Source organism: Nocardia sp. NPDC059764, assembly GCF_042732555.1.
GTDB lineage: Bacteria > Actinomycetota > Actinomycetes > Mycobacteriales > Mycobacteriaceae > Nocardia.
The window spans coordinates 1-42,509 of record NZ_JBHWHH010000051.1 but is presented as its reverse complement, the minus strand read 5'-3'; the positions used below and the strand labels follow the sequence as shown (position 1 = coordinate 42,509).

26 protein-coding genes are annotated in these 42,509 nt (G+C 68.4%); 19 read left to right on the top strand and 7 right to left on the bottom strand.

The window, feature by feature from the left end; translation table 11 throughout:
- Positions 1-156: 156 nt before the first annotated feature.
- Positions 157-807: a cholesterol catabolism transcriptional regulator KstR gene (gene kstR, locus ACFV4K_RS14260; protein WP_357087396.1), complete on the bottom strand. Its 651-nt coding sequence runs from the start codon at positions 805-807 to the stop codon at positions 157-159.
- Positions 808-973: 166 nt separating this feature from the next.
- Between kstR and ACFV4K_RS14255 the strand changes: the two genes are divergently transcribed.
- The 7 genes from ACFV4K_RS14255 (at position 974) to ACFV4K_RS14225 (ending at position 8,472) form a co-directional block, all read left to right on the top strand.
- Positions 974-3,124, top strand: coding sequence for an acyl-CoA dehydrogenase (locus tag ACFV4K_RS14255; protein ID WP_379274970.1), 2,151 nt, complete (start codon positions 974-976; stop codon positions 3,122-3,124).
- A gap of 24 nt (positions 3,125-3,148) precedes the next feature.
- Positions 3,149-4,216 (top strand): acyl-CoA dehydrogenase family protein, encoded by a 1,068-nt coding sequence (locus ACFV4K_RS14250; protein ID WP_379274968.1) that lies wholly within the window; start codon positions 3,149-3,151, stop codon positions 4,214-4,216.
- Positions 4,201-5,370, top strand: a complete 1,170-nt coding sequence (locus ACFV4K_RS14245; protein WP_379274967.1) for an acyl-CoA dehydrogenase family protein — start codon at positions 4,201-4,203, stop codon at positions 5,368-5,370. Before ACFV4K_RS14250 ends, ACFV4K_RS14245 begins: the two co-directional genes overlap by 16 nt.
- Positions 5,371-5,388: 18 nt before the next feature.
- Complete coding sequence (locus tag ACFV4K_RS14240) at positions 5,389-6,354, top strand: bifunctional MaoC family dehydratase N-terminal/OB-fold nucleic acid binding domain-containing protein (protein ID WP_379274966.1); 966 nt, start codon at positions 5,389-5,391, stop codon at positions 6,352-6,354.
- Positions 6,351-6,818: a MaoC family dehydratase gene (locus ACFV4K_RS14235; RefSeq protein WP_379274964.1), complete on the top strand. Its 468-nt coding sequence runs from the start codon at positions 6,351-6,353 to the stop codon at positions 6,816-6,818. Before ACFV4K_RS14240 ends, ACFV4K_RS14235 begins: the two co-directional genes overlap by 4 nt.
- Entirely contained in the window at positions 6,815-8,041 is a 1,227-nt protein-coding gene (locus ACFV4K_RS14230; RefSeq protein ID WP_379274962.1) for a lipid-transfer protein, read from the top strand. Before ACFV4K_RS14235 ends, ACFV4K_RS14230 begins: the two co-directional genes overlap by 4 nt.
- Before the next feature lie 122 nt (positions 8,042-8,163).
- Positions 8,164-8,472 (top strand): hypothetical protein, encoded by a 309-nt coding sequence (locus tag ACFV4K_RS14225; RefSeq protein ID WP_379274961.1) that lies wholly within the window; start codon positions 8,164-8,166, stop codon positions 8,470-8,472.
- On the opposite strand, the gene ACFV4K_RS14220 is transcribed toward ACFV4K_RS14225, so the two are convergent.
- Positions 8,450-9,073 carry a TetR/AcrR family transcriptional regulator gene (locus tag ACFV4K_RS14220; protein WP_379274959.1) on the bottom strand — a complete coding sequence of 208 codons (624 nt, stop codon included), beginning with the start codon at positions 9,071-9,073 and terminating at the stop codon, positions 8,450-8,452. The genes ACFV4K_RS14225 and ACFV4K_RS14220 overlap by 23 nt on opposite strands.
- Positions 9,074-9,152: 79 nt before the next feature.
- Here ACFV4K_RS14220 and zapE point away from each other — a divergent pair, with 79 nt between their 5' ends.
- The 9 genes from zapE (at position 9,153) to ACFV4K_RS14175 (ending at position 18,042) form a co-directional block, all read left to right on the top strand.
- On the top strand, positions 9,153-10,103 hold the full coding sequence (gene zapE / locus ACFV4K_RS14215; RefSeq protein ID WP_379274958.1) for a cell division protein ZapE: 951 nt from the start codon (positions 9,153-9,155) through the stop codon (positions 10,101-10,103).
- A 272-nt stretch (positions 10,104-10,375) separates the two neighbouring features.
- Positions 10,376-11,494 (top strand): glycosyltransferase family 4 protein, encoded by a 1,119-nt coding sequence (locus tag ACFV4K_RS14210; RefSeq protein WP_379274956.1) that lies wholly within the window; start codon positions 10,376-10,378, stop codon positions 11,492-11,494.
- 2 nt (positions 11,495-11,496) lie between these two features.
- Positions 11,497-12,963: a UDP-glucose dehydrogenase family protein gene (locus ACFV4K_RS14205; RefSeq protein ID WP_379274974.1), complete on the top strand. Its 1,467-nt coding sequence runs from the start codon at positions 11,497-11,499 to the stop codon at positions 12,961-12,963.
- 306 nt (positions 12,964-13,269) lie between these two features.
- On the top strand, positions 13,270-14,187 hold the full coding sequence (locus tag ACFV4K_RS14200; RefSeq protein ID WP_379274954.1) for a DUF4129 domain-containing protein: 918 nt from the start codon (positions 13,270-13,272) through the stop codon (positions 14,185-14,187).
- Between the two features lie 49 nt (positions 14,188-14,236).
- A complete protein-coding gene (locus ACFV4K_RS14195) occupies positions 14,237-14,737 on the top strand; it encodes a hypothetical protein (protein WP_357275810.1) in 501 nt (166 codons plus the stop codon).
- 20 nt (positions 14,738-14,757) lie between these two features.
- Entirely contained in the window at positions 14,758-15,720 is a 963-nt protein-coding gene (locus ACFV4K_RS14190) for an AAA family ATPase (protein WP_379274952.1), read from the top strand.
- Positions 15,721-15,727: 7 nt separating this feature from the next.
- Positions 15,728-17,002, top strand: a complete 1,275-nt coding sequence (locus ACFV4K_RS14185) for a DUF58 domain-containing protein (protein WP_379274950.1) — start codon at positions 15,728-15,730, stop codon at positions 17,000-17,002.
- A complete protein-coding gene (locus ACFV4K_RS14180; protein ID WP_379274948.1) occupies positions 16,999-17,427 on the top strand; it encodes a hypothetical protein in 429 nt (142 codons plus the stop codon). The genes ACFV4K_RS14185 and ACFV4K_RS14180 overlap by 4 nt, the downstream gene beginning before the upstream one ends.
- Positions 17,428-17,481: 54 nt before the next feature.
- The gene (locus tag ACFV4K_RS14175; RefSeq protein ID WP_379274947.1) at positions 17,482-18,042 is read left to right on the top strand and encodes an RNA 2'-phosphotransferase; all 561 of its coding nucleotides are present in this window, start codon (positions 17,482-17,484) and stop codon (positions 18,040-18,042) included.
- Between the two features lie 46 nt (positions 18,043-18,088).
- Here ACFV4K_RS14175 and ACFV4K_RS14170 read toward each other — a convergent pair whose 3' ends face one another.
- The 3 genes from ACFV4K_RS14170 to ACFV4K_RS14160 all read right to left on the bottom strand — a co-directional run bounded on the left by ACFV4K_RS14170 (position 18,089) and on the right by ACFV4K_RS14160 (position 21,906).
- A complete protein-coding gene (locus tag ACFV4K_RS14170) occupies positions 18,089-18,436 on the bottom strand; it encodes a hypothetical protein (RefSeq protein WP_379274945.1) in 348 nt (115 codons plus the stop codon).
- A gap of 394 nt (positions 18,437-18,830) precedes the next feature.
- On the bottom strand, positions 18,831-20,441 hold the full coding sequence (locus tag ACFV4K_RS14165) for a GMC family oxidoreductase (RefSeq protein ID WP_379274943.1): 1,611 nt from the start codon (positions 20,439-20,441) through the stop codon (positions 18,831-18,833).
- The gene (locus ACFV4K_RS14160) at positions 20,434-21,906 is read right to left on the bottom strand and encodes a thioesterase domain-containing protein (protein WP_379274972.1); all 1,473 of its coding nucleotides are present in this window, start codon (positions 21,904-21,906) and stop codon (positions 20,434-20,436) included. Before ACFV4K_RS14160 ends, ACFV4K_RS14165 begins: the two co-directional genes overlap by 8 nt.
- Positions 21,907-22,108: 202 nt before the next feature.
- Here ACFV4K_RS14160 and ACFV4K_RS14155 point away from each other — a divergent pair, with 202 nt between their 5' ends.
- Entirely contained in the window at positions 22,109-28,117 is a 6,009-nt protein-coding gene (locus ACFV4K_RS14155; RefSeq protein ID WP_379274941.1) for an SDR family NAD(P)-dependent oxidoreductase, read from the top strand.
- Positions 28,118-28,130: 13 nt separating this feature from the next.
- Positions 28,131-29,654: a flavin-containing monooxygenase gene (locus ACFV4K_RS14150; RefSeq protein ID WP_379274939.1), complete on the top strand. Its 1,524-nt coding sequence runs from the start codon at positions 28,131-28,133 to the stop codon at positions 29,652-29,654.
- A 16-nt stretch (positions 29,655-29,670) separates the two neighbouring features.
- On the opposite strand, the gene ACFV4K_RS14145 is transcribed toward ACFV4K_RS14150, so the two are convergent.
- Positions 29,671-31,203 carry a flavin-containing monooxygenase gene (locus tag ACFV4K_RS14145; RefSeq protein WP_379274938.1) on the bottom strand — a complete coding sequence of 511 codons (1,533 nt, stop codon included), beginning with the start codon at positions 31,201-31,203 and terminating at the stop codon, positions 29,671-29,673.
- Entirely contained in the window at positions 31,200-32,147 is a 948-nt protein-coding gene (locus ACFV4K_RS14140) for an SAM-dependent methyltransferase (protein WP_379274936.1), read from the bottom strand. The genes ACFV4K_RS14145 and ACFV4K_RS14140 overlap by 4 nt, the downstream gene beginning before the upstream one ends.
- 661 nt (positions 32,148-32,808) lie before the next feature.
- Between ACFV4K_RS14140 and ACFV4K_RS14135 the strand changes: the two genes are divergently transcribed.
- The coding region (locus ACFV4K_RS14135) for a type I polyketide synthase (protein ID WP_379274934.1) at positions 32,809-42,509 on the top strand (9,701 nt) is incomplete at its 3' end.

Below are 42,509 nucleotides of genomic sequence, written 5' to 3'. Positions count from 1 at the left end.
TAACACGCGGTTTGTCAGACACCCCGGGGTGGCTCGCTGTACACACCGCCCCACCCGCGGTGTACAACAAACCCCGCACCCCGAAAACCCCACGGGGCGGCCGGGCCCGCCGCACCGGCCACCCCGTCTCGCTTCGCGAACGCAGTAGTGCGTTCGCTACTCCTTGTCGCCGCCGATGAGCAGATCGACGGTCAGCTCCAGGCGCTCGGTGACGTCCGTGGCGGACGCGCGACGGGTCAGCCAGGCGACCAGATTCGACAGCCACACATCGGAGATGACGCGGGCGATGGCGAGCTGGCGGTCGCTGGGGATCTCGTCGGACAGGGCGCGGGCGAAGAACCGGTCCATCACCTTGCCGACCCGATCGACCTCGGCGGCCGCGGACGCGTCGGCGAACATGAAGGCGCGGGTCATGGCCTCGGTGAGCAGCGGGTCGCGCTGCATGGCCCGGGTGACCTGGGTGAGCAGCAGGTGCATGCGCTCCTGCGGGGTGGCCCCGGCCAGCGGCTTGCGGCGGCCTTCGAAGGACTCGAACTCCCGGGCCAGGGCGGACACCAGCAGGTGCACCTTGGACGGGAAGTACCGGTAGAGCGTGCCGACGGCGACGTCCGCGCGTTCGGCGACGGCCCGCATCTGGACCGCGTCGTAGCCGCCCTTGGAGGCGAGTGCGAGGGTCGCGTCGAGGATGCGTTTGCGCCGGTCGCGCTGGGCCGCCGAGCTCAGATCCTCCTCGCTGAGGGTGGTGACGGGCGCGGTGCGTCCACCGGGCGCCCCGTCGGCGGCCTGCGATCGGGAGGGACTGGCCATCGGTTGAAAGTCCTTTCGCACGAATCGTTCGGTTCATCTCACCCGGCAGACACGCGCCGGGCACGAGTTCGTACCGCGTCGTCGGGACGGCGCTTGACTTCCGCCCGGCTCGAACATTAGAACATGTTCTAGGAGTGGAAGTCACGCCGGGAAGAAGGTAGGGGTTGTGACCATAGCCACCACTGACGAGCATAAAGCCGTCCAGGAGTCGATGCGCGGATGGGCGTCGGCAGTGCGACCAATTGCAACGATGCGTTCCGGCGCACCAGATTTCTGGCACGAATACTGGCCGCGCCTGGCCGATCTCGGGGTTTTCCGGGTCGCGGTTCCGGAAGAGGCCGGGGGCGCGGGCGGTACCGTCGGGGACCTGGCCGTCCTGATCGAACAGGCGGCGCACGACCTCGTCGGCGGACCGGTTCTCGCGACGGCGCTGGCAGGTCTCGTCGTCGGCGAGGCGCTCGACGAGACTACGCCATGCGGCGTCGCGCTCGAGGGCGAAATCGGGATCTCGGCGAGCGCCTCGGGCGCCGTGGTGTCCGGTGAGTGGGACTCGGTTCCGGGCGCCGCGCCGGGAACCGCCGTGCTGGTTCCGGTCCGCGACGGCGACCGCCACCTGTGGGCGCTGATCGACGCCGACGCCGCCGGACTGACCGTCGAGCCGCTGGACGCGATCGACCAGAGCGTGCCGCTGTCCCGCGTGGTCTGCGCCGAGGTCACCGTGGCCGCGGACCGGCTGTTCGAGCCCGGCTTCTCGGTGCTGGACCTGGCCGCCACCCTGGTCGCCGCCGAGCTGGCGGGCATCGCCGGCTGGGCCCTGGAGACCGCCACCGAATACGCGAAGGTGCGCGAGCAGTTCGGCCGCCGGATCGGCGAGTTCCAGGCCGTCAAGCACATCTGCGCCTGGATGCTGTGCCGGGTTGAGCAGATTCGCGCGGTGGCCGCCGATGCCGCCGCCGCCGCGGACGCCGGGAGCGCCGAGCTCCCGCTGGCCGCCGCCGTCGCGCTGTCGATGTCCCTTGACGCCGCGGTCGAGAACGCCAAGGACTGCATCCAGGTCCTGGGCGGCATCGGCTTCACCTGGGAGCACGACGCCCACCTGTACCTGCGCCGCGCCACCGCGCTGCGGCAGCTGCTGGGCGGCACCGCGCGCTGGCGGGCCCGGGTCACCGAGCTCACCCTGGCGGGCGTGCGCCGCACCGTCGGCATCGACCTGGGCGGCGAGGCCGAATCGGAGTGGGAGACGGGCGGTTTGGACGCCGCCGAGGCGGCCGTGCTGGAAGCCGACCTGGCCAAGATCGCGGCCCTGCCCGAGGCCGAGCAGCGCCTGGCGCTGGCCGAGGCCGGACTGATCGCCGCGCACTGGCCCGCGCCCTACGGTCGCGGCGCCGGCCCGCTGCTGCGCACCCGCCTCGACGATCAGGTCCGCAAGGCCGGGATCACGCTGCCGGACATCGCGATCGCCAACTGGGCGATCCCGACCCTGCTGCAGTGGGGCACCGCCGAGCAGATCGAGCGCTACGCCTTGCCGACGCTGACCGGCGAAGTCATCTGGTGCCAGCTCTTCTCCGAGCCGGGCGCCGGTTCGGACCTGGCGGCGCTGCGCACGGTGGCCGAGCGGGTCGAGGGCGGCTGGAAGCTGCGCGGTCAGAAGGTGTGGACCTCGCTGGCCGATCGCGCCACCTGGGGCATCTGCCTGGCCCGCACCGACGCGTCCGCGCCGAAGCACAAGGGCATCAGCTACTTCCTGGTCGACATGAAGAGCGCGGGGCTGGACATCCGGCCGCTGGTGGAGATCACCGGTGAGGCGCGCTTCAACGAGGTGTTCCTCGACGACGTCTTCGTGCCGGACGACTGCCTGGTCGGCGAGCTCGGCAATGGCTGGAAGATCGCGCGGTCGACGCTGTCGGCGGAGCGGGTGGCCATGGGCGGCAAGGGAATCGGCGACGAGCTGGAGGCGTTGATCGCCGCCGCGCCCGTCTCGGGCCCGGGCGCCGAACTGGTCGCGGATCGGCTCGGCGGACTCGTCGCGGAGTCGGTTGCGGGAACATTGTTGGAGGCCCGTGCGGCCCGGAAACTGCTGACCGGCGGGGACCCCGCCGCGGAGAGCAGTGTGCGCAAACTGGTCGGTGTCAGGCACCGGCAGGCGGTGGCCGAGTTCGCCGTCGAATTGTCCGGTGTCGCGGGCGCTCTGGAAACCCCTGTGGTGAAGGAATTCCTGCTCACACGCTGTTTGTCGATTGCTGGCGGTACCGAACAGATTCTGTTGACCGTCGCCGGTGAACGGATTCTCGGGCTGCCTCGCGAGTCGAGCAGCTAGCCCACACTCAACCGGGAGCTTGAATTGGACTTCACCAGGGACGAGAGCCAGGACGCTGTCGCCGAGGTTGTCGTAAGTTTGCTGGAGCGTGAAAGCGCACGTGATGCCGCGCTCTGGCCCATCATCGCGGAGAGCGGTCTGCTGGCCGTGCCGCTGCCCGAGCGCTTCGGCGGCGACGATATGGGCCTGCTCGAGGTGTCGGCCATGCTCACCGAGCTGGCCACCGACGCCGCGCAGGTGCCCGCCCTGGCCACCCTCGCGTTCGGGGTGCTGCCGCTGAAGGCGATCGGCCTGCCGGATGCCTTGGCGGAGAAGGTGTTCCCGGCCGTGGCCGAGGGCGCGGTGCTGACCGCGGCCCTGCACGAGACCGGCGCGCCGTTCACGGAGAAGCCCGAGACCACCGCGGTGAGCGACGGCGCGACCGTGCGCGTCACCGGTCAGAAGGTGGCGGTGCCCTACGCCGACACCGCGCGCTGGATCCTGGTGCCGACCGACAACGGCATCGCCGTGGTCGAGGGTGACGCCCCCGGTGTCACCCGCATCGCGAGCCCGACTTCCGATGGCGTGCCCGAGTTCTCGGTCCGCTTCGACGGCGTCGCGATCCCGGCCGAGCAGCTGCTCCCGGGCGGGCTGCCCGAGCTGCACCGCTACGCGCTGGCGGGCCTGGGTTCGGTGGCCGACGGCCTGCTCGAGGGTGTCGTCGCGCTGACCGCCGAGCACGTTCGGACCCGTCAGCAGTTCGGCCGCGCGCTGGCCGAGTTCCAGGCCGTCGCCCAGCAGATCGCGGACGTCTACGTGGTCTCGCGGACGCTGCACGCGGCCGCGCTCTCCGCGGCGTGGGCGCTGGCCCAGGAGGATCCGAGCGCCGAACATGTGGAGCGCATCGACGACGATCTCGACGTGCTGGCGTACACGGTGGCCTCGGAACTGCCCGCGGCCATGCAGCAGTGTCACCACCTGCACGGCGGCCTGGGCGTCGACATCACCCACCCGCTGCACCGCTACTACTCACAGGCCAAGGACATCGCCCGCTGGCTCGGCGGCGAATCGTTCCGGCTGGACCGTTTGGGAGCCAGATGTTCATCGAACTGACCGCGGAACAGCGGCGACTGCGCGACGAATTGCGCTCGTACTTCACCGGTCTCGTGACTCCCGAAGAGGAGGCCGAGATGCTGGTGAACCGGCACGGTGACGCCTACCGCGCGGTGGTCAAGCGCATGGGCCGCGACGGCAAGCTCGGCGTCGGCTGGCCCAAGGAGTACGGCGGCCAGGGCTTCGGTCCGCTGGAACAGCAGATCTTCTACAACGAGGCGGTCCGGGCCGACGTGCCCGTGCCCCTGGTGACCCTGCTGACCGTGGGCCCGGCGCTGCAGTCGTTCGGCACCGAGGAGCAGAAGCAGAAGTTCCTGCCCGGAATCCTCACCGGTGACGTGCATTTCGCCATCGGCTACTCGGAGCCGGACGCCGGCACCGACCTGGCGGCGCTGCGCACCTCCGCGGTGCGCGATGCCGACGGCGACTGGATCGTCAACGGCCAGAAGATCTTCACCACCGGCGCGCACGAGGCCGACTATGTCTGGCTGGCCGTCCGCACCGGCACCGTGGAGTCCCGGCACAAGGGCATCACGATCCTGATCGTGGACACCAAGGACCCGGGCTACTCCTGGACGCCGATCATCACCGCCGACGGCGCGCACCACACCAACGCCACCTACTTCGACAATGTCCGCGTCCCCGCGAACATGGTCGTCGGCGAGGTCGACGGCGGCTGGAAGCTGATCACCACCCAGCTCAACCACGAGCGGGTCAGCCTCGGCCCGTCCGGCAAGATCGAGCAGCTCTACGAGCGGGTGCGCGAGTGGGCGCAGAAGCAGGGTGTGCTCGGTCAGGCCGAGGTGCGCCGCTCGCTGGGCCGCCTGCACGCCATGACCCGGCTCAACGAACTGCTGAACTGGCAGGTGGCTTCCAATATGGAACGCCCCGACGCCGATCCGCGCGATGTGATCGCCGACGCCTCGGCGACCAAGGTGTTCTCCACCGAGGCGCTGCAGGAAGCCGGCCGCCTGGCCGAGGAGATCGTGGGCCGCTTCGGTGATCCCGCCGACCCGGCCACCGCGGAACTGCTGGTCTGGCTGGACCGTCGCACCAAGCAGAACCTGGTGGTGACCTTCGGTGGCGGTGTCAACGAGGTCATGCGTGAGCTGATCGCCCAGATGGGCCTGCGGCTGCCGCGGGTGCCGCGCTAGATCGCAGAGGAGCAGAGCGTGACGAAGAGTTTCACGGCCGACGAGATCCGCGACGGCCTGGAGAAGATCAAGGCCGACGGCGAGTCCGCGCCCCGCGCGGGCCGCGACCCGATCAACCAGCCGATGATCAACAACTGGGTCGAGGCCCTGGGCGACGCCAACCCGATCTACGTGGACGAGGCCGCCGCGCAGGCGGCCGGGCACCCCGGCATCGTGGCCCCGCCGGCCATGGCGCAGGTGTGGACCATGCTGGGCCTGGGCGGCGTCCGCGCCGACGACGACCCGATGACCCGCACCAACGAGCTGTTCGACGCGGCCGGCTTCACCTCGGTGGTCGCCACCAACTGCGAGCAGGTCTACCACCGCTACCTCCAGCTCGGCGAGCAGGTGACGGTGCGCTCCAGCATCGGTGACATCGTGGGCCCCAAGAAGACCGGGCTCGGCGACGGCTGGTTCACCACCTACCTCACCAACTGGTACGTGGGCGACGAACTGGTCACCGAGATGAAGTTCCGGATGCTGAAGTTCGCGCCCGGAACCGGAAAGACCGAGGCCCCCGCGGCTTCCGGTGACGTCTCGGCCGAGGATCTCGCCAAGCGGGTGCGGCCGACCGTCTCCAAGGACACCGAGTTCTACTGGGAGGGCGTCAAGGCCGGGGAGCTGCGCATCCAGCAGCGGCCCGACGGCACCCTGCAGCACCCGCCCGTGCCCGCGCTGTGGAAGCACCACTCGGAGCCCACCGACTACGTGGTGGCCTCGGGCCGCGGCACCGTCTTCAGCTTCGTGGTGCACCACGCGCCCCGGGTGCCCGGACGGCAGCTGCCGTACGTGGTCGCCCTGGTCGAGCTGGAGGAGGGCGTGCGCATGCTCGGCGAGCTGACCGGGGTCGACCCGGCCGACGTCGAGGTCGGCATGCCGGTCGAGGCCGCGTTCCTGAAGCTCGACGACGACAACACCGTGCCCTACTGGAAGGCCGTGCAATGACGACAGCATCGCGGAGCGATTCCATCAGGGGTGGCGGTGGGGCGACGGGCGGGCCCGTCGAACTGTCGGCCGTCCAGGTCGGAACCACGTTGCCGGAGTTGGTGATCCACGCCGACACCACGTTCATCGTGTCGACGGCGCTGGCCACCCGCGACTTCCAGGACGTGCACCACGACCGCGACAAGGCGCTGGCGCGCGGCTCCAAGGACATCTTCGTCAATATCCTCACCGACACCGGTCTGGTGCAGCGGTTCGTCACCGACTGGGCGGGGCCGACGGCCCGCGTCAAGTCGCTGTCGCTGCGCCTGGGCGTGCCGCTGTACGCGGGTGACACCCTCACCCTGTCCGGCACCGTCTCGGCCGTCGAGGGCTCGACCGTCACCATCGACGTGGTCGGCAAGGATTCGCTCGGCGACCACATCACGGCGAAAGCCGTTATCTCCCTGCAGGAGGCCAACCAATGACCGCATCGCGCAGCGATTCTGTTGGGGGTGGCGGTGGGGCGACGGGTGGGCGCGGGCTGAGCCGCGAAGCCGCGATCGTCGGCATCGGCGCGACCGACTTCTCCAAGGACTCCGGCCGCAGTGAACTGCGTCTGGCCGCCGAGGCGGTCACCGCCGCTCTCGCCGACGCGGGTCTCACCCCCGCCGACGTGGACGGCCTGACGACCTTCACCATGGACACCAATACCCAGGCCGCCGTCGCGCGCGCCACCGGTATCCCGTCCCTGAAGTTCTTCTCCAACATCCCGTTCGGCGGTGGCGCGGCCGCCGCGACCGTGCAGCACGCCGCCATGGCGGTGGCGACCGGGATCGCGGATGTCGTCGTGGCGTACCGAGCGTTCAACGAGCGCTCCGGAAACCGCTTCGGCCAGTTCGCCACGCACCTGGCGACCGGCAACCCGAGCTCCTCGGGCGTGGACAACGGCTTCTCCTACACCCACGGCCTGGGCACCCCGGCCGCGCAGGTGGCCATGGTGGCCCGCCGCTACATGCACGTGTACGGCGCGCGCAGTGAGGATTTCGGCCGCATCGCGGTGGCCGACCGCAAGCACGCGGCGGTGAACCCGGCGGCCCACTTCTACGGCAAGCCGATCACCCTCGAGGAGCACCAGGCCTCGCGCTACATCGCCGAGCCGCTGCACCTGCTGGACTGCTGCCAGGAGACCGACGGCGGCGTGGCCATCGTCATCACCTCGGCGGAGCGGGCCAAGGATCTGCCCAACAAGCCCGCCCTGATCGCGGGCGCCGCGCAGGGTTCGGGTGCGGACCAGTACGTCATGACCAGCTACTACCGCGACGGCATGACGGGTCTGCCGGAGATGGGCCTGGTCGGCGACCAGCTGTGGGCGCAGTCCGGTCTGCGTCCGGAGGACATGCAGGCGGGCATCCTCTACGACCACTTCACCCCGTTCGTGCTGATGCAGCTCGAGGAGCTGGGCTTCTGTGGTCGCGGTGAGGCCAAGGACTTCATCGCCGACGGTGCCATCGAGATCGGCGGCCGGCTGCCGCTGAACACCCACGGCGGCCAGCTCGGCGAGGCCTACATCCACGGCATGAACGGCATCGCCGAGGGCGTGCGCCAGATCCGCGGCACCTCGGTCAACCAGGTCCAGGGCCTGGAGAACATCGTGGTGACCGCCGGCACCGGCGTCCCGACCTCGGGCCTGGTGCTCACCGCGAACTGACCTCGATCGAACCCGACCTCGATTCGAGGGGACAAGACGTCCACCGGCGTGAATCACGCCGGTGGACTTCTGCTTTCGGGGCGTACATTGGGACGGGATTCTGCTGTGGGGAAGGGGTCGTCATGACCGTGCGAGACCGTCTGCACGAGCTGTCGCCGCTGCGCGGCGCGCCGGTGTTCGGGGAACCGTACGAGACCTCGGACGGGACAACGGTCATCACCGTGACCGAGCCCGGGCTGTTCGGTCCGCGGGCGCGCGGCATGTTCGTGGTCAGCGGCGGAAACGTCGAGTGGGTGTGCACCGCCAATGGTGAGCGGGTCGCGCTGCTCGGCGTGCTCACCGGGTTGATCGCGGCGACATTCGCGACCGCGGCCTTGATCAAGCGGCCGCCGTGGCCGGACACCCGGATCACGGTGACGAAGCACCTCTGAGCTGAACGGCGAGTACGCCTTTCAGCTGTGCGACGCTCGCCGGGGTGCCCGGCGTGAGGTCGGTGCGGGCGCCGGCGAAGCGGTCGAAGACCAGGCCCTCGATGACCGCGATGAAATCTGCTGCGGCGGTGGCGGGTTCGGCCGCGCCCAGGGTTTCGAACAGGCCGGTGGCGTGTTGGTGGGAGAAGAGGCTGCGCACCAGTCGCGGCCGCAGTTCGGCGTCGCCGAGCAGTTCGAGAATGAGCGCCTGCCGCGCGATGAGATGGTTGCGGCGATGTGCCAGTAGATGATCCAGCCAGCCCGCGATGCCGGTCGCGAGCGCGTCCAGGTCGATGTCCTCGCGCGTGCCGGGCAGGGCCGCGGGCGTGATCAGACCGCCCTGTCCGGCCGTGAAATCGGTGCGGGAGCGGGTGGTGATGCGGTCCACGACGGCCTCGATGAGCGCGCGTTTGGTGCGGAAGTAATACGACGTCGAGCCTGCGGGGAGTTCCAGCGCGGTGTCGAGGGCCCGATGGGTGAGGGCCCGGAGTCCTTGCGCGGCAATGAGATCTATGGCGCTGTCCACGATGAGACTGCGCCGATCGGTTGTGGGAGTGGTCACCTTGGCTCCTCTGCGGCTTCGCGATCCTCTACAACTATAGAGGAGGCTCTACAGCGGTAGAGGAAGCAGGGAGGTCGCAATGGAAACCACGGAGATCGTGCTCGACGCCGACCAGCGGTCGGCCGCCGACCGACTCGACGCCATCGCCGCCCGGGTGGGCAAGCGGTGGCGGCGGCCGCGCGGGCTCTACCTGTACGGCGGGCCCGGCCGCGGCAAGACCATGCTGATGAACCGCTTCTTCGAATCGGTCCCCACGGCGCGCAAGCGGCGCTACCACTTCCACGCCTTCTTCGCGCGGCTGAACGCGGGCATTCACGAGTACGGCGGCATCGACGCCTCGGCGGCCGCGCTGCTGGGCGATGCCGAGCTGATCTGCTTCGACGAATTCCACGTCCACGACTCGGGCGACGCCCGCCTGGTGGCCCGGCTGCTGGACACCCTGTTCGCCCGGCGCATCACGCTGGTGGTGACCTCGAACTACCCGCCGCAGGACCTGCTGCCCAATCCCTACCTGCACGCCATGTTCGCGCCGACCATCGACCACATCCTCGAGCACCTCGACGTGGTGTCGGTGAACGGGCCGACGGACTACCGCACGCTCGGCGGGCGGCACACCGGATTCGCGGCCGGGCACTACGTGGTCGGCGCCTGCCCCGAGACCGGGGCCGTCGACCTTCCGGTCGCCCACCGGCAGCTGCACGCCCGCACGATCCGAAACGGCGTGATCACCGTCGAATTCGCGGAACTGTGCGGCATCCCGGTGTCGGCGGCCGATTTCCTCGAACTCACCGCCGACCTCCGCACCTGGGTGGTGTGCGACGTCCCGCCGCTGGGAACGGTCCCACCGGACTGGGTGATGCGCTTCGTGAACCTGGTCGACGTGCTCTACGACGCGGACCTCGAACTGTCGGTCTACGCCGAGGTCCCGCTGGCCGAACTCGGCGGTGAGGTGCGCCGCGTCCCCGATCTCTATCGCACCCTCAGCCGCCTCGGCGAGCTGCGGGAACCGGCCAATCTCGAGGCTCGATAGCCGTTCGGCGAAGCCCCGGTGAACTGGCCGGGGAGATCGACGCGCACGGTTCACGTCCCGGCCATGCGGAGGGGGGCTCGGGTTTCGGGCCGCTTCCTACCGTGGCGTCAGGAGCTGCACCGAACCGGAGGGGACCGATGCGAATCCGCGAGCAGGCAAGGGATTCCGCGCCGCGGAACCCGAGCAGACCGAGTAATAGCCCCCATCTCCGGAACAGTGCCCGCCTGCGGGTGTTGGTCGTCGCCGAGTCCTTCCTTCCCCAGGTCAACGGCGTGACCAACTCCGTGCGGCGGGTGCTGGATCACCTGGCCGCCAAGGGGCACGAAGCCACACTGGTGGCCCCGACCGGGCCGGCGAAATACGCCGGGTTCCGCGTACACCTGGTGCGCGGAGCCCGGCTGCCGTTCTATCGGGACTTCCGGATCGGGCTCGAGACCCGCCGGCGGCTGCGCAAGATCATGCGCGAATTCCGGCCCGACGTCGTGCACATCGCCTCCCCGGCCACGCTGGGTTATCAGGCGGCCAAGGTCGCGGGCGAACTCGGGATTCCGACGGTCGCCATCTATCAGACCGATCTGGTGGGTTTCGCGCTGCGCTACGACCTGCCCGGCGGCGTACGCGCCATGACCGCCCTGACCCGCCGCATCCACCTGCGGGTGGACCGCACCCTCGCGCCCTCCACCGCCAGCCTGCGCCAGCTGGAGCTGATGGGCATCCCGGGGCTGGGTCGCTGGCCGCGCGGCGTGGACCTGCAGCAGTTCGGGCCCTTCTGTCGCTCGGAAGAGCTGCGAAAGCGCCTGGCCCCCAATGGTGAAGCCCTGGTCGGTTATATCGGGCGGCTCGCGCCGGAGAAGGAACTCGAGCTGCTGGCCGCACTGCGCCCGCTGCCTGGGGTGCGGCTCGTCATCGTCGGCGGCGGCCCGGAGGAGAAGCGGCTGCGCAAGCTGCTGCCGGACGCGGAGTTCCTCGGCGTCCTGCACGGTGAGGAACTCGCGGCCGCGTACGCCTCGCTGGACGTCTTCGTGCACACCGGTCGCCACGAAACCTATTGCCAGGCAGCGCAGGAGGCCCTGGCCTCCGGGGTGCCGGTGGTCGCGCCCAAGTCCGGCGGCCCGATCGACGTGATCACGCCCGGCGCCGGATTCCTCTACCCGCCCGGCGACGCCGACGCCATGACCGCGCTGGTGCGCCGCCTGGTCGAGGACGACCTGCTGCGCGAGCAGACCGCGGCCACCGCGGTGCGCAGCGTGCGCGACCGCTCCTGGGCCGCGGTCAACGACCTGCTCATCCGCCATTACCGCGAGGTGATCGCGGAACGCGCGCAGCCCGATTCGGCGCTGCGGTCCGACCCGGTGCCGGGCGAGGTCCCGGCTGCCAAGGAGGCATCCTGATGCTGCGCATCTCCGTCATCGGCACCGGCTACCTGGGCGCCACCCACGCCGCGGGCATGGCCGAACTCGGATTCGACGTGCTCGGGGTGGACAACGACCCGGCCAAGGCCGCGGCGCTGTCGGCCGGGCGGGTGCCCTTCCACGAACCCGGCCTGCCGGACCTGCTGGCCGGGCACGTGGCCGACGGCCGCCTGCGCTTCGGCACCTCGCTGGTCGCGGCCGCCGAGTTCGCCGACGTCCACTTCCTCTGTGTCGGAACGCCGCCCGGCGTGAACGGGGCCGCGGACCTGTCGCAGCTCTACAGCGCGCTGGACGGCCTGGTGCCGCACCTGACCCGCAACTGCCTGATCGTCGGCAAGTCCACGGTGCCGGTGGGCACCGCCGAGGCGCTCACCGCGCGCATCGCCGAGCTGGCCCCCGAGGGCATCTCGGTGGATCTGGCCTGGAACCCGGAGTTCCTGCGCGAGGGGCACGCCGTCCACGACACCCTGCACCCGAACCGGCTGGTGTTCGGCGTGACCACCCCGGACGCCGAATGGGCGCTGCGGCAGGTCTACGCCACCCCCATCGCCGGGGGATCGCCGGTGGTGATCACCAACCTGCCCACCGCGGAACTGATCAAGGTGTCCGCGAACGCCTTTCTGGCGACCAAGATCTCGTTCATCAACGCCATGGCCGAGCTGTGTGACCTGACCGGCGCGGACGTGACCCTGCTGGCCGACGCCCTGGGCCACGACGACCGGATCGGCCGCAAGTTTCTGGGCGCCGGTCTCGGCTACGGCGGCGGCTGCCTGCCGAAGGATGTGCGCGCCCTGATCGCCCGCGCGACCGAACTCGGCGCGGGCGAGTCGGTGGCGTTCCTGCGCGACGTCGACGCGGTGAACCTGCGCCGCCGCGAGCGGGTGGTGCGCGAGACCCTCGAACTGCTCGGCGGCGAGCACCGGCCGGTCGGCCGGGTGGGCATCCTGGGCGCGGCCTTCAAGCCGCTCTCCGACGATGTGCGCGACTCGCCTGCCCTGGATGTGGCGCGGCGGCTGCACGCGGCGGGCGTCGAGGTGACCGTCTTCGATCCGGCCGCGACGGGTCCGGCGCGCGCGGTGGCGCCGCAGCTGGTGTTCGCGGCCACCCCGGCCGCGGCCCTGCACGAGGCGGACGTGGTGCTGCACCTGACCGAGTGGCGGGAATTCCGGGAGCTGGACCCCGGTTTCCTGCGTACCGTCGCGCGCGGGCGCGTGATCATCGACGCCCGCAACACCCTGGACCCGGAGCCGTGGCTGGCCGCGGGCTGGGACTTCCGCGCCCTGGGCCGCCTGGTGGAGCCGCGGACGGCCGCCGGTGCGGTCGGCGCCCCGGCCGGGAGCTCCTACCCGGGTCCGACGGCGATCCGGGACGTGGCCGAACCGGCCCGCGCCCTGCCGCAGCCGTCGCCGCTGACGCGCCTGCGCGCCCGGGTGCGCCGCACGGCCTGACCGCGGTCGATTCCGGCACTCCCGGTCCCGCTCCGGCACCGCCCGTTCGACTCGACGGGCGGTCCGTCGCGCCCGCGATCCACCACCGATGGTGATAAGTGGGGTTGCGCGTCGACTGCCCGGCGCGGGCGGGATGACCTGGGTTTTCGGGGCTGGTGACGATCGCCGCGCAGGTGGGGGATTTATGTGCGGCGGGTATGTGATTCCAGCTTCCCGATTTTGGTCCTGACGAACCGCTTGGCATGTAACTATGTGCCTGTTTCTGCTGGACTCTGGTTAGGAGTGGTCGTGACTGGGGTGGGGACGGTGGCAACGCGGACGATCGCACTGATCGGTCTCGTCGTGCTGGCTGTCGTCGCACTGCGCGGGTACGTTCCGGGAACCGGAGGACCTGCGGCGCCGCATCCGTCGTCGGCGGTGTCCCTGGCATTGATGCCGGTGCTGCTGCTGGTCTCGATGGTGATCCTGGTGGCGGGTGTGATCAACAGCCGGCACCGGCTGCCGCTCGCCATGCCCGAACCCGATCGCGAGAACCTGGTGCGCGTCCCGGGACTGCGGCGGCTCGGGCTGCTGGTGGTGGTCGGCGCCGCGGCGCTGGCGCTGATCGTGACCGCGGTGCTGTCGATCTACCTGGTGACCCCCGCACGGCACGGCGAGAGCGGCACCCAGCCCACCGCGACGCCCGGCGCCACGGAACCGCTGGAAACCACCGCGCCCCCGATGGACTCGGTGCCGGAGCCGACGCTGAGCGGCACCGCACTGCTGCTGGTCGGCATCACCGCCACCGTGCTGGTGCTGATCGCCATGACCGGCCTGGTCGTGGTGGCGGTCAACTCGAACCGCCGACCCGCCCTGACCCGTACCCCGCTGCCACAGCCCAGCCCCACCGAGGCGGTCTCGCTGGCCAAGGTGGCCGAGATGGGCCTGGCCGCCATGATCGCGCCCGGACAGGATCCGCGTACCGCCATCATCGCCTGCTACGTGGCCATGGAAAGCGGTCTGGCGCAGGCGCGGGAGGTCGCGCCGCTGGCCTCCGACACCCCCTCCGAGGTGCTGGCGCGGGCCTTCGACCGCGGCTTCCTGCACGACGCGTCGGCGCGGGAACTGGTGTCGCTGTTCGAGGAGGCGCGGTTCAGTCCGCACTCCATGCTGGAGTGGCAGCGAATGCGGGCCGAGCAGCTGCTGCGTATCGTATTGGCAGATCTTCAGGGGCTGGCCGCATGAAAGCTGTTGTGGCGGGCGAGATCTGGGTGGGCCGAACGGGGGATCGGCCATGAATCGGGGCGCGATCGTGACCGGCGCGGTGGTGCTGGTGGTGTTGTTCGAGTTCGTCGCGCTCGGCAATCAGCGCGAACTGCTGCCGCTGCTGACCGGCATTCCGGTGGCGGGCGCACTCGGACTGCTGGTGTGGACGCTGGTCGAGCGGTCGCGGCGGCTGGCCCCCGTCGAGGAGGACAACGACATCGACAACGGCCCCGTCGAGATGCTGCGCCGCTGGCAGGCGCGCGCCACGATGCTGGCCGACCGGTCCGAGGGCACCCGCGCCGATTGGGACCGGCACCTGCGGCCGCTGCTGGCCAAGGAATTCGAGCTGACCAGCGGGCATCGGATGAACAAGAACCGCCGGGCCCTCGAGGTGGCGGGGCAGCTGCAGTTCGGCCCCGAACTGTGGCGGTGGGTGGACCCCGCCAACTCGGCGCTGCGCGACGAGGTCAATCGCGCACCCGGCCGTGAAGCCCTCGACGAGATCCTGCGTCGGCTACAAGACATGTGAGATGAGATGCGAGAGTTGCCATGACATCACCGATGGACGTGACCATCAAGCGCACCGACGCCGTACTGCGCGAAGTATCCCGGGTCGTGGTCGGCAAGCGGGACGAGCTGCAGCTGATCATGATCGCGGTGCTGTCCGGCGGCCATATCCTGATCGAGGATCTGCCCGGCCTGGGCAAGACCCTGATCGCGCGCTCCTTCGCGGCCGCGCTCGGGCTGAACTTCACCCGCGTGCAGTTCACCCCGGACCTGCTGCCCGCCGACCTGATCGGCTCCACCATCTACGACATGCATTCGGGCCGTTTCAGTTTCCGGCGCGGTCCGGTGTTCACCAATATGCTGCTGGCCGACGAGGTCAACCGCACCCCGCCCAAGACCCAGGCCGCCCTGCTGGAGGCCATGGCGGAGGGCCAGGTCTCGATCGACGGTGAGACCTTCCCGCTGCCACAGCCTTTCATCGTCTTCGCCACCGACAACCCGATCGAGTACGAGGGCACCTACCCGCTGCCCGAGGCCCAGCTCGACCGCTTCGCCATGCAGCTGCGGCTCGGGTACCTGTCGGAGAACGACGAGATGAACATGATCCGCCGCCGCCTGGAACGTGGCGCGCAGCCCGCCCAGATCGGGCAGGTGGTGGACGCCGAGGGCCTGCTCGAGATGCGGCAGTCCGTCGAGTTCGTGACCGTGCACCCCGATGTGGTCGGCTACGTGGTCTCGCTCGCCTCCGCCACCCGCGGCCACCCGCAGGTGGAGGTCGGCGCCAGCCCGCGCGCCGAACTCGACCTGGTGCAGATGGCGCGCGCCCGCGCCCTGCTGAACGGCCGCGACTACGTGGTCCCCGAGGACGTGAAGGCGCTGGCCATTCCCGCCATGGCGCACCGCATCACGCTGCGCCCCGAGATGTGGGTGCGCCGCATCCGCGGCGAGGACGTCATCTCCGAACTGCTGCGCCGCCTGCCCGTCCCGCGCGCCACCACCGCTTGAGGCACGCATGAAGCATCGCGACACCACCGCCTCCGTCGAGGCCGAACTGCGCTGGCGGCCCGCGCCGTTGGTGTTCATGCTCGCCGCGGTGTCGGCGCTCGCGCTGGTGCTGGCGGTGATCCTGGGCAGATGGCAGCTGGTGGTGTTCGCCGCGCCCATGCTCGGGGTGCTGGCCTCCGCGCCCTTGCAGCAGTCGCGCACCCGGATTCAGATCGACGGGTCCGGGGTGTTGCGCTGCTTCGAGACCGAGGAGGTGGTGCTGACCGCCGCCGCCTTCGTGGAGAGCGGCCACGCGCTGCTGCGGCTGCATCCGGAACCCCTGCCGGACATGGAGATCCACGTCGAGGAGACGGTCGACTCCGGCGTCTCCCCGGCCGGGCTGCGGCTGGCGCTGTCGGCGGCGCGCTGGGGCCGGTACCCGGTGCCCATGCGGATCACCGCGCTCAGCCCCGCCGGACTGGCGGTGGCCTCGGTGCGGCTGCCCGCGGGGGAGCTGTACATCTACCCGATCACCGACCCGCAGCGGATGCGGTTGCCGCGCACCGAACTTCCCGAACGCATGGGCTCGCACCTGACCCGGCGGCACGGCCCCGGCGTGGAGTACGCCGACATCCGGGCCTACACCCCGGGCGACCAGCTGCGCACCGTCAACTGGCCGGTGAGCGCGCGCCGCGGGCAGCTGTTCGTGACCGAACGCTTCACCAACCGGGCCGCGGACGTGGTGGTTCTGGTGGACACCTCGATGCAGGCCCCCGGCCCCGCCTCGGAGTCGCTGGAGCTGTCGGTGCGCGGCGCCGCCCAGGTGGCGCAGTCCGCGCTGCAGGCCGGTGACCGCACCGCGGTGGTGTGCCTGGGCCGCAGCCCGCGCTGGCTGCGACCCGATATCGGCCGCCGTCAGTTCTATCGCATCGTGGACGCGGTCCTCGATGTCGGCGACGAGCACATCGAAATGCAGGGTTCGCTGGCCCCGCACTCCGCGGTCCCGATCGGCGCGGTCATCGTCGCCTTCTCGACCCTGCTCGACACCCAATTCGCCCTGGCCCTCATCGATCTGCGCAAACGTGGCCACGTCGTGGTGGTGATCGACGTGCTGCGCGGGCCGCCGTTCGGCGAGGGCCTGGACAATACGCTCGCCCGCATGTGGCAGCTGGAACGCACCTCCATGTACCGCGATATGGGCACCGTCGGCGTCGACATCGTGCCCTGGCCCGAGGACACCCGGCTCGACCAGGTGATGCGGCTGCTGCCCGAACACCGCCGCACCGTGAGGGTCCGCCGATGACGAAGTTCCTGGCCGTACTGTCCGGCGTCCTGCTCGCGGGCGCGGTGGCCGTCATCCTGCCCTGGGCCGCATTGCCGGTGGCCGTGCTGGCCGCGGCGGGCTGGCGCTGGCGGGTCTGCGCGGTGCTGGCCGTGCTGGCCGCCATGGCGGCGCTGGCCTGGGTCGGCACCGGGGCGCTGGTCGCGGGCGGCATCGGGCTGGTCGCCACCACCTATCTGCTGAACATCGCCACCGTGTCGGCCCCGGCGGGCGTGGTGCCCACCACGATTCCGTCGGTCGCGGGCGCGCTCCTGTTCACCGTGGCGGCCGGGGCGGCGACCGTGCTGCCCGCCGGGCTGACCTGGGTGCCGATCCTCGCGCCGTTCGCCGTGATCGCCTTGTACGCCATGCTGGTGCGCGGGCTGTCGAGCGACCCGGCGGCATAGCGTCTCGGCGAAAATCGCTTCGAATTCGCGTGCGGGACTGCTTCACTCGCGAACATGAACGACTATCGCATGAACGAGCAACAGCTCGTCCGGACCTCCAAGCGGCTGTCCCGGCATCTGCGGCACGCCCCCGAGGCGATCGGGCTCACCCTGGACTCGGCCGGCTGGGTGGACGTCACCGCGCTGCTGGCGGGACTGGCCCGGCACGGCCGCCGCGTGACGCGGCCCGAACTGGACGAGGTGGTGGCACGGAACAACAAGCGCCGCTTCGAATTCGACGCGACGGGGACCCGGATCCGCGCGAGTCAGGGGCACAGTGTCGACGTCGACCTGGAGTACCGGGCGACCACGCCGCCCGAACTGCTCTACCACGGCACCGTTGCCGCGGCCCTGCCCGGAATTCGCGCCGAGGGCCTGCGGCCCATGCGCCGCCACGACGTCCATCTGTCGGCGGATACCGAGACCGCCGTCAAGGTCGGTTCACGTCGAGGCCGACCCATCGTGCTGACCGTGGACGCCGCCGCGATGCACCGCGACGGTCACGAGTTCCGGGTCAGCGCCAATGGGGTCTGGCTGGTGGCCGCCGTCCCGCCCGGTTACCTCGCCGGTCTCTGAGCTCCCGGCAGGACTCGAGCAGGACGGAATCCACTGTGGGCGAGAGTTATTGGAGCGCGGGCGGCATCCGGGTCGGCTTGATCCGGCCGGCGTCGATGAGCGCCCGGAATGCCGCGGCTTTGCGCTGACATTCGGCGACCGGGCAGCGGCGGTGCTGCTGCATGGTGCGGTGGGCTTCCTGGACGCCCAGGGGGTGATCGGGGGCGAGGTGCGACCAGGAGGATGGTGCGGTGGTAGCCAACGCCAAGGCGTTGTGCTCCTTGGTGATTCGATCGCGGATCCGATCCACTGAGAGCCGATCAGGATCCTGGTGGGGGTGGTGCAGGCTCATGATGGCGATTGCCGTGACCGCGAGCGCTGCGAGGGTGGCCGTGAACACTTGCCAGGCGGCCATTCGTTCACCTTCTCCATGTCTATCGGATGTAGTCAGCGAGATATTCAGTTGGTTAGCTAGATATTCACCGTATGCCCTGAAACGTTACGCCTCCAGCGTGTCATGGGTCAGGAACAATCGAATTTCGGCCGCTTTCAGCAACTTCCCCGCTCGTGGCGCCGCGTCACGGCGGCCTCGGTATCTGCAACTACCGCAACCGAATGCGCAATAGCCGTCAACCCGCGCCTAGCGGTCTAATCGGGCATAGGCGTCAAAACTAAATCGAAACGGTCGGTTTGCTGACGGCGGACTCGCCATCCAGGCATGGAGCAGCCACCCACTCCGCCGAGTCGAAGAGCCACTCGGACAGTGGTTTTCGGACGAGCCCCGAACCGGTCCGCGCACTGTGGTTCGTCTAGAGGAACCCCGCGCACATCTCCCCGATGAGCAACGCGGGCGCGTTGGTATTGCCGCCGGTGATGTCCGGCATGATCGAGGTGTCGGCGACGCGCAGGCCTTCGATCCCGTGCACGCGCAGCCGCGGATCCACCACGGCGCGTTCGTCGGTTCCCATTCGGCAGGTCCCGACCGGGTGATACACCGAGTGGATCCGGTTGCCGAGTTCGCGGCGCATCGTGACGGGGTCGGTGAAGTCCGGGCCGGGGTGCAGCTCCCCGAGGCTCGCGCGCGCGATCTCCGGATGGGCCATGATCTCGCGCATCATGGCGATCCCTTCCATCAGCACCTCGGCATCGGCGGGATCGGACAGGTAGGCGGGGTCGATCAGCGGGGCCCGCCGCGGATCCCGGGAGGCCAGGCGCACGGTGCCTCGGCTGCGGGGGTAGATCATGGTCGGCAGGACGGTGAACGCGGGCCGGGGATCCACCCGGTGCAGGATGTCGCGATCCTGGTTGGGTGCGACGTAACCCCAGGGCAGTGCGTGGATTTGGAGGTCCGGGACGGCCTCGGCCCGCGAGGTGCGCACGAAACCGACGCCTTCGAGGAAGGTGCGCCCGAACCAGCTCGATCCCGGCCGCCGTGTCTCGGTGAGCATGCCGCCCAGGAAATGCCCGACCGTTCCGCGATGCGGCGAGTTCTTCACGACGTAGGTGAGCGGCACGAACAGGTGGTCGTGCAGGTTGTCGCCGACGGGCAGGTCGGCCTGCACGGCGATGCCGTGCTCGCGCAGGTGCGCGGCGGGGCCGATGCCGGACAGCATCAGGAGCTGCGCCGACCCGATCACCCCCGCGGACAGCACGACTTCCTGTGCCGCCCGGATGATCCGGGGCCCGGACCGATCGAGCACCTCCACTCCGGTCGCGCGACCGTGCTCCACGACCACGCGGGACACCTGGACGCCGGTTTCGATGCGCAGGCGCGACCGATCGGTCAGGTAGGCATGGGACGAGCTGTAGCGCACGCCGTTCCGGGTGGTCTGCTGGAACAGCGACAGCCCTTCCTGGGATGCGCCGTTGTAGTCCTCGATCATCGGCACGCCGAGCGTTTCCGAAGCGGCGCTGAGGAATCCGGTGGTGGCGTCACTGATGTCGATGGCCCCGGTGACCGCGACCGGCCCGTCGCCGCCGCGCAGCGCGCTCGGGCCGCGCTCCCAGGTCTCCATGCGCTTGAACGCCGGCAACACCTGCTCGTAGCCCCAGCCGTCGCAGCCCTGCGCGGCCCAGCCGTCGTAGTTCGCCCGGTTGCCGCGCACGAACACCATGCCGTTGACCGAACTGGAACCACCGAGCACCTTGCCCCGGGTCATCGGAATGCGCCGTCCCGCAGCGTGTTTCTGCGGCACCGAATACTGCTTCCAGCACAGGCGGGCGCGCAGCTGCGGGACGGTGTGGACCACGAACGTCATCCCGGGCACCCGCACCAGCCGGGTGTCGTCGCCGCGCCCGGCCTCGAGCAGGACGACACTGGCTCCCCGTTCGGCGAGGCGGCCCGCGACCACGGCGCCGGCGCTGCCCGCACCGACGACGATGTAGTCGTATTCGGCCGCGCGCGGGTTCGGGTCACGCATGGGGAATGCTCAACTGCCCCAGCCAGTGGTCGACCAGCTGCGCGGTCATCGGCGCCTCGGTGCTGCACAGTTCGACGTGCTGAGCGTCCACGGTCCGGACAGTCTGTGCGGTGGACCAGGTTTCGACGGGCCACTCGTTGAGGTTGTGCGTCGGCGAGGGTTTCGTGCATTTGAGCACGAGCGTCTCGCAGTCGAGGGGCTGATGCTCATGCTGCATCAGCAGGTCGAGCCAGCACGCCAGCGCGGTCAGTCGTTCGGTGGTGAAGCCGGCCAGATCGGGGATCATCGCGTCGGTGTCGGCCACAGCGTCTTTCGCGGTGCCCATTTGGCGCTGGTGCGCCTCCGGAGCGATGAAGGAATCGAAGATGATCAATCCCCGCAGCCGGGTATCGCCCTGTTCCAGCAGGCGAGCCGCGGTGGCGTGGGCGAGATTGCCGCCGCCCGACATACCGCCCACGACGTAATCATCGTCCCCGACGGTCTCACGGACGGACTCGGCGATGCTGTCTATGGCGACGTCGAGCGAAGCGGGCAGCGGCTCACCCGGCTCGTATCCGGACAGCGGAATGACGGAGAGGCGGCGATGGCCGCCCAAGTGGGCGGCGAGCAGAATGTACTGAATGTAACCGCCGAGGAATGCCGGGGTGCAGATCAATACAACGTGGGGCAGGACGTGTCCGCCACTGTTGTGGGGCGTGCCACCGCTGAGTGCGATGCCCTTCGGTAGTTCTGCCGAATAGTGGTCGAACGTCTCACGCAGCTGCGCGGCTGCGAGCAGGAACTCCAGGCCGTCGGCGAATCTATCGTCCGCGATCGCCTGTCTGAACATGCGGACGATGGACGAATCAGCGGATTCGGCCGCCGCGCTTGCCCGGTCGGGGGTGTATGTGATCCCGTCACTGCGAGGTACGAGCAAGGTATTTCCGCGTAGGGCGAGTTGCGGCTCGGCGCTCGCGACCGCGAGGACGGTCATATTCCGGATGGCCATGAGTCCGGACAACTCTCCGAGGCCCGGATCGGGAGAGTCGGTGTCCACGAGGATGATCCGCCCCGGGTGCTCGGATTGAGCCGACCGCACCAGGTCCCAGACCGCCGCGGCCGCCGGGTGCGCGACCTCGTCGGCCGCAACCGCGATCGCGCCGCGCGTGAGCACCAGGAAGGTGCTGGAATCGAAGCGTTGTTGTCCGGACCAGGTCCGCAACGCGGTCGACACCCGCTGGGTCAGGGCGTGCGTATCCGTTGGCAGCGCACCGGATTCATCCCGGCGGCAGTCCAGAACTATTACCTGGGCATTGTCGGCGTCGCCGTTCAGCGCTTCTGTCCAGTCGCAGGGCGCCACCGGGGGCAATGACGTGGGAGTGGGAATTGCAGACCACTCGCCAGTGTGATGCGTATTCATGGATTCCCCCGGATGTCTCGACGAGCCCTCGTCGCCAGCATGCCATGGCCATCTGGCGTCGTCCATCACTTGACTAGAACATGTTCTTGCGAAAAGCTGGCAGGCACTGCGAGTCAGTTCGAGTGGGGTGGGTGGATGGTAGAGGCTCGAATCGTGCTGTGCACCAGTCGATTGCACGAAGTGTCAGTAGTCGGTTTTGCTGGCGAATTCGGTATACCCACGTCTTCAACTGGATCGGGTTCTAGTTGTCTGGAATAGGGGTTCCGAAATGGTTGACCAGCAGAAGCTGCAACATCTCCTGCGACGCGTCACTGCCGAGCTCCAGGAAACCAGGGCCAAGCTGCGGGAGCTGACGGAGCTGAACTCGGAGCCCGTAGCGATCGTGGGCATGGGGTGTCGTTTTCCGGGCGGGGTGGGTTCGCCGGATGACCTGTGGCGGCTGCTGCTCGAGGGCCGGGATGCGGTGTCGGCGTGGCCGTCCGATCGGGGCTGGGATCTGTCGGGTTCGTACTCCCCGGAGCCGGGTGTCGCGGGCAAGTCGTATGTGCGGGAGGGCGGGTTCCTCGACGACGCGGGCGAGTTCGACGCCGGGTTCTTCGGGATCAGTCCGCGCGAGGCACTGGAGATGGACCCGCAACAGCGCTTGATGCTGGAAACCGTGTGGGAGGCCCTCGAGCATGCCCGGATCCGGCCGGAGACGTTGCGGGGCAGCGATACCGGTGTGTATGTCGGTGTGATCGACCAGGGCTACGGCGCCGGCGCCGATACCGGTGGTGGCGGTTACGGGTTGACGGGTGTGGCGTCGAGCGTGGTGTCGGGCCGCGTGTCGTATGTGCTGGGACTGGAAGGACCCGCCGTATCGGTGGATACGGCGTGTTCGTCGAGTCTGGTGGCATTGCATCAGGCGGTGTCGTCGCTGCGTGCGGGGGAATGTTCGCTGGCCTTGGCCGGTGGGGTGGCGGTGATGGCGACACCGGAGTCGTTCGTGGAGTTCTCGCGGCAGCGGGGGTTGGCGGCGGATGGCCGGTGTAAACCGTTCGCGGAGGCGGCCGATGGGACGGGATGGGGTGAGGGTGTCGGTGTTCTTGTGCTGGAACGCTTGTCGGACGCGCGCCGCAACCGGCACCGGGTGCTGGCGGTGGTGCGGGGTAGCGCGGTCAATCAGGACGGTGCCTCGAATGGGTTGACCGCACCGAACGGGCCCGCGCAGCAGCGGGTGATCCGGCGGGCGTTGGCGAATGCCGGGTTGTCGGTCGGCGGAGTGGATGTGGTCGAGGCGCACGGCACCGGCACCACGCTGGGTGATCCGATCGAGGCGCAGGCATTGCTGGCGACTTACGGTCAGCGTGATCGTGGCCAGGAGCCGCTGTGGCTGGGTTCGGTGAAGTCCAATATCGGGCACACCCAGGCGGCGGCGGGCATGGCCGGGCTGATCAAGATGGTGCAGGCGTTGCGTTTCGGGGTGTTGCCCGCGACGTTGCACGTGGATCAGCCGTCTACGCACGTGGATTGGTCATCGGGGCATGTGGATCTGCTGACCGCGGCGCGGGATTGGCCGGTGGTGGATCGGCCGCGCCGGGCCGCGGTGTCGGCGTTCGGTGTCAGTGGCACGAATGCGCATGTGATCCTCGAACAGGCGCCGGAACCGGAATCGGCGACCGAACCGGTGACCGGTGCCGGCGGGGACGGGTCGGCGGCGTGGGTGGTGTCGGGCCGGACACCGCAGGCACTGGCGGGACAGATGCGGCGGCTGCGGGATTTCGTGGCCGGTGATCCATCGCTGAACGTGCGCGACGTGGCGCGGTCGCTGGCGTCCCAGCGGTCGCGGTTCGACCACCGCGCGGTGGTGGTCGGTGCGGATCGCGACCAGCTGCTCGCGGGACTGACCGCGCTGTCGGAGCAGACGCCGAGGCCCGGCGTGGTGACGGGTGTGGTTGGAGCGCAACGCAAGACGGTGCTGGTGTTCCCCGGCCAGGGAGCTCAATGGCTGGGCATGGGAAAACAGCTCCTGGACTGTTCGCCGGTGTTCGCTCGAAAAATGGCCGACTGTGATGCCGCGTTCTCACCACTGGTGGATTGGTCGTTGTCCGACGTGCTCGCGGGTGCGGACGGAGCGCCGTCGCTGGAGCGCGTCGACGTGATTCAACCGGCGCTCTTCGCGGTGATGGTGTCGTTGGCCGAGCTGTGGCGCTCGGCTGGTGTCGTTCCGGATGCCGTCGTGGGTCATTCACAAGGCGAGATAGCCGCGGCGTGCGTCGCCGGGGCCCTGTCCCTCGAGGACGCCGCTCGGGTAGTGGTGCTGCGGTCGGCCGCGCTGCACGCCGTGGCCGGGCAGGGTGGAATGGTCTCGGTGTCCCTGCCGGTCGATCAGGTCACCTCGCTGCTGGCCGGATACGGCGAATTGTCGGTGGCCGCGGTCAACGGCCCGCGGGCCACGGTGGTGTCGGGTGCGGCAGCGCAGCTCGAGACCTTCCTGGAAGTTTGTGCGCGCGAAGACATTCACGCCCGCCGGATCCCGGTGGACTACGGCTCGCATTCGCCGCAGGTCGACGTGCTCCGCGAACCGCTGCTGAAGGCGCTGGCCGAACTTCGGCCCGGATCGTCGCACCTGGCGTTCTGGTCCAGCGTGACCGGCGGCGTACTGGACGGCGCCGAGTTGGACGCGGATTACTGGTTCCGGAATCTGCGGGAACCGGTGCGTTTCCAACCGGCGGTTCAGGCCCTCCTGGAAGACGGGTACGACCTCTTCGTCGAGGCCAGCCCGCATCCGCTGCTGACGGTCGGTATCGAGCAGACGTGTGACCTGCTGGCGGGTGCGAATCCCGTGACCGTGGTCGGTTCGCTGCGACGTGACGATGGCGGCCTGGACGGTTTCCTGCGGTCGGCGGCGCAGGTGGAAGTGTCCGGCGTGGCGGTTGATTGGGAGGCGTTGCTGGGACCTGCTCCCGGGGCCGGGGTGTCTTTGCCGACGTACGCGTTTCAGCGGCGCAGGTATTGGCTGGACGGAGCCTCGACTCGTGGCGATGCGTCGTCGTTGGGGCTGTCGGCAACGGGGCATCCCTTGCTGGGGGCGGTGGTGGAGTCACCGGACGGAGACGGTGTCGTGCTGACGGGTCGAGTCGGCCCGGCGACCCATCCGTGGCTGGCCGAGCGCGCCGTGGACGGGGTTGTGCTGTTCCCGGAGACCGCTTACCTGGAGTTGGTGCTGCGTGCGGCCGAGGAAGTCGGTTGTGCACTGGTGCGGGATCTGACCTTGCTGAATCCACTTGTGCTGCGCGACGAGGTCGGGACGCAAGTGCAGGTGGTGGTGGAAGGCGCCGACGAACTCGGCTGCCGGTCGGTGTCGGTGTATTCCCGAGCCGAGACCGCCGACGGCAGGTGGGTTCCGCACGCACAGGGTGTGCTGGGTCTCGAGGGTGAGCCGGACGCGGCCGCGGGGTGGGCGGCGTGGCCGCCCGCGGGCGCGGTCGCCGTGCCCGGGGATGGTCCGCGGTCGGTATGGCGGTGCGGTGCGGACCTTTTCGTAGAGGTCGAGGCGCCCCCGACGCTCACCGATGCGTCACGGTTCGGGGTGCATCCCGCCCTGCTGGAGTCGGTGCTGCACGGACAGCTCGTCGATGCCGAACCCGGTGCGGGGCAGATGAAGTCGCCAGTCCGCTGGCAGGGAGTGACGCTGCACGCGGCCGGAGCCGCACTGCTGCGGGCACGCATCACTCCGGTCTCGGGCGAGGCGGATGCGGTATCGCTCCGGGTCGCCGATGCGGCGGGACGGATGGTGCTCTCGGCGCGATCCTTGACCGTGCGGGAAGTGGCTTCCGCGCAGCCGGAGGCCTTCTCGGTCCGCGACGGGTTGCACGGCGTCCGGTGGACGCCTCTGACCACACCGGACACCGCGCCTGTCGATGCCGAAACCATCAGCGATGCCGATGTTTTCGGCCGCCGAGTGCAGAACGCGGCGGTACCCGTTCCCGCGGTGGTCGTATTCGATCGAGGCGTGGACGAGGCCGGTGCCGACGACAGTGTGCCGAGTCGTGTCCGCACCGCGACGCACGAGATGTTGAGTGTGTTGCAGGCCTGGCTGGGTGAGTCGCGATGTGCGGCGAGCACGCTGGTCGTGGTCACTCGTGGAGCGGTCGGCCCCGTTGGGCACGATGTCACCGATCTGGCGGGTTCGGCGGTCTGGGGTCTGGTGGGTTCGGCTGGGTCGGAGGCTCCGGGTCGTGTGGTCCTCGTCGACACCGACACCGACGGGCTGAGCGCCGAAGCGCTTGCGGCGGTTCTTGTTTCGGCTGAGCCCCGGGCCGTGATCCGTGCCGGAGTCGTGCACGGAGCCCGATTGACCCGACTGCCTGTCGAGCGGCGGCCGGTATCGGACGCGGGTGGCGCGGTGTCGGCGGGGACGGTGTTGGTCACCGGTGGCACCGGCGGTTTGGGCGCGGCGTTGGCCCGGCATCTGGTGACGAACCATGGCGTGCGGTCGCTGGTATTGGCGAGTCGTCGTGGCATGGCTGCGCCGGGAGCGGCGCTGTTGGCGACGGAGCTGGGCGAGCTGGGCGCTCACGCGCGGATTGTGGCCTGTGATGTCGCGACTCGCGATGGGGTGGCCGAGTTGCTGGCGGCGGTGCCCGAGCAGTTCCCGCTGACGGGTGTGGTGCATGCGGCAGGTGTGCTCGATGACGGTGTGATCGCGTCACTGACACCGGACCGGATGGACACGGTGCTGGCGGCGAAGGCCGATGCCGCCTGGTATCTGCACGAGGCCACGAGCCGTATGGATTTGCCGATGTTCGTGTTCTATTCGTCGGTGGCGGGCGTACTGGGACTGGCGGGGCAGGGCAACTACGCGGCCGCGAATGTGTTCCTGGACGGGTTGGCCGAGCATCGGCGTGCGAATGGCTCGGCCGCGACGTCGATCGCGTGGGGCCGGTGGGCTTCCGCTACCGGGATGACCGGACATCTCGCCGATACCGACACCGCTCGATTGGGTCGTAGTGGGTTGGCACCCATGTCGACCGAGCAGGGATTGGCACTGTTCGACGCCGCGATCGTTCAGGACCGTGCCGCGGTGGTCGCGTCGCCGCTGGATCGCGCGGTGCTGGATGCGCAGGTCAGGGCCGGGACATTGATCCCGCTGCTGCGGGGATCGGTACCGAGCGCGCGACGTCGTTCGGTGGAGCTGTCGCGGGAGCCGGGAGCGGTTCTGCGGGAGCGAGTGTCGGTGATGGCGGACGCCGAGCGATTGCCGACGCTGTTGGGCGTGGTGCGAGAACAGATGGCGGTCGTGCTGGGCCACGACGGTCCCGACGCGATCGATCCGGACCGCAACTTCCGGGAGTTGGGCTTCGATTCGCTGGCCGCGGTCGAGGCACGGAACCGGCTCAATGCCCGCACGGGACTGCGACTGTCCGCGACCCTGATCTTCGACCATCCGACACCGGCCGCCGTCGCCCGGCACATACTGCGCGAACTGTTCGGGGCGGAGGCGGAGACCGTGGCGGAAGAATCCGCCTCGGAGACCGTTGTCGATGTCATCCGGCAGGCGGTCGCAGGCAACAAGTTCCAGCGCGGTCTGGCGTTCTTGCGAGCAGCGGCGAAACTCCGTCCGGTGTTCGATCAGGTTGCCGAGGGAATGCCGAGCGGAATCGAAATCAGCGGCGGGGATATCCTGCCGCACTTGGTGTTCGTCAATTCCCCCGAATTCCTCGGCGGATCCGTTCAGTACGCGCAGTACGCCGCCGATCTGGACGGTCGCCGCCGTGTCTCGGCTATCCCGCTGTCCGGATACGACCCGGATGAGCCGCTCCCCGCATCGCTCGATGTCGCTGTCGACAGCGTCGTCCAGGCGGTCCTCGACACGGTGGGCCAGGACGAGTTCGTCCTCGGCGGCTACTCGGTAGGCGGAAACATCGCCCACGCGGCGGCGACTCGGCTCGTGGAGCAAGGAAATACCCGGCTGCACGGCCTGGTCATCCTCGACGGCTTCATCGACCGAGAATTGGATGAGGGCCGGCTGAACGCGCGCGGGCGCCACATGCTCGAGCTGGCCGCCACGATCCCCGACCGCGCCGGCCTGACCACCGCACGGTTGACCGCGTTCGGTTGGTGGTTCGACCTGGCGAGGCGGCTCGAACACAAGCCCGTTGACCTTCCGACGCTTGTCGTCGACACCACGAATGCCGATCACGTCGCGCTGAGCGGTGCCAAGGCCCGAGAAGCGGCGCGGCTGACAGCTCGATGGCTCACGCAGCTGACCGCCGACACCCGACCTATTCAGTAAGGGACATTCACACATGGGTACTACGACAACGCAACCCGATCACGAGATCGTGGTGATCGGTGCCGGACCCGGCGGTATCGCGGCGGGCGCGCTGCTCAAACGCGCGGGAATCGAAGAGTTCACCATCTTGGAACGCGCGGGTGAGGTAGGCGGCAGCTGGCGCGACAACACCTACCCCGGGATCAGTGTCGACGTACCCGCGCTCACCTACCAGTACTCGTTCGCGCGCAAGGCCGATTGGCCGACGCTGTTCCCGGCGGGCGTCGAGGTGCAGGCGTATCACCAGGATGTCGCCCGTCGCTACGGTCTCTATCGGCACCTGCGGTTCCACACCGAGATCGTCCGCGAGGTCTGGGACGAGACGCACCGCCGCTGGGAGCTGCACACCGCTGACGGCCAGATCATCACGGCCAGGTTCGTGATCAGCGCGGTCGGCGCGTTTCTGCGACCCAAAGTCGATTGCGGCATCGAGGGTTTCGGTGACTTCGCCGGGAAGGTCCAATGCCCGGACGCCTGGGACCATGATTTCGACATGGCGGGTAAGCGCGTGGCCGTGGTCGGCACCGGCGCGAGTTCCGTGCAGATCACGCCCGCGATCGCGCCCGAGGTGGCTCATCTCGATGTCCACCAGCGGACGCCGGTGTGGTGCGTACCCAAACCCGATTACGCGGTCCCGCAATGGTTCCAGAACGCCTTGCGCGTGCCGGGTGTGGCCGCGGCCCAGCAGGGGATGATCTTGCTCGCGATGGAACCCATCGCCAGACTGGCCACCTATCTGCCCTTGAGGCTGGTGAAACCGTTGATGGCCGCATTCGACGCCTTCGCCAAGCGGGTATACGGAGCCTATCTCCGTCGGGTCATCGACGATCCCGACACGGCCGCCGCGCTGACACCCGACTACGGCCCCATGGCCAAGCGGCTCACCCTGTCGACCGGATACCCGGCGGTGTTCAATCGCGACAATGTCCGCCTGGTCACCGACGGCATCGAGCGGTTCACCGAGCACGGCCTCCGGACCAGCGATGGCACCGAGCACAAGTATGACGTCATCGTGCTGGCGACCGGCTACCAGATGCACACCGATCCGGAGAGCTACGCCGAGGGCGCCATCGTCGGACGGGACGGATTCGATCTCGGTCAGTTCTTCCGCGCCAATGGCGTACAGGCCTATGAGGGCGTGGCCCTCCCCGGCCTGCCGAACCGCTGGATGCTGGTCGGGCCGTACTCGCTGGCCGATATCGGATGGCACGGGATGGTCGAAACGACCGCGTCACACGCGATTCGAGCGATCCGGGAGGCGCGCCGCCGCGGAGCCTCGGTCGTCGAGGTGAGCGAGCGGGCGCACGCCGCTCACCATGCCGAGATCCGCAGGCGCGGCCAGGTGCTTCGCTACTACATCAGCACGCTGAACAAGGGCATTCCGACCTACTACAGCAACTCACACGGTGACACTCCGTACTTCCGGCCCTCCGGTCTCCTCGAAACACGGTGGCGTGGACGCCATTTCCCGTTCACCGACTACCACTTCGGTCGGTGAACGGGGAAGGCTACGTCTACCGGCCTGCGAAGATGTAGTCGCCGAGGGAGAACGACCGTGCGTCGGCTCGAGCTCGGCGTGTGCGTACCGGGCGGTAGAACACCGATTGTCCGTGATGGTTGATGTACTGCGTATTGGTCGAATCGCAGATGCCGGCCTCGAAGAGTGAGTGCGGAGTCAGGGCAGCGGTTTTGGCAGTCCACTCCTCGGCCGCTGCCTGTCGCACTTCGACGTCGATGGCATCGCGACGTCCGGCTTCGGCGAGGACGCGGCCTATATGGGTCGCGGCCACCTCCGCCGCGATATGGTAGGTACCGCCCGTCCAGCCATAGTCTCCGAACATGGTGAAGCTGTTCGGCATCCCGGGTATGGAGTAACCGTGGTAGGTCGATGCTCCCTGTTTCTCCAGGAATTCAGCCATATCGAACCCGTCGCGACCGGTCACCGGCCGGTCGCGATATATCTGCGGATCATAGTAGAGCCGGAACCCGGTGGCGAGTACGAGCACATCGATTTCTCGCTCCGTTCCGTCGACCGTGCGGATGCCGTTCTCCGTGATTCTCTCGATGGAGTCCGTGGCCAGATCGACGTTGTCTCGCAAGAAGGTCCGCAGATACGCGTTCGTCGGTGAGACCGGCTTGCATGGGAAGGTGTAGGCGGGCAGAAGCTTCGCACGCAGTTCATCGTTCGGAATTTCGCGTCGATAGAAATCGTCGAGCCACTGTGTGACCATGCGCCCGATGCGTGGGGTGCGCTGGTAGTGCAGCACCCACATGACCGTCAGCGAGTACATCGAGTCGAGACTTTCGTGCAGCAGGCGTTGAACGCGAGGCGCACGGCGGAACAACTCGTTGAGCCAGGGTGGCATTGCCGGATCCCATTTGGGCGTGACCCATATCGGCGTGCGCTGGTACACGGTGAGTCGGCGGGCCACCGGCGCGATCTCCGGGATGATCTGGACCGCACTGGCTCCCGTTCCGATCACCGCGACGCGTTTGCCGGTCAGATCCACGCTGGTGTCCCAAGACGCCGGCTGAAGCACTGTTCCGCGGTAGTCGTCCAGGCCTTCGAGATCCGGTGGCTTGATCTCGGGCAGCGGGCCGATGGCCGAGATCACGAAACGTGCTGTGACACAGCGATCGTCGATTCGCAGCTGCCAGAGCTTGTGTTCATCGTCCCAGCTGCGCGACCGTACCTCGCAATTCGGCCGCACGTGGGGTAGGAGGTTGTTCTCCTGATAGACCCGCTCGATGTAGGCCAGTACTTCGGGCCCCTTCGGAAAAAGCCGACTCCAGTTCGGATTCATATGATCCCGATACTGGTACAGCTGAGCGGGTGTATCGACGCCGACTCCGGGGTACACATTGCTCCGCCACGTCCCGCCCACACCGTCCAGGCGGTCGTAGATGACGAAGTCCTCGATGCCGAGGCGGCGAAGCTCCAGCGCCATGCTCAAACCAGCGAATCCGGCCCCGATGATCGCGACCGAGTGATCCGGTGCCACGGGGTCGTCCGGCTCCTCGGACGAGATCGCTTCCGGTGCCGTCACTGCGGCGACCCTTCGATTTGTGGCTTGTCCGCGACAGCGACGATGTAGTCCAGCCAAGGGGCCCAGAACGAGGCTCCTTTTCGGCCGAAGAACCGCCGGATCAGCGGATTGATTCGCCTCATCTCCGGAAGCTCGAACCTGCGGCTGACATATTCGGTGTACTGGGGGTATACGTGATCGCGGATCGAATAGACCCGCACATTTTCGAAGCCGGCTGTCACGAGCGCTCGGCGATATTCCTCCGCATTGGTGTTGTTCTTGCGGGCAGTCGTGAATATGCGGTGCACCAGAATTCGCTTGGTACGCGACCGCTTGACCTCGCTCGGAACGTGCTCGTCCGCGAGCGGCACGACGTCGGCGGTCACCAACCGGCCGCCAGGTTCCAGGACTCGGAATGCTTCGTCGAAGAATCGCGGACGCGACGGGAAGTGGAGTGCTGATTCGAGCGCAGTCACTTTCGTTGCGGACGCGTCGGATTGCGGTAGATCGTTCGCCGACCCGTGCACATACGCCACGACATCGCTGAGTCCAAATTCGGCGGCCCGCGCGGTCGAGATCTCGATCTGTTTCGCGGAGATGTTCACGCCTGTAATTCTTTTCGGGCCGAACTCCTTCGCCCAGAGAAAGTCTTGGTCGCCGAGGCCGCAGCCGACGTCGACCACGACGTCACCGGACCCGATGCGGGCTTCGGTCGCTACCAGCCGAGCCAGCGCCGCGCCCGCTTGATCGAAGTCTTGCGTACCGTCCTCCCAGTAGCCCAGGTTCAGGAACAGTGATTCCTCACCAAGCGAGTTGGGTGCGGTGACAATTCTGTCGTACACCAGACTGAATCGATTGGGAACCCTGGGCACGAAAAGCAAGGCCGCAAACCACCCCCATTCGCGAATCCACCGCACAGTGCGTCGGGTCGAGCTTTCCGAATCGCGAAATTCCATGACTGCCATCAATATTTCCCCTCCAGGCGTCGGCACCCAGCCGCCAGGCGGGGCCGGTCGCCGATGCTAGCAGCCGGTCCACCCGGCTGTCGGATTATGGCCGCGGACCTCCTTGTCCGGAGGCGGGGGGCGCCTCGGTTACGAAGTCGCTTGTCCGCCAGGCAACCTCGGGTCTATCGGAGGGCCGGGCAAGGCCTCGCGCGCGGGGAGCGGTGGCGCAGTGACTGCTTGCATCAGACTGGAACGTGTTCTAGGTTGAGGATGCGGTTCTGGGCCCGTCGGCCCTACCCGGGCAGGACTGCCTCGGGAGTCATATGAGGGGAGTCATATGTCGGCGATCGCGGCGTTTCAGAAACTTGATGCCTGCGCCCATCATTGCGACAGCAGTGTCGATCTTTGGTGACGACTGCGGGGCGCGAAATGTGGACAGCTCGTCGGTTGGTCTAGCGCGCAACACGTCAGAGCATCGTGGCTGACGCACGTCGCGATGATTTCGTGGGTTATTCCGACGGATCCGTACGACAACTCATCGCAACCCAACTTCATCCGAGTTGCATAGGGGATTGGTATGACTCAACCGTATACAGGGCACGCCGGGATTCTCGGCAATGAGACCGAGCCGACGCAGCCGATCGCGATTGTGGGTATAGGTTGCCGTTTCCCCGGCGGTGTGGAGTCATCCGAAGACCTGTGGCAGCTGGTCATCGACGGTCGTGACGGGCTATCGGATTTTCCGGCCGACCGTGGCTGGGATCTGGAAAACCTGTACGACCCGGAGCCGGGTGTGCCGGGCAAGTCCTATGTGCGGGTGGGTGGATTCCTCCATCGCTCGTCCGAGTTCGACGCCGAGTTCTTCGGGATCAGTCCGCGCGAAGCGCTCGCGATGGACCCGCAGCAGCGGGTACTGCTGGAAACCGCCTGGGACGCACTGGAATCCGCGGGGCTCGACCCGTCGGCGCTGCGCGGCAGCGATACCGGCGTGTTCTGCGGGGTGATGCACAACGACTACGGGGTCGGGTCGGGCGGGCATGTTCCCGTCGACGTCGAGGGCTATCAATTGACCGGCGGCTCGACCAGTGTGGTGTCGGGTCGGGTGTCCTACGTGCTGGGGCTGGAGGGCCCGGCGATTTCGGTGGACACGTCTGCCTCGTCCTCGTTGGTGGCGCTGCATCTGGCGGTCCAGGCGTTGCGGTCGGGGGAGTGTTCGCTGGCGCTGGCCGGTGGGGTGACGGTGATGTCGACACCCGCGACGTTCGTCGAGTTCTCGCGGCAGCGAGGGCTCGCGGTCGATGGCCGGGCGAAACCGTTCGCCGACGCGGCCGACGGGACGGCGTGGGGCGAGGGCTCGGGTGTCCTTGTGCTGGAACGGTTGTCCGATGCTCGGCGCAACGGGCATCAGGTGCTGGCGGTGGTGCGGGGCACTGCGGTCAATCAGGATGGTGCGTCCACCGGGTTGACCGCGCCGAATGGTCACTCCCAGCAGCGGGTGATCCGGCGGGCGCTGGCCGATGCCGGGGTGTCCGCGGCCGAGGTCGATGTGGTGGAGGCGCACGGCACCGGCACCAGGGTGGGTGATCCGATCGAGGCGCAGGCGTTGCTCGCCACCTACGGGCAGGACCGGCCGGCGGATCGGCCGGTGTGGCTGGGTTCGGTCAAATCCAATATCGGGCACACGCAGGCGGCCGCCGGTGTGGCCGGGGTGATCAAGATGGTGCACGCGTTGCGCCGCGGAATCCTGCCCAAGACGCTGAACGTGAATATGCCTTCCACACGGGTGGATTGGACTGCTGGGCGGGTGGGGCTGCTCACCGAGCAACGCGACTGGCCGACGGTCGATCGGCCGCGTCGTGCGGCGGTGTCGGGGTTCGGTGTCAGTGGCACCAATGCCCACGTCATCCTCGAGCAGGCTCCGGAATCGGTGACCGAACCGGTGGACGGTGGTGGTGCGGAGGGGCCGGTGGCGTGGGTGTTGTCGGGCCGGGCGCCGGAAGCGCTTGCGGGGCAGGCGGATCGGTTGTCGCAGTACCTCCGCGAGCGCCCCGATGCGGACGCGGCGGATGTGGCGGCGACCCTGGCGCGTCGGTCGCGGTTCGATCATCGTGCGGTGGTCACGGGCGCGGACCGGGCCGCGTTGCTGGCGGGTCTGGACGCGGTGGCTCGCGGGCTGCCGGGCGATGGTGTGGTGTCGGGGGCCGCACGCGGACATGGCAAGACGGTGTTGGTGTTTCCGGGTCAGGGTGCGCAGTGGCTGGGGATGGGGCGGGAGTTGCTGGTGTCGTCGCCGGTGTTCGCGCGGTCCATGGCCGAGTGTGATCGGGTGTTTTCCACGTTGGTGGACTGGTCGTTGCTCGAGGTGCTCGATGGTGGTGATGGCGCGCCGTCGTTGGAGCGCGTCGATGTGGTGCAGCCGGTGTTGTTCGCGGTGATGGTGTCGTTGGCGCAGCTGTGGCGTTCGGTTGGTGTGGAACCTGATGCGGTGGTGGGTCATTCGCAGGGGGAGATCGCGGCGGCCCACGTGGCGGGTGTGTTGTCGCTCGAGGATGCGGCCCGGGTCGTGATCCTGCGATCGGCGGCCTTGCGGCTGTTGGCGGGTCGGGGCGCGATGGTGTCGGTGTTCGCGTCTCGGGATCGGGTCGAGGAGTTGCTCGACGGGTTCGATGGGTTGGCGGTGGCGGTGGTCAACGGCCCGGGGTCGACGGTGGTGTCCGGCGGGGTCGGGCAGATCGAGTTGTTCTTGGCCGAGTGTGAGCGTCTCGAGGTGCGCGCCCGCAGGATCGCGGTGGACTACGCCTCGCATTCTCCGCAGGTCGACCAGCTCCGTGATCACCTGATGCAGGCGCTCACCACAGACGGGACAGCTTCACTCGGGACGGCGTCGCCGCGGGCGGCGTTCTATTCGACTGTCACCGGCACGATCCTGGACCCCGCCGAATTGGATGCCCGGTATTGGTTCCGCAACCTTCGGGAGACGGTGCGTTTCGAGCAGGCCGTGCGGGCATTGCACCGCGACGGATACAGCGTGTTCGTCGAGGCGAGCCCCCACCCGCTGCTGACCATCGACATCGAACAGATCTGCGCCGCAGTCGATCCCGACAACCATGACCCGGTGATCGTGGGTTCGTTGCAGCGCGACCAGGACAGTGCTCTCGCTTTCACCCGCTCGGTGGCCCGCCTGGATGTGGCAGGTGTGGGTGTGGTGTGGGATGCGGTGTTCGGTGGCGGTGGCCGGCATGTGGAGTTGCCGGGCTATGCGTTCCAGCGTCGCCGGTATTGGTTGAGTTCTTCGAGAGCCGGTGTTGCGGGGCCGGCGGAGGCCGGGGATCCGGTGGTCCGTCGCGTCCCGGACGTTGTGGTGAGTTTGCGGCAGCAGTTGGCGGGATTGACGTCCGCCGAGCGGGAGGCATTGGTCCGGGACACTGTTCGCGGCCAGGTCGCGGCCGTGCTGGGCCACGATGGTGGCACAGCTATCGATGGCGGCCGCAACTTCCGGGATCTGGGCTTCGATTCGTTGACCGGGGTCGAGGCACGGGAGCGGTTGAACGCGGTCACCGGGTTGCGGTTGCCCGCGTCCCTCGTCTTCGATCATCCGACACCCGATGCGGTGGCCGCGCACATCCTTACCCAGCTCACCGGCACCGGCATCGCCGCGGATTCGGAATCGGCATCGGTGGTGTCGCGGTCGTCGTCGGATCCGGTGGCGATCGTGGGGGTGGGGTGTCGCTTTCCGGGCGGGGTGTCCTCCGCGGAAGAGTTGTGGCAGTTGGTGGTCGACGAGCGTGATGTGATCTCGGGATTCCCGACCGACCGCGGCTGGGACGGGGTGTTCGATCCGGTGCCGGGTGTCGCGGGTAAATCGTACACGAATGAGGGCGGATTCCTTTACGACGCAGCTGATTTCGACGCCGGGTTCTTCGGGATCAGTCCGCGCGAGGCGGTCGGGATGGACCCGCAGCAGCGGATCATGCTGGAGACGGCGTGGGAGGCGCTCGAACACGCCGGGATCCAGCCGGAGACATTGCGGGGCAGCGACACCGGCGTCTACATCGGGGTGATCGACCAGGGCTACGGTGACGGGGTCGGGGATGGTGATTTCACCGGCGGTACGGCGAGTGTGGTGTCGGGCCGGGTGTCGTACGTGCTGGGGCTGGAAGGCCCTGCGGTGTCGGTGGATACGGCGTGTTCGTCGAGTCTGGTGGCGTTGCATCAGGCGGTCGCGGCATTGCGCGCGGGAGAATGTTCGCTGGCGCTGGCCGGCGCGGTGACGGTGATGGCTACTCCGTCGATGTTCGTGGAGTTCTCTCGGCAGCGGGGGTTGGCTGCGGATGGCCGGTGTAAATCGTTCGCGGAGGCCGCGGATGGGACGGCATGGGGCGAGGGTTCGGGTGTGCTGGTGCTGGAGCGGCTGTCGGATGCGCGGCGCAATGGGCATCAGGTGCTGGCGGTGGTGCGGGGCAGCGCGGTCAATCAGGACGGCGCGTCCAATGGGTTGACCGCGCCGAATGGGCCTTCGCAACAGCGGGTGATTCGGCGTGCGTTGGCCGATGCCGGGTTGTCGGTGGCCGAGGTCGATGTGGTGGAAGCGCATGGCACGGGGACCAGGTTGGGTGATCCGATCGAGGCGCAGGCGTTGCTGGCGACTTATGGTCAGCGTGAACCTGATTCGGAGCCGGTGTGGTTGGGTTCGGTCAAGTCGAATATCGGGCACGCTCAGGCGGCTGCGGGGGTGGCCGGTGTGATCAAGATGGTGCAGGCCCTGCGCCATGGGGTGCTGCCCAAGACTCTTCACGTGGATTCGCCTTCCTCGCACGTGGATTGGACGACGGGACAGGTCGAGCTGCTGACCCGGGCGCGGGACTGGCCGGAGGCCGAGCGTCCGCGCCGGGCCGCGGTGTCGGCGTTCGGCATCAGTGGCACCAATGCTCATGTCATCCTCGAGCAAGCTCCGGTGAGCGAGCCGGCGCCGCAGCTACCGACACCGACGGACGGGTCGGTGCCGGTGGCGTGGGTGGTGTCGTCGCGGACCCGGGACGGGTTGGCAGGGCAGGCATCTCGGTTGTCGGCTTATCTGGGGCAGCGTCCGGATGCGGATGCGGATGCGGTGGATGTGGCCGCGACCCTGTCGGGCCGTTCGCGGTTCGATCATCGAGCGGTGATCGTGGGCCTGGATCGGGCGCAGCTGCTCGGCGGGCTGGACGCGGTGGCTCGCGGGCTGCCGGGCGATGGTGTGGTGTCGGGGACCGCACGCGCGCAGGGCAAGTCGGTGTTGGTGTTTCCGGGTCAGGGTGCGCAGTGGCTGGGGATGGGGCGGGAGTTGCTGGCTTCGTCGCCGGTGTTCGCACAGTCCATGACCGAGTGTGATCGGGCGTTCGCTCCTCTGGTGGACTGGTCGTTGCTGGATGTGCTGGCTACCGATGATGCGGGGTGGCTCGGGCAGGTCGAGATCGTGCAGCCGGTGTTGTTCGCGGTGATGGTGTCGCTGGCGGCGTTGTGGGGTTCGGTTGGTGTGGAACCCGATGCGGTGGTGGGTCATTCCCAGGGTGAGATCGCCGCGGCCCATGTGGCGGGTGTGTTGTCGCTGGAGGATGCGGCTCGGGTGGTGATCCTGAGGTCGGCGGCGTTGACGGCGTTGGCCAGCCAGGGCGCGATGGTGTCGGTCGGGCTCGCGGTCGAGCAGGTCGAGCGGCTGCTCGAGCGGTTCGACGGGTTGGCGGTCGCCGTGGTCAATGGCCCGGGATCGACCGTGGTGTCCGGTGATGTCGGGCAGATCGAGTTGTTCCTGGCCGAATGCGAGCGACTCGAGGTGCGCGCCCGCAGGATCGCGGTGGACTACGCCTCGCATTCTCCCCAGGTCGAACAGCTTCGCGAGCAGCTGCTCAGCGCACTCACCGAAATCCGTCCGCGTTCAGTGGGTTCCACGAGTTCGGGGGGTTCATCGGAGGTCGCGTTCTATTCGACTGTCACCGGCACTGTCCTGGACCCGAGCGAATTGGATGCCGAGTACTGGTTCCGCAATCTGCGGCAGACGGTGCGCTTCGAGCAGGCCGTGCGGGCATTGCACCGCGACGGATACAGCGTGTTCGTCGAGGCGAGCCCACACCCGCTGCTGACCGTCGACATCGAACAGATCTGTGCCGCAGCTGATCCCGGCAGCGACATGCTCCCGAACGTCCATGACGCCGTGATCGTGGGTTCGCTGCTGCGCGGCGAGGATTGCGCGGTCGCGTTCACGCGCTCCATGGCTCGCCTGGATGTGGCAGGTGTGGATGTGGAGTGGAATGCGCTGCGTCAGGGGTGTGGTCGCCGGGTCGAGTTGCCCGCGTACGCGTTTCAGCGTCGCCGCTATTGGTTGACGCCGACCGGGACCGGTGACGCGGCGTCGCTGGGGTTGGCTGGGGCCGGTCATCCGTTGCTGGGTGCGGTGATGGTGTCCGCGGACTCGGGTGGGGTGGTGTTGACGGGTCGACTGTCGTTGGCGTCGCAGCCGTGGCTTTCCGATCACACGGTCGGTGGGGTGGTGTTGTTCCCCGGCACCGGGTTCGTGGAGTTGGCGATGCGGGCCGGGGCGGAAGCCGGATGCCCGGGGCTGCGGGACCTGACACTGATGACTCCGTTGGTGTTGACCGTCGAGTCCGCGGTGCAGCTACAGGTCGTGGTCGACGGACCCGACGGGCAGGGGTCGGGTCCGCGGCGGGTGGTGGTGTATTCCCGTGCTGCCGAGGACCCGCAGGCCGGGTGGGTCACGCATGCTGAGGGGGTGCTCGAGCGGCAGGATGCTGATGTCGCGAATTCGGTTGCGGCCGGTTCGGTGTCGGAGAGCTTGGCGGTGTGGCCGCCGAGTGGCGCAGTGCCGGTGGACGATGTGTATCCGGTGTTGGCCGATCGCGGATATGACTACGGTCCGGCATTCCAGGGTTTGCGGTCGCTGTGGCGTCGTGGTGCGGAGTTGTTCGTCGAGGCCGCACTACCGGATTCGGTGAGTGATGCGTCGGGGTTCGGGCTGCATCCGGCGCTGCTGGATTCGGTGCTGCATGGCGTGGTGATGCCTTCCGATTCCCATTCCGGTGGCGTGATGTTGCCGTTCGCGTGGTCGGAGGTGTCGCCGCATACGGGCGGCGCGTCGGTGGTGCGGGCCCGGATCCACCCGATCGAATCCGATACCGGCGCGGTCGCGATCGAGGTCGCCGACACCGCCGGGCAGCCGGTGCTGACGGTCGGATCGTTGACTTTGCGGCCGGTGTCGCTGGGACAGCTGGGCGCGTCGAGTACGCGGGAGCGGTTGTGCGTGGTGCAGTGGGCACCGGCGGAGACTCCGATCCCGGGGTCGGAGCTGGAGTCTCGGGTGTTCACCACGATGGAGGAATTCTTGGCGTGGGCGCGCGACGAGCGCGTGTCGGTGCCGCCGGTGGTGGTGCTGGATCGACGCGAGATCGACGCTGCCGGGGATGTGCTGTGGCGGGTGCATCAGGCGACCGGCGAGGTGCTGGCCGGGTTGCAGGCCTGGCTGGGTGAGTCGCGATTCGCGGAAAGCACATTGGTGGTGTTGACCAGTGGTGCGGTCGCGCGTGCCGGTGAGCAGATCGTTGATCTGGCCGGTGCGGCGGTGTGGGGTCTGGTGCGTTCGGCGCAGTCGGAGGATCCGGGCCGGGTCGTGCTTGTGGACACCGATCTCCCAGACGGTGTTTCCGTGGGCGTCGTGTCCGGGATCGCGACCACCGCAACGGCGGTGGACTTGGCCGGGGTGTTGGCGTGTGGTGAACCTCAGGTCATGATCCGTTCCGGGGTGTCGCATACCGCTCGACTGGTCCGGCTCCCGGCGCAAGACACTGGCGCGGATTCGGGTGTGGTGTCGGAGGGCACGGTGCTGATCACCGGTGGCACCGGTGGATTGGGGTCGTTGTTGGCGCGGCATCTGGTGACCGAGTACGGGGTGCGGTCGTTGGTGTTGGCCAGTCGCCGTGGCCCGGCGGCACCGGGGGCAGCGGAGTTGGTCACGGAGTTGACCGGGTTGGGTGCCCGGGTGCGGATCGTGGCGTGTGATGTGTCCCATCGCGATGAGGTCGTGGGGTTGCTGGCCTCGGTTCCTCAGGACACACCGTTGACCGGTGTGGTGCATACCGCGGGCGTGCTCGATGACGGTGTGGTGGTGTCGTTGCGCCCCGAACAAGTAGATGCGGTGTTGGCGGCGAAGGCGGATGCGGCGTGGCACCTGCACGAGTTGACTCGTGATCTGGATCTTCGGTTGTTCGTGTTGTTTTCCTCGGTCGCGGGTGTGCTGGGCACTGCGGGGCAGGGCAACTACGCGGCCGCGAACACGTTCCTCGACGGGTTGGCCGAGTCTCGGCGTGCGAGTGGGCTGGTCGCGACATCGATCGCGTGGGGGTTGTGGGCTTCCGATACTGGTATGACCGGGCATCTCGGTGATGTCGACACCACGCGTCTGGGCCGGGGTGGAGTGGCGGCGATGTCGGATGAGCAGGGTTTGGCATTGTTCGACGCCGCACTTGTCCAACACCGTGCGGGTGTAGTGGCGGCGCGCATCGATGCGGCCGCATTGGCGGCCCGTTCCCGTGCCGGTGTCCTTGCTCCGATGCTGGAAGGCATGCTGCCGACGATTCGCCGCAGTACTTCGGGTGCGGCAGGTGCGGTGGGTCTGGGGCAGCGGTTGGTCGGGCTGACACCGGCCGAGCGAAAGGCGTTGGTGCTGGGCACTGTTCGTGGTGAGGTCGCGGCTGTGCTGGGTCACGATAGTGGTGCGGCTGTGGCTGCTGACCGTAGTTTCCGGGATCTGGGTTTCGATTCGCTGACCGCGGTCGAGGCGCGCAATCGGTTGAACGCGGTGACCGGGTTGCGGTTGCCCGTGACCCTGGTTTTCGATTATCCGACGCCCGACAGTGTCGCCACGCACATCCTTGGCCGGCTCACCGGCACCGATATCGCCGCGGTCTCGGAATCGACCTCGGTGGGGTCGTCGTCGGAGCCGGTGGCGATTGTCGGGGTGGGCTGCCGTTTTCCGGGTGGGGTGTCCTCGCCGGAGGAGTTGTGGCGCTTGGTGGTCGACGGTCGCGACGTGATCTCGACGTTCCCGACCGATCGTGGTTGGGACGGGGTGTTCGATCCCGCGCCGGGTGTGGCGGGTAAGTCGTACACGAACCAGGGCGGATTTCTCTACGACGCGGGCGATTTCGATGCCGGGTTCTTCGGGATCAGTCCGCGTGAGGCGATCGCGATGGACCCGCAACAACGAGTACTGCTGGAAACCTCCTGGGACGCACTGGAATCAGCGGGCATCGATCCGTTGACACTGCGTGGCAGCGATACCGGCGTGTATGTCGGTGCGATGTATCACGATTACCCGCACAGCGAAGTAGCCGGTGCTGTGGTGTCGGGTCGGGTGTCGTATGTGCTGGGGTTGGAAGGGCCCGCGGTGTCGGTGGATACGGCGTGTTCGTCGAGTCTGGTGGCGTTGCATCAGGCGGTGGCGGCGTTGCGCGCGGGGGAGTGTTCGCTGGCGCTGGCCGGTGGGGTGACGGTGATGGCCACGCCCGCGACGTTTGTCGAGTTCTCTCGGCAGCGCGGGTTGGCTGCGGATGGTCGGTGTAAACCGTTCGCGGAGGCCGCGGATGGGACCGCGTTCGGTGAGGGTTCGGGTGTGCTGGTGCTGGAGCGGCTGTCGGATGCGCGGCGCAATGGGCATCAGGTGCTGGCGGTGGTGCGGGGCAGCGCGGTCAATCAGGACGGCGCGTCCAATGGTTTCAGTGCGCCGAACGGGCCTTCCCAGCAGCGGGTGATCCGGCGGGCATTGGCCGATGCCGGGTTGTCGGCGGCCGAGGTCGATGTGGTCGAGGCCCATGGCACGGGCACCAGGTTGGGTGATCCGATCGAGGCGCAGGCGTTGCTGGCGACCTACGGTCAGCGGGATCGCGATCTGCAGCCGGTGTGGTTGGGTTCGGTCAAATCGAATATCGGGCACACGCAGGCGGCCGCGGGGGTGGCCGGTGTGATCAAGATGGTGCAGGCCCTGCGCCACGGGGTGCTGCCCAAGACTCTTCACGTGGATGCGCCGTCCTCGCAGGTGGATTGGACGGCGGGACACGCCGAGCTGCTGAGCAGGGCACAGGACTGGCCGACGGTCGATCGGCCGCGTCGTGCGGCGGTGTCGGGGTTCGGTGTCAGTGGCACCAATGCCCACGTCATCCTCGAGCAGGCTCCGGAATCGGTGACCGAACCGGTGGACGGTGGTGGTGCGGAGGGGCCGGTGGCGTGGGTGTTGTCGGCACGGGCGCCGGAAGCGCTTGCGGGGCAGGCGGATCGGTTGTCGCAGTACCTCCGCGAGCGCCCCGATGCGGACGCGGCGGATGTGGCGGCGACCCT

What these genes read in the sequence shown, in the direction of transcription:
- kstR (WP_357087396.1), bottom strand. Translation starts at nt 807, where the DNA reads ATGGCCAGTCCCTCCCGATCGCAGGCCGCCGACGGGGCGCCCGGTGGA.
- ACFV4K_RS14245 (WP_379274967.1), top strand. Translation starts at nt 4,201, where the DNA reads ATGTTCATCGAACTGACCGCGGAACAGCGGCGACTGCGCGACGAATTG.
- ACFV4K_RS14235 (WP_379274964.1), top strand. Translation starts at nt 6,351, where the DNA reads ATGACGACAGCATCGCGGAGCGATTCCATCAGGGGTGGCGGTGGGGCG.
- ACFV4K_RS14230 (WP_379274962.1), top strand. Translation starts at nt 6,815, where the DNA reads ATGACCGCATCGCGCAGCGATTCTGTTGGGGGTGGCGGTGGGGCGACG.
- ACFV4K_RS14225 (WP_379274961.1), top strand. Translation starts at nt 8,164, where the DNA reads ATGACCGTGCGAGACCGTCTGCACGAGCTGTCGCCGCTGCGCGGCGCG.
- zapE (WP_379274958.1), top strand. Translation starts at nt 9,153, where the DNA reads ATGGAAACCACGGAGATCGTGCTCGACGCCGACCAGCGGTCGGCCGCC.
- ACFV4K_RS14195 (WP_357275810.1), top strand. Translation starts at nt 14,237, where the DNA reads ATGAATCGGGGCGCGATCGTGACCGGCGCGGTGGTGCTGGTGGTGTTG.
- ACFV4K_RS14190 (WP_379274952.1), top strand. Translation starts at nt 14,758, where the DNA reads ATGACATCACCGATGGACGTGACCATCAAGCGCACCGACGCCGTACTG.
- ACFV4K_RS14185 (WP_379274950.1), top strand. Translation starts at nt 15,728, where the DNA reads ATGAAGCATCGCGACACCACCGCCTCCGTCGAGGCCGAACTGCGCTGG.
- ACFV4K_RS14180 (WP_379274948.1), top strand. Translation starts at nt 16,999, where the DNA reads ATGACGAAGTTCCTGGCCGTACTGTCCGGCGTCCTGCTCGCGGGCGCG.
- ACFV4K_RS14175 (WP_379274947.1), top strand. Translation starts at nt 17,482, where the DNA reads ATGAACGACTATCGCATGAACGAGCAACAGCTCGTCCGGACCTCCAAG.
- ACFV4K_RS14170 (WP_379274945.1), bottom strand. Translation starts at nt 18,436, where the DNA reads ATGGCCGCCTGGCAAGTGTTCACGGCCACCCTCGCAGCGCTCGCGGTC.
- ACFV4K_RS14165 (WP_379274943.1), bottom strand. Translation starts at nt 20,441, where the DNA reads ATGCGTGACCCGAACCCGCGCGCGGCCGAATACGACTACATCGTCGTC.
- ACFV4K_RS14160 (WP_379274972.1), bottom strand. Translation starts at nt 21,906, where the DNA reads ATGGACGACGCCAGATGGCCATGGCATGCTGGCGACGAGGGCTCGTCG.
- ACFV4K_RS14155 (WP_379274941.1), top strand. Translation starts at nt 22,109, where the DNA reads ATGGTTGACCAGCAGAAGCTGCAACATCTCCTGCGACGCGTCACTGCC.
- ACFV4K_RS14150 (WP_379274939.1), top strand. Translation starts at nt 28,131, where the DNA reads ATGGGTACTACGACAACGCAACCCGATCACGAGATCGTGGTGATCGGT.
- ACFV4K_RS14140 (WP_379274936.1), bottom strand. Translation starts at nt 32,147, where the DNA reads ATGGCAGTCATGGAATTTCGCGATTCGGAAAGCTCGACCCGACGCACT.